This window comes from Neptunicoccus cionae, assembly GCF_002860325.1.
Lineage (GTDB): Bacteria > Pseudomonadota > Alphaproteobacteria > Rhodobacterales > Rhodobacteraceae > Amylibacter > Amylibacter lutimaris.
The window spans coordinates 963,852-1,020,727 of sequence record NZ_PKOJ01000001.1 but is presented as its reverse complement, the minus strand read 5'-3'; the positions used below and the strand labels follow the sequence as shown (position 1 = coordinate 1,020,727).

Below are 56,876 nucleotides of genomic sequence, written 5' to 3'. Positions count from 1 at the left end.
AAGGCAGTGAACTCTCCGATTGCAGCTATTGCGGCGCGTATCATGGCCGGTGAAAAGCTTGGCGGTTTCGAGTTGAAAGACCCGCAAACCAAGCACTTCGCCGTGAAAGAGGCGGTACTGCCCTTTGCACGCTTCCCGGGTGTAGACACCCTGCTTGGCCCGGAGATGCGCTCTACCGGCGAGGTGATGGGGCTGGACAAGTCTTTTGACCGTGCCTTCCTCAAGGCGCAGATGGGCGCTGGTCACACCCTGCCGTCTGACGGAACCGTGTTCATTTCGATCAAGGATGAAGACAAAACCCCGCAGATGATCGAAGCGGCGCAAATTCTGAAAGAAGCCGGTTTCAACATTGTGGCAACACGTGGCACGGCGGCGTTTTTGAAAGAAGCCGGAATCGAATCCGAAGTGGTAAACAAGGTTTACGAGGGCCGTCCCAACGTGGTCGACCGCCTGCGCAATGGCGATATCAATCTTGTGTTCAATACAACCGAAGGTGCTGATTCCATTCAGGACAGCCGCGCGATTCGATCCGAGGCGCTTTATGGCAAGATTGTGTACAACACGACTGCCGCAGCAAGTTACGCAGCGGCCCGTGCGATACGCAACATCCGCGAAGGTGATTTGGAAGTCTCTCCGCTTCAAAACTACTAAACACCTGTAAAATAAAACTATTCACGCCTCGCGAAATTATCGCGGGGCGTGTTTTTTTATGGAAAAACCCAACCCTAAATAGAGTCACTTGCAATATTTCTGCCACATTTCGAACAAAATGCGCGCACATTTCAAAATTTGCAGGTAGTTTTGCATATATAGAACCGCTCAACGTAGGAGAGTATCATGCAAACCTCAGAAACCAGTGTTTCGATGATCAAAGATCTGTCGGAAATGCAAATCGCCCACGATATCCGCAGACAAGTCTTTGTGATCGAAGGAGAAGAATCGGAAGACGTGGAATTCGACGGCAACGATTTCTGCGCCGCCCATCTTTTGGCCTATTGGAAAGGCGAACCCGTCGGCACCATGCGTTTGAGAATTGTTTCGGGCAGTGAAGGCGGCACGATCATCTGGGAACGGATGGCTATTCTCAAGGATGCCCGCGAGCGCAACCCCTGGATCTTTAGAGCCTTGATGAACAGCGCCCGCCACTATACTGATATTATGGGGCTGAAAAACGTAATCGGAATCGTCGAGAACCCGAAGTTGATGCGGTTCTGGCAGATTTACGGTGGCAAAGAGACCGGAGAAGAGCCTTTGGAATTCCGCGGGCATACCTATCGTCCTATTCGTCTGACGATCCAGCGGGACGAGCCGCAGGAAGAACTGACACTGCGTCAGGCAATTATGGCGGTGCCCGAGGTCTTTGATGAAACAAGGAAGAATACGTGACAGTAAGCTTCGCCCTACTGATGGAGCGGCTGTGGCTGTCGGATAGTCCCGAGACCACTCGGGACATTATCCTCAGCCTCGGTTTTAACGGCCTGGTTTTCCAGCGCTGGTCGCCCGACTATATCGAGAACTGGGAGGGGCGGATTGCCGAGGGTTTTCTGGAGCACTACTACGGTGCCCAGCTCGATCAACACTGCCCCATCGCCAAAGCGATACACACGTGGTCCCGCAGTTACACCTTCCAACAGGCGCGGAACCAGCCAGGCGCGGACACCGAGAATGCACTCCGGGTAGAGAAGCTGTTCCAACAATTCGGGATGAAAGACGGGGTGGTCCTGCTGACAGGGCCGAACAACCTGCGGTCCTCTGTCATTCTGACAAGCTCCGGTCCGGTGCAAAAAGAATTCGAAATGTTTGGCGGGATGCTCTATTTTGCGGCTGACAAGCTCACACGGCAGTTGGGACCAGGCCACCCCCTGCTGACCCATGTCCCCCGCGAAAACCCGACTTTGTCCGATATGCAGACAAAGATCCTGCAAATGCAGATTGACCATCCGGAGCTGAGCAAGAACGAAATGGCGCTGGCGTTGGGGCTTTCCCCGAAAACGCTCCACGCGCACCACAAAAAGATCGCCAAGAAGAATGGCGTCACCACTTTTGCAGGTGCTGTAATTAAAAAATTGAAAGAGTCCTGATCCTTCCCGACCTACGCGGGATCTCAGGACGCAAAAACCCCGGCTGACTTTGCGGGCAGCCGGGGTTTCTTACTCATATACTCGATACAAACCGGATCACGTCCAGCGACAAACGCGACGGGGCGGCATTATCTGCCGCCCGAAACAGGATCAGGTGCAGGCTTTGATCAGGCCGACAATCTGGTTTTTGACAGCTTCGTTGGGGATCTGGTTGATCTGTGTTGCCAGTTCGATTGTACGTGTGGAAATCTCTTCAATCTCATGGCCTTCACCACCGTCAGCGCCATCAAAGAAATAGGAAACCTGAACACCCAGAGCTTGGGATACTTCCCAGAGGCGGCTGGCGCTGATGCGGTTGATGCCGCGTTCATATTTCTGAAGCTGCTGAAAGCTGATGCCCAGCATTTCGCTAAGCTTTTGCTGGCTGATACCGCGGGAAGCCCGTGTAAGGCGGATTTTTGTACCAACGTGAACGTCTACTGGATGAGGCATATTCGGCTCCTAAAACTGGGATCGCCCCTGTGGGGGTCACTCATAATGTTAAAGATTAGCCGAGGGTCGCTGCCGACGGAGCGCCGTTGTGATTGAGTTCACTTGGCGGTGTGTAACGACAGGTTTAAACTGAACGCCTCAAAAAATCAATAATTAATATGAAAATTTTGCAACCCAAGATAGTTATCCAAAAAGTTGTCGAACCACACTAAGGAGTCTCCTTGTGGTTGATTGAACTTAACCCCACGACACCCCCTATGCAAAACCGGCAATTGCAGCCCTCTCCAACGCTGCATCCGAAGCGCGCCATGCTCTGTGTCAATACTCTCAAAAGTATAGGATAGAGATTAGTCAAAAATCCTTTAAATACATGGGCTAAATGTAAAAACCCCTTATATTCAACAGGTTGAATAAAGGGGGTCGCGTACAACCCAAACTTCACCACCTTACGCAATGGTAAGGTTTCGACTTTCTCCACCTAGGATGAAGGACGGCGGCTGCACAATAAAATCGGCCCTGCGAATCCCCTTGTTTCGTGGCAAGATTGTGGCGCTGCCGTGGCGAAGCGATACTACCTAAAGGAGTTATTGATCACAATCCGGACACAGTTCGGTTTTCACTTTGGAAACAATCGCGCGGCTCCCCAAAAAAATAAAAATCTTTTGCGCCAAACCACCCCAGAGCCGGAAAAAAAGCGGGCCAAAACGAATCTCTTGAACCGCCCTGATCTGCGGGTAAAAGTCCGCCCATGGCAAAGCTCTACTTCCACTACTCGACCATGAACGCTGGCAAATCCACAGCGCTATTGCAGGCATCGCATAATTACCGCGAACGGGGAATGGAGACCTACCTCCTCACCGCACGCTTTGACGATCGTAGCGGGGTCGGAGAAATCGGTTCGCGGATCGGTATTTCCGCCAAAGCAGACGGGTTTGACGGTGAAAGCGATCTGTTCGAGATGATCGAAAAACGGATGAAGAGCAGTACACTTACCTGTGTTTTCATCGACGAGTCGCAATTCCTCTCTTACGAACAGGTCTGGCAACTGGCACGTGCTGTCGACGATCTGAATATTCCGGTGATGTGTTACGGCCTTCGGGTGGATTTTCTCGGCAAACTCTTTCCCGGATCGGCTGCTCTGCTGGCGATGGCCGATGAAATGCGTGAAGTGCGCACCATCTGCTTTTGCGGCAAGAAAGCGACGATGGTCGTGCGACAGGACGGCGATGGCAATGTCATCACCGAAGGTGCGCAGGTACAGATCGGCGGGAACGAAACCTATGTTTCCCTGTGCCGGCGCCACTGGAGGGAAGCCACCGGAGAGCGTTCGACTTACTAACCGGTCTGCGCTGCCAGTTTCACCACCCGATTCCTCTTGTCCCCAAAGCTCAGCGACTTCGTTCGCGAATTGCGCTGCGTCGATATACATCAGCCAAACGCAAAAAAACGACCCCGAACCATCGGAGCCGTTTGAAATTTTCAATCGCGAGGGCAGATGCCCTTAAGCGGCAGCAGTTGCCTTGGCGATTTCTTTCTTCACTTTCAGAGCGGCGTCCGAAAGTTCAGCGTCTTTGGCTTTGGCCATGAACGCATCCAGACCACCACGGTGATCAACAGTGCGCAGAGCAGCCGCAGAGATGCGGAATTTGAAAGACCGGCCCAATGTATCGCTGGTCAGCGTCACATCGTTCAGGTTTGGCAAAAACCGGCGACGGGTTCTGTTTTTGGCGTGGCTGACATTGTTGCCAGACATTGGGCCTTTGCTTGTAAACTCACAACGACGAGACATCGCGTATATCCTTACTCTCTTGTCGCGCGCCCGAAGTGGCCTGCGCTGACATTTGAAATTCGAGCCGCTTCTTTAGGCGTGATTGTCCGCCCCGTCAAGGGCAGCACGCGATCTAACAGCAGTTGGGTTCGTTTGGGGCTTTTACGCCCGAAATACAACCTTTATCCGCCCTGATTTACAGATTTTAATGCCAAAAGTACTTTTGCAGCGGCTGCATCAGGGCTCAGATCACCATTCGTGACCTTTTCACGCAGTTCGGACTGAAGATTCTGCAAGGCTTCGTCCTGATCCAGTTGCGCCAGAATGCCTCTGCGAATCTCGTCCTGAAACCAGATGTCCGCCTGACGGGCGCGATTCGCATCGAACGCGCCGTCGGACTTGCGCCACTCGGTCAGGGTTTGGATTTCGCTCCAGACCTGTTCCAGCCCTTCTTCCTCCAGCGCGGAAACCGTCATCGCTTTGGGAAAGCCTTGGGGGTCTTGAGGCCGCTTGCGCAGCAGGCGCAAAGCACCAGCGTAATCCGCGCAGGTGCGCACGGCTGTCGTTTTCAGATCCCCGTCCGCCTTGTTCACCAGAATAAGGTCGGCGATCTCCATGATCCCCCGCTTGACGCCTTGCAGTTCGTCGCCCCCCGCGGGGGCCAGCAGCAGCAGGAACAGGTCGGTCATGTCAGCAACCATAACTTCTGATTGCCCCACGCCCACGGTTTCGACCAGCACCACGTCAAAGCCGGCAGCTTCACAAAGTGTTATCGCCTCGCGGGTGCGCCGTGCGACACCGCCCAGCGCCGCGCTTGACGGGGAAGGCCTAATGAAAGCATTGGGATGGCGGGACAGATTGTCCATGCGGGTTTTATCCCCGAGGATGGACCCGCCAGAGCGTTTGGAGGACGGATCAACCGCAAGGACCGCGACCTTCAGCCCCTGCTCTACCAACATCATACCAAAGCTTTCGGTGAAGGTGGACTTCCCGACACCCGGTGTGCCGGACAAACCGATCCGCAGTGCCGAACGTCCCTTTTGTGTCAATCGGTCAATCAGCGTTACTGCTTTTGCGCGGTGATCCGCCCGAGTACTCTCTACAAGGGTGATCGCGCGGGCCAAAATCCGCCGATCCCCATTGAGGATTGCCTCAACCATTCCAGCATCAACTTCCATCATGTTGAAAACACTCCTGAATTATCGGTATGGGCGGGTTTTGGCGGATTTCCACCTAGAACACTGCCCCCGGTTTCCCCAAGTCTTAGTCAATCTTAAACCTGTGGGAAAGCCAGCCGCGGAAAAAACCAGCCGTCAAACACGAACCACTTCCAAACGAGCCTTTTGCAATGCGCCTGATCTTCTCGACCCTCGCCCTGCTTGGCACCGGCCTTGCGGCCTCTGCCGATGAAATAGACCAGACCTACGGGTTCTATGTGGCGGGGCTGAAGGCGGGAACCATACACATTACCGGTACAGTGCCTGCGATCGGAAGCGAAGGCAGTTATCTACTGAAAGGCACCCTTAGCCCGACCAGTATCATGCGACGCTTTCATGACGTAAGGTTTGACGGTCAGGTTGACGGGATCGTCACCCCGGACGGACGGTTGCACCCTGCCCGCTATGAAGGGTTCAGCCGCTCGGACACAAAGGAATCCGATGTGCAGCTTGTCTATGACGCTGGCAGGCCGCAGGTGGTACGCTACGCGCCGGAAAGATCACCGCAGCCTTTTGACATCATACCTGCGAAACAGAACGGGGCGATCGACCCGTTAAGTGCCGCATATCTGTTGTTTCAGGACCAGCCACTAGACACGCTTTGCGACAGAAGTTTTTCCCTGTTTGACGGGCGCAGGCTTTCACGTCTTGAAGTTGGCGCACCTGATGTGAATGCGGCAGAAGCTCTCTGTGAAGGTCGCTATACCCGTGTTGCGGGATTTTCGCCCGAAGATATAGAAGAACAGGTGACCTTTCCGTTCACCCTTGTATACACCAGAGGCGATGCTGACCTTTACTCACTCTCCTTCTTCAAGACCGACACAACCTTCGGCCCCGCCGAGGCGGCGCGAAAGTAAGCGGACATGACCCGCCTGCCGATTGAAGAGGCCCTGCCGGAACTGGCAAAGGCATTGCAGTCGCGCGGGCTGGCGGTTCTACAGGCCCCGCCCGGGGCCGGGAAAACCACACGGGTGCCCCTGTTCCTGCTGGAACGCGGACTGGTGGAGGGGCACATCCTGATGCTGGAACCCCGTCGCCTTGCTGCGCGGGCTGCGGCCGAACGTATGGCGCAAACACTGGGCGAGGACGTGGGGCAAACGGTCGGCTACCGCATGCGGGGTGACAGCAAGGTCGGTCCGCAGACGCGGATAGAGGTGATCACCGAGGGCATCCTGATGCGGGTGATCCAGAATGATCCCGAACTGGCCGGTGTCGGCTGCATCATCTTTGACGAATTTCACGAACGCAGCCTGCAAGCGGATACCGGACTGGCCTTTGCGCTGGAAATCCGCGAGGCCCTGCGCCCCGATCTGTTGCTGATCGCCATGTCCGCAACGCTTGACGCGGCACCTGTTGCGGCCCTTATGGGGGACGCACCGATGGTTACCTCTGCCGGACGCAGTTATCCGGTGGAAGCCCGTTACCTTTCGCAGCCCTGGAACCGTCCCAACCGGCGCGGGCCAAGATTTGAAGAAGCCGCCGCAGAATTGATCCTTCAGGCTGCCAGTGAAACAACAGGTGGTATTCTGGCGTTCCTGCCCGGTGAAGGGGAAATCCGGCGCGTGCAAAGCCTGCTTCAGGGCAAGCTGCCGCAAGCAAGCAACCTGCGCCCGCTTTATGGCGCCCTGCCCTTTGCCGAACAACGCCGCGCGGTGCTGCCCGATCAGGAGGGGCGCAAGATTGTGCTGGCGACCTCTATCGCGGAAACCTCTCTGACCATTCAGGATGTCTCGGTCGTAGTGGACGGCGGGCGGGCCCGCCGTGCGCGGTTTGACGCGGGCTCTGGCATGTCGCGTCTGGTGACTGAGCGTGTGACAAAGGCCGAAGCAACCCAGCGGCAGGGGCGAGCCGGTCGCGTAGAAGCAGGCATCTGTTACAAGCTTTGGACTAAAGGCGAAGAAGGCGGGTTTGCGCCTTATCCGCTGCCTGAAATTCTGTCTGCCGACATTACCAATCTGGTTCTGGAACTGGCCGCTTGGGGCACGAGCACCCCTGCGGATCTGCCATTTCTGGACCAGCCCCGCAGCAGCGATGTCGAACGTTCGCAAGAATTGTTGCGCGGGCTTGGTGCGCTTGATCCGGCAAACCGGATCACGGATCACGGCCGTGCCCTGTTGCGCCATCCGCTGCACGTGCGTCTAGCCCATATGCTGGAGCAGGGCGGGCCGGATGCGGCGCCGCTGGCCGCGCTTCTGGAAAACCGCGATCCCCTGCCCCGCACTGCGCCCAGCGATTTGTCCTTGCGCCTTGAAGCCATCCGCGATCCGCGCCGTTTCGCAGACGCCCATCCGTTTCAGGCCAATTCAGCCGCGGTAAAAGCCATCAAAGCCGAAGCCAAGCGCCTGAGAACCGGAACTGCAGCGTTTTCTGCGACCGAAACGCTCGCACTGGCTTATCCGGACCGGATCGGCTTGCGCCGCAAGGGAGATGCGCCGCGTTTTGTGCTGTCAGGCGGCAAGGGTGCGGTGTTTGATGAAGAAGATCCAACGGGTACAAACCGCCTGGCGGTTATCCCGTCTCTGGACGGGGACGGCCGAGAGGCCCGCGTCCGCATGGCACTGCCTTTGACACAGAGCGAACTGGCCGCCGTCTATGGCGACCAGTTCGAAACCCGCCACCTCTGTGAATGGTCCAAACGGGAGCGTCGCGTGCTTGCCCGCAAGCACCTGTGTTTCGGGGCCTTGGTGCTTGAGGACCAGAACTGGAAAGACTGCCCTGCAGATGCGTCGAACGCGGCGATGTGTGAGGGGGTTGCGGAACTCGGGCTCGGGTGTCTGCCGTGGAGCCAGCCCGCCACCCTGTTCCGCGCCCGTGCCGAATGGCTGCGCAATCAGGGGCATGAGATGCCGGACCTGTCGGACGAAGGTTTGCTGGCGCGATTGAACGACTGGCTCGAACCGCATCTGGGCGGGATTCGCACCCCCGACGGGCTACGCGGTCTGGACCTCCATTCGATCCTGCGCAACCAGCTGGATTGGGAGGCATTGCAGGTACTCGACCAGCTTGCGCCAGCCAGCATCACTGCACCGACGGGTACTAAGCTGCCGATTGATTACGGGGCGGCGCAACCAAAGGTCACTGTCCGCCTGCAAGAGCTGTTTGGCATGACGACCCACCCCACAGCCGGCCCCAAAAACATCCCATTGCTGATCGAACTGCTGTCACCGGCGCGGCGTGCTGTCCAGACAACAGCCGATCTGCCCGGATTCTGGAGAAGCTCTTATGCGGATGTGCGCAAGGATATGCGCGGGCGATATCCGCGGCATCCCTGGCCCGAAGACCCGACACAGGCGGAACCGACACGACGGGTGAAACCGCGGAGGTGAATTGTGGTCTCCAACGTCAGACTAAAAACCGCACACCATTGTTATTAAACCGATTAATCTGTTAACATACTGCATATATGAAGCTTCTTAAATGAAGCTTCATATATGACGCGTCTTGTAAGACGCTTCATATTTGCAGGGTCATCCCGCCACAATTGCAACGCTTCGCCCTGAACTGCCATTGCCTGCCAAAGCAGGCTGCTGCCGCTGCAAGACACCTTTTCGCGGCACCCCGCACTGGGGCGAAGTTGCAACAGGCCTGTGCTTTTGGCGCATCCCGCTGTGCCGAATCGCTTCCACTTCCGAAGGCTGTGGTATGAATTTGTCAAAAAAAGCCGGAGCAGTACCGTGACTCATATTGACCGCAAATTCTTGCGTCTGCGCAGAACTCCTGCGCCGCCTGCGCATTTTACACTGGTAGCCACCGCCAAGAACGAAGGCCCGTATCTGCTGGAATGGGTCGCTTACCACCGCTCTATCGGCTTTAACGACATCATCATTTTCCAGAACGATTCAGAAGACTACACAGGCAAGATTCTCGCCTGCCTCGATGAAATCGGTGCTGTGCGCTACCGCTACAATCAGGCCAAACGGGGCGGCCATCAGATCGCTGCTTACAACCGCAGCGTCCGCCATTCCGAATACCAATCCGCCGATTGGGCGATGGCGCTGGATCTGGACGAGTTTCTTGTGATTAAAACCGGCGATGGTACCCTGCCCGCTCTTCTGTCCGCCGCACCTAAATTCCACAGGATGCTGATCAACTGGAAACTGTTCGGCAGTTCCGGTGTCGAAACAATCCAGAGCGGGCTTGTTACAGATCGCTACTCGCTGGCCGAAAAGGACAGTTTTATCAGTAAATTCGTCCAGCCTTACAAGACCCTGTTCAAACGGGAGGCATTTCTGCGCCCGGGCGTTCACAAGCCGAGCAAGTTCCTGCTAGATGAAGAAATGATTACAGTGAACGGCTCCGGTCTAAGCGATAAAGCCTTTGAAATCCGCAACTTCCAGTCCACCGATCCGGGACTGCGCTGCCTTGCACAGGTGAACCATTATATCGTGAAGGACCCGCAGAGCTTTGTACTGAAATCTGCGAAGGGTAGTGCCCATCAGGCCAACCGCGACATCGGTGAAACCTATTGGGAGAAGCGGAACAAAAATCACGAACCAGACCACAGCATTCGCGCAAACCGCCCCCGTCTGATCCGTGAAATGAAGCGCCTGAACAACCTCTCCGGCGGGCGACTTCGCGCCCTGACCGATCAGGCGGTGGCGTATCACCGCGAGAAATTCGATGCGATGCGCAATGACCCTGATCTGGCCAAGCTCTATGACTTCTGTGCGACCCGCAGCGGGGTAACGCCCCCTGAACCGCGCCGGATTTCGAACTTCCCGATAAAAGGCGTGCGCCTGACCACCGGTGTGAAGAAAACAGATTATGGCGGGTTCAGGATACTTGATATCAACCGGTCCCGCGCCTCCTGATCCGGTCTCAAGCTGCGTCAGGCACCCTTTTCCGCAGGGGACGGTTCGCCCGCTGACCGGCCCATACCGCCCCAAGCACGACAACCGCGCCTGCAAATTGAACAGGCGTGAGCGATTGACCGAGCCAGCCCCACCCGAGCACTACAGCGGTTACCGGACTCATCATACCCAGCATCGAAACAGCGCCCGGCTCCAACCGTGCCACACCGCGAAACCACAAGGCATATGTCGCCGCAGCCCCCACGAGCCCGAGCCACGCCAGACCAGCAAGGTTTGTTGCCGTCAAAGGCGGCAGGGGTGGCTCGACCAACAGGGCCACAGGCAGCAGGATCAAGCCGCCTGCCGTCAATTGCCATGCAGTAAAGCTGAGCGCTGAAACCGGTGGCTGCCATTTACGGCTGAGCACTGTTCCTGCCGCCATTGACGCAGCACCGCCCAGCCCGGCGGCCACACCTATCGGATCAAGGCTGGCATCAGGACCGATCAGCAGCAGCCCAACGCCAGCAACACCCGCCGCCGCAGCCGCTACAGCGCCGCTTTGAACCGGTGTTCCCAGCCATCCCCGCGCCATCAGGATCACCATCATGGCCTGTAACGCCCCGAGTGTGGCTGCCACCCCACCCGGCAAGCGATAGGCCGCAACAAACAGAAGCACCCAGAAGAGTGAAAAATTCAGGCTCCCGAGCAGAAAGCTCCGCCCGAGCCAGTCGCGCGATGGCAGACAACGGGTCAAGACCAGCAGCAGCAGCCCTGCGGGCAGGGCGCGCAGCACCGCCAGTGTGACGGGATACCCTGCAGGCATGGCCTCGGTCGTGACAAGATAGGTGCTGCCCCAGATCGCAGGGGCAAGGGCGGTCAGTAAAATATCTGCAGTTCGTGACATGGGAAACTTCCTCTTTAAAAAAGGGAACCGGCCAGTGACAAAAGCCGGATCGGGCGTCTGCCATCTGGCCGGTGGAAAGGCAGGGGCGCCCGTTCGGAACCGTCAGGCTGCGGCCTGATCAACCGCGCCCGCTGCCAGTCTTGCGGCAATTTCAGCCACATGGGCGCCTTGAAAACGGGCTCCGGCAAGATCGGTCTCTGTCGGGCTGCGCGACCCGTCTGCCCCTGCAATCGTGCCTGCGCCGTAAGGGGCACCGCCAACGATTTCTGTGGCTGTCGTCTGGCCTTCAAAACTGTAGGGCATACCCGCAATCAGCATACCGAAGTGCTGGAGCGGAATTTGCGAGGACAGGAGTGTGGCCTCATGCCCGCCGTGCTGTGAACCGGTGGAGGTAAAGACACCGGCCACCTTCCCAACAAGCGCATTGCGCGCCCACAGCCCCCCCGCCTGATCCAGAAAGGATTTCATTTGTCCGGCCATCATTCCGAATAACGTCGGTGTACCAAACAGGATGGCGTCATAGTTTTCCAGATCTGCGGGGCTGGCCAGCGGGGTGTCGTCTGCCACAAAACCGGCCTTCTTGCGCACGGCTTCGGGGACGGTTTCAGGCACGCGGCGCAGGTCAACGCGAGTGCCCGCGACGCTGCGGGCACCTTCGGCCTCTGCCTCGGCCAATGCGCGGACGTGGCCATAGCTGGAATAGTAAAGAACAAGAACTCGGGTCATGGTATCCTCATGGGGCAAAAGTTTCATTGCCTTGAAAATGGCCAAAGGACCGTGCGGGATTAACCGCCTCCCTGTCACTTCATAGTTTACGCCCGTTGAAGAATGTCACGGTGTAAGGGCCTTACGCAGGATATCCAGAAAGGCTGTGACCCGCGCATCCATACCCAACCGCGACGTGGTGATCGCGAAAATTTCCGGTGCGGGCAGTTCCCAATCCGGCAGCACCCGAACAAGCGCGCCGCTGCTTTCTGCATCGCGGGACACAAAATCGGGCAAGGTGCCGATCCCGTACCCCGAGGCCAGTAAATCCCGCAACACAAGGCTGTTTCCCACCCGCACCGCCGGAGACACCTCGATCCGCTGGTTAGCACTGCCATTCCGTAAGTCCCAGTTTGTCAGATGATCCGCTAAAAGGAACCCGACCACCCTGTGAGCGGCAATATCAGCAGGGCTTTGCGGAACGCCGGCTTTTTCCAGATAGGACGGCGCCGCAAAAATCCGTTGCCGCGTGGTCCCGATCTTGCGGGCGACAAGTGCCGAATCCGGCATGGCAGAGCGGATCCGGATCGACACATCAAAACCGCCTTCCACCATATCCACCACCCTGTCATCGAGAGACAGGGTCAGTTCCAGATCGGGGTAAGCCGCCAGAAACTCCGGCAGGAAAGGCGCGATTACCGTCTGCCCGAACGAACTGGAAGCATTCACTCGCAGATGCCCCTGCACCGCACCTGCTCCTTCGCGAATACGGTTTTCTACACCGCTGACAGCGTTCAGGATGCCTGAGGCTTCGTCGTAATACAGCCGCCCCGCGTCCGTCAGCGCCATGGACCTCGTGGTGCGTGTTAACAAAGTGCAGCCAAGGCTTTCTTCCAGAAGTTTGACTTCACGGCTTAACAGCGCAGGGGACACCCCAAGATCCTCTGCCGCACGGGCAAAACTGCCCCGCTCCACAATGCGGCGGAAGGCTTGCATGACCGATAGTTTGTCCAACGTTCAGTACCCTGTCTTGTTCGCGGCCAGTCTATACCAGAATCCGCAGGCAGGTAATGGTCGATCAGGGGGTGACAGGGCGGCGGTGTTCACGGGCGGCCAGACCGCAGACCACGATAATCGCGGCCCCGATCAATTCGCGTAAGGTGGGCATTTCTGCAAAGAGGAAATATCCGATGGCCAGCGCAAAAAACAGCCGGATGTAGGGAAAGGTTGCAAGGGCCGAAACCTCGCCATAGCGATAGGCTTCAACCGTGAACAACATCCCGAGCGTGCCAAGCAGACCTGCCGTTACAAGGATCGCAAGATCGGGAAGGGTAACACCGGTCCAGCCTGTCACGGCACCGGGCAAGGTTCCTGCCGTAGCAACAAGGCCGATCCAGAACATGATTGTTGCGGTGTGCTCGGTGCGGGCCAGAACCCTGTTTTGAAAGATCAGTACCGCCGCCGCCAGCGCAGAGCCAAGCCCCAGAAGCACGCCGGTTTCCAGCACCAACCCGCTTACCCCGCTGGCAAGGATTACGCCGAAGAAACCGAACCCCGTGGTCAGTTTGCGCAACATGTTTATCTTTTCGCCCAACAGCAGCGGCGCCAGACCAACGACAAATAAAGAGGTCGTAAACGTTAGGGTCGAAGCCAGCGCAAGGTCAAGCTTTTGGAAGCTCGCATAGTAGAGCCACCAGCAAACAAGGCTTGTCAGCCCCCGCAGGACCAGCTTGCCCCAGCGCGACGAACCATAAAGCGCGGGGCTTTTCCAGCCGATCCAGAGCGCCACAATCACAAGCTGGCACAGCGAGCGGAAAAAGATGATCTGCGCGAAAGGAACCTCTGGCGAAAGGAACCGAAGAACAGTGACATCAGCCGTGTACAATCCGGCCGCCGCCACAAGCAGGGTCGCGCCGTATCTGTTGTTTACCTCTGCCGGACCGGTCACTTGCGTCGGTACGCGGCAAAGTCCGCAGGGGACAGTTTTGCAATCTCTCGCAGGATTTGCACCCAGGACGCCAGCCCGTCAGGGATCGACGAAAGGCGGAAGAATTCATTCGGCGCGTGAAAGTTTTCATCCGACAATGCAAAAGAGAACATCACCGTATCAAGCCCCAGAATACGCGAGACAATCTCGGTCAGCGGCAGGGATGCCCCAATGCGTACCTTCAGCGGCGTCTCGCCCGAGGTATGTTTCAACGCGGCAACGGCTGCTGCCAGCAAGGGATGGTCCGCGGGCACCGCATAAGCCCCGCCCTGCCCGCGTTCTCCGATGATTTCCAGTGTCGCTTCGGGCGGCAGGCGGTGGCGCAAATGGTTGATCACCGCCTCTTTTGCCTTCTGGGGATCCTGTCCGGGCACCAGCCGCATGGTCAGCTTGGCAAAAGCTTCGTTCGGGATCACCGTTTTGGACCCCGCCCCGATGTAACCGCCCCACATGCCGTTCACATCCAGTGTCGGCCGCATCCACAACCGTTCCAGACTGTTATAGCCCGCCTCACCGCTGGGCCGCGCACCGATCGCTCCGAATGTCGCCTTTTCATCAAAAGGAATCGCAGCGATTTCCGCGCGCTCTGCCTCTGTCGGCTCTGCCACCCCGTCATAGAACCCCTCCGCCGCGATATGCCCGTTTTCGTCATGCAGGCTTGCGATCAACGACGACAGTACATGTAGCGGGTTGGCAACAATCCCGCCATAACGGCCCGAATGCAGGTCTTGCGCGGCGGTTTGCACCCGCACCTCGAACCCTGTGTTCCCGCGCGACCCGACATTCAGCGCCACCAGATCAGGCCGCCACCGGGCCCCGTCCGCTGAGAGCACCGCATCCGCGGCCAGCAATTCACAGTGGGTTTCCAGAATGCCGGGCAGTGAAGGCGAACCTGTTTCCTCTTCCCCTTCGATCAGCAATTTGACGTTCACCGGCAGCTTGCCTTCGACTTTGATGAAGGCCGCAAGGGATTCGAGCGCGATCAGCATCGGCGCCTTGTCATCGGAAATCCCGCGCCCGAACAGGCGGCCGTCCCGCTCTACCGCTTCAAAAGGCGGCGTGTCCCATTTTTCCAGCGGATCCGCAGGCTGCACATCATAATGGGCATAGACCAGTATCACCGGCTTTCCGGGCGCGTCCATACGTTCGCCGTAAAGCGCCGGCTCTCCGCTGCCGTCCGGCGGCGTCAGCCTTTGCATGTTCTCGAAACCCATATCCGACAGCTGGGATTCGATCAGCTTGCGGGCGTCTTCCATACCCTGTGCCATCGCCGGATCAGCCCCGACCGAAGGACAGGCAACAAGCGTTTTCAGGGTTTCGATCAAGCGTGGCTCTTGCTCCAGAGCACGGGAAACAACTGGGTCTGTCATAGGTCTTCTCTTCAGGTTACGCCGCCATCAACGCTCAGGATCTGGCCTGTGATCCATCCCGCCTCTGATCCGGTCAGAAAGGCGGCGGCGGCGGCAATATCTTCGGGAGTGCCAAGTTTGCGGGTGTGAATCCGGTTAACCAGTTGTGCCTGTCCCTCTGGCCCGAAAGCTTCCCACTGGCGTTGTGTGGCAGGATTGGACAGGATGAAACCGGGTGCGATGGAATTCACCGTGATCCCGTGCTGGCCGAGTTCAAGGCTAAGCTGTTTAGTCAGCCCGACCAGAGCATGTTTGGCGGCAGTATAGGCGTGAATGCCTGTCAGGCTCGGGCGCAATCCGGCACCTGAACTGATCGTGACGATCCGTCCCCAGCCCGCGGTTTTCATGGCCGGAACAAGGGCTTGTGAAAGGTAAAGCGTGGCATCAACGTTGACTGCGAAAATCCGGTGCCAGTTTTCAGGCTGCACCTCTTCCAGCGGCGTGCCCACCTGATTGCACACGCCCCCTGCCGCATTCACCAGAATGTCCGGCGCGCCATGTTCGGCGGTGATCTGCTGCACCATCTGCTGCACGGATGCGGTGTCGGTCAGATCGGCAGCAACAGCAGGCAGACCCAGTTGCTCTGCCGCTCGGGTTAACCCCTCACCGGCCAGATCGGTCACAACAACCTTGGCACCTTCAGCGGCCAGACGGGCGGCAATCGCCGCGCCGATACCACCGACGACCCCGGTAACAAGTGCAATACGTCCGCTCATGCCAGCACCTTGGTCAGTTCGTGGAAGGTTTCTTGCGACATCTCGCGCCGTCCGTCTTCAATATCGTGGATCAGTTCCACCAGACGCCGCAGTAAAGGTGTGTCAATTCCGTGCTTCGCGGCGATTTCAGCCACCGCGCCCACTTGCGGGTCCACTTCTGTCTTGCGTTTGCGCACCGCCAGATCACGGTAAATCCCCGTATGGGTCTTGGCGGTTTTGGAGTTGAAATCCGCAAGATCCGACAGGCTTTTGAGCGCGGCAGCATCACCGGCACCCGGCATGAAAGCTGCCGGTTCGAACCCGTTAAAGGGTTTGGGATCGACCCCTTCAGCCACGGCTGTTTGCATGACTTCCCGTGCCAGCCCCATCAGTGCCGGTCCCCGCGCGGGATCTGCGAAATTTTCGGTCATACTGTCAGGCGTCAGAGCGGTTGCAAACAACATGGCCCCGTAGCCGAGCTTGCCCCAGAGATAGGCCCAGATGTCATCGCTCAGCACGGCATCCGGTTCGAAAATCTGCAAGAGCTCGAACATCTCTTGCGTGCGCGGACGGATGCTGTTGTCGATCTCCCCGACCACCACTGCCCCGCGGTTGCCAAACAGGATGCGCCCTGCCCCGATCCAGTCCGCACCGTAGTTTACAAAAGCACCCATCGTGCGCTCCGGCCCGACGTGCCGCGCGATTGTGTGTTCGTTCAACCCGTTCTGCGCAGACAGGACGTAACCGTCCGCCGTCAGATGCGGTTTCAACTGCTCCAGCGCAGCTTCGCTTGCCTGTGCTTTAACAGCCAGAACAATGCGGCTGTAGGTGCCTTGCAATTGCTCCGGCGTTACACATGGCACAACTTGCGTAAAGGTCTCGACCGGCCCTTCGATTGACAGACCCGTAGTGGCGCAGGCCGTCACATGTTCAGGCACGATATCGACCATAAGCACCGGCACACCCGCCCGCGCCCAATAGGCCCCCAGAATGCCACCGATTGCCCCGGCGCCCCAGATCAGAACCGGTTCAGTCATTTTTGCCAAGCTCCGGCCATGGCCCTTCCAGCGCAGCGCGCGTTTCAGCAACGCCAACATCCCAGATCGCCTGCATCTCATCATCAGGGCGCTGCCAGCGTCCCCCAAAGGAACCATCGCCCAGCATCTCGCGGACTTGCGCAGGTGGTGCAGCTTTCATCAGCGCCATATCCACACCCTGCTTTTCCCCTTCCGGTGCCGCCGCATGGGCGAGTCGGGTCCACGGGAAGTTTTCCATCCAGTTGGCATGAGAGCCTGACGGATCGGTTTCCTGTATTTTCGCCCATGTCTGGGGCGCATTCCACCAGTTGTGGAACTTGATCGAAATATCGCCGTATTCCGAAAGCAATTCCTGCGCCAGCGCACCGACCGGATTGTTACCACCGTGCCCGTTCACAATCAGGATCTGGCGAAAACCGGAGCGGCGCAAAGAAGCCACAATATCGCGCACAACCGCCATCAGGGTTTCCACCCGAAGGCAGATCGTTCCCGGATAGGCATTAAAGTAAGGAGCCAAGCCGTAGGGCATCACCGGAAACACCGGAATTTCCAGAGGCGCCGCCGCGTCTGTGGCGACCTTCTCTGCGAGAATCATATCCACGCAAAGGGAAAGCTGTGCGTGTTGCTCCGTCGATCCGATCGGCAGGATACAGCGCGGATCTCTGGCGGCGGCCGCCTCGACATCGCGCCAGTTCATATCGGCAACATTCATTGCGTCTCTCCTTTGGTATTTCTGGTGGAGCCCTTTGCTCCGGCTTGGGGCAGATCATCCGCCCAGTCCTCTGCCCCGACAACGACTTTGGACATCAATTCGAACAGGATCTGGCGCTCCCCTTTGGACAGGGGAGTCAGCATTCTTTCTTCATAGGATTCGAACACGGGCACGGTTTCGTTGAACAGCTTCCAGCCTTTTTCAGACAGGCGCAGTGCCTGCCTGCGACCGCCACCCGGTGCCTTGCTGCGTTCCTCCAGCAGCCCCATAAGCTCCAGCCGCTTGACCGCGCGGCTCAGGGTATTTTTGGGAAAACCGGACGTGCGCGATATATCCCGCGCGCTACCACCATTGGCCAAGGCCAGTGAATAGATCACGACGTACTCATGCCGCTTCAACCCGTATGTGTCCTGAATCCATGAATAAAGCGGCGTGTTATACAGCAGCGCGAGATAGTTGATCCGGAAGGTAAACGGGCACGGGTTCTCCCACAACTTTGCCTCAAGCATGTCCGGCAGATCATCCAAATCCTGTGCGGATTCAGAAGTGCCAATCTTTTGTTCAGAAGCGCCGCTTGCAGCTGACATAATACAATCAATCCCTCAATGCACATAACTAAGTTCCAAATTGAACTTGACTACGATGATAACTCACCACATTGTGGGATTACAAGTTCCAAATGGAACACCGTTTCAAATAATTCTTCGGATGGGGCACGACGCAGCCATCCTCCAACGGGAAGGGAAAATGATGAAGTATACAAAGTTCCTTGCACCACTTGCCGTCACGATTGGGCTGACTGCGGCTGCCGCCGCATCAGCGCAAACACTGACAATGGGTGTGCGCGGCGGACCGGAATCAATGGATCCGCATTTCTCCGCACTTGGATCGCACGCGGAAGCGGCCAAGCATATTTTTGACACGCTAGTCTGGTCGGGCACCGACCTGCAAATCGAACCGGGTCTGGCTACAAGCTGGAAACCCGTGGACGAGGACACATGGGAGTTCAAACTGCGCGAAGGCGTGAAGTTCCATGACGGTTCGGACTTTGATGCAGAAGACGTTAAATTCTCGATCGAACGTATTCCTGTTGTCACCGGCCCGACAACGACCGCCATCTATGTGCGCCGTGTTGCCGGTGTCGACATCATCGACCCTCACACAATCCACATTCACACAGACGGTCAGGCAGCGACCCTGCCAAACGATTTCATCCGCCTGTTCATTGTCTCTTCCGAGGCTGCGGCGGATTATTCCACCCCCGAAACCGCAGCAGAAGGCTTCAATTCCGGTGCGGCAACGATCGGAACCGGCCCTTACAAATACGTAAGCTGGGAGCCAAAGGGCGATCTTGTACTAGAACGCAACGACGACTACTGGCGTGGCAAAGGCGCATGGGAAAAAGTGATCCGCAAGGAAATCCCTAACGACAGTTCCCGTCTGGCTGCACTGAAAGCCGGTCAGGTTGATGTGATCAACTATGTATCTTCCGTGGATTATCTCGCGCTTGAGCGTGATTCGAGCGTCGATGCGATCAAGGGTGACAGTGTTTATGTGATGAACCTGCAACTGGACCAGCGTGAGAAGACGCCTCTGGTACGGGCCAAAGACGGTTCGGAACTGGCAGAAAACCCGCTGCGCGATCTGAAAGTCCGTCAGGCCATCGACTATGCAATTGACCGTGAGACCATGGTTGAAATCGTGCTGGAAGGTCTTGGGAAACCGGCCAACCAAATGATGCCTCCAGGGTTCTTCGGCTCCAGCGAAGACATCCCGATGCCGGAATACAATCCTGCCAAAGCAAAAGAACTGCTGGCTGAAGCAGGCTATGCGGACGGGTTCGAGGTTGATCTCTACTGCACAAGCGACCGCCTTCCAGGCGACGGCGCAATCTGTCAGGGCCTTGGCCAGATGCTGACCCAAGTGGGCATCGACACCAACGTCAACGCAGTTTCCAAGACCGTGTATTTCCCTGCCCAGTCCCGTCTGGAATACTCCATGTTCATGAACGGTTGGGGCACACTGACAGGCGAGGCATCCTACACATTGGGCGGTCTGGCACACTCCAACAATCCTGAGGTAAAGCTGGGAGCGTTCAACCGCATCGCCTACAAGAATGACGATGTGGATCGTCTTCTGCAAACCGGCGCAACCATGATGGACGAGGACGAACGCCGCGCAACCTACGAAGAAGCAATGGAAAAGGTTATGGCCGACAAAGCCTATATCTCTCTGGTGCAACTTCAGACCGTCTGGGGCGCCAAAGCGGGTTCGGTGGAATTCACCCCACGCTTTGACGAAGACACACTGGCGTTCTTTATCAAACCTGCGAATTAATCGTCTCGTTTAACACAGGGCCGGGCAGCAGAGATGCCGCCCGGCCTTTGCTTGGCCCAAAGGGAGCACCCATGCTCGGCTTCATCATCCAACGTTTTTTGCAGGCCGTCGTTGTCATGGCTGTTATGTCGGTCATCGTATTCTGCGGTGTGTATGCCATCGGCAACCCTATCGACATTGTCATTCCGCCAGAGGCCACACAGGAAATCCGCGAAGCTGCGATCCGGCGGCTTGGCCTCGACCTTCCTTTGTACAAACAATACTTCATCTTCATGGGCAATCTGCTGCAAGGCGATCTGGGCCGGTCGTTTGTCTATAACGTACCCGTTCTTGAACTGATCGGCGGCCGCCTGCCCGCAACGCTGGAACTGGTCCTGATCTCTGTCATTTCGGCCACGGTTCTGGGCGTCAGCCTTGGCGTTTATGCAGGCTATCGTCCCGAAAGCTGGATTTCCAAAACCATCATGGGGGTTTCGGTGCTCGGGTTTTCGGTGCCCTCTTTCTGGGTTGGCCTGATCCTGATCCTGTTCTTTGCCGTTCACCTTGGATGGCTGCCCGCTGGTGGACGCGGTGAAACCGTAGAAATCTGGGGCGTGGCGTGGTCTTTCCCGACGCTTGACGGGTTGTCCCATATCGTGCTGCCAGCGGTAAATCTGGCGCTGTTCAAGCTGGCCATGATGATCCGACTGGCCCGTGCCGGAACCCGCGAGATCATGCTGACCGACACCATCAAATTCGCCCGCGCTGCGGGTATTTCCGAAGGCACAATCCTGCGCCGCCACCTGTTGAAACTGATCTCGATCCCGATCCTGACGGTCTTTGGTCTCGAACTCGGCTCGACACTGGCCTTTGCGGTTGTGACGGAAACGATCTTTTCATGGCCCGGTGTGGGCAAGCTGATCATCGACAGTATCGGCGTTCTGGACCGCCCTGTCATGGTGGCCTACCTGATCCTTGTGGCGTTCCTCTTTGTTACCATCAACTTTGTGATTGATCTGGTCTTTGCCCTGATTGATCCGCGCGTGCGTCAAGGGGCGACATCATGAAGAACAATAGCACCCCCTTAAGCCGCTTCTGGGCAGAGTTCCGCGAGAATAAAGTCGCAGTCGTCGCACTGGTTGTTGTGATCCTGATGATGCTGCTGGCACTGTTTGCCGCCTTTGTGTCGCCGCAGAACCCCTATGACATGGCCAACCTGTCCCTGATGGACAGCCGCCGCCCCCCCGGTTTTGTCGGCTCTGGCGGTTATACCCACCTGCTGGGCACTGATCCGCAAGGACGTGACCTGTTGTCGGCAATTTTCTATGGCCTGCGTATTTCGATCCAGATCGGCCTTGCTGCTGGTATTGTATCGCTCAGTCTCGGGACGACGCTTGGCATCCTTGCTGCTTATATCGGCGGGCGGGTTGAAACGCTGATCATGCGGGCTGTCGATCTGCAACTGTCGTTTCCGGCTATCCTGCTGGCACTGGTGATCGTTGCGCTGCTCGGTCAGGGCAAGGCACAGCTGATCGGGGCGCTGGTCGCTGCGCAATACGCTTACTTCGCCCGCACCGCCTATGGCGCGGCCAAGGCGGAGCGCGGCAAGGACTACATCGAAGCAGCCCTTGCAACACCGATGAGCGGCCGTCTGGTGGTGTTGCGCCACCTGCTGCCCAACTGCACCCCGCCGCTGATCGTTGTGGCCACCGTGCAGATTGCCAATTCCATCTCGCTGGAGGCAACACTCAGCTTTCTGGGGCTGGGGCTGCCCGTTACGGAACCCTCGCTCGGGATGCTGATCTCCAACGGCTTCCCCTACATGATGAGCGGCCGTTACTGGATTTCCTTCTACCCCGGCGTTGCCCTGATCATCCTGATTGTCGCGATCAACCTTGTTGGCGACCAGATCCGCGACCAATTCAACCCGAGGCTTCGCAAATGAGTGATCCCGTACTTAGCGTTAAAGACCTGAAAACCCATTTCTTCACCCGTGCCGGTGTGGTGAAAGCAGTGGACGGGATTTCCTTCGATCTGGCCGAAGGCGAGATCATGGGACTGGTCGGAGAAAGCGGATCGGGCAAGACCGTTACCGGATTTTCCCTGCTGGGGCTGGTAGATGCACCGGGGCGGATCGTGAGCGGTTCGGTCAAACTGAAAGGCACCGAACTGACGACCCTCTCCGCTGCCGAATTGCGCAGCCTGCGCGGGCATGACATCTCAATGATCTTTCAGGATCCGATAGCCACGCTGAACCCGATGTTAACCATTGGACAGCAGATGCGCATGGCGATTGATGCCCACGAACGGCTTGGTGCACGGGCAGCCGAGGCGCGTGCAGCAGAGTTGCTGACACAGGTGGGCATCCCGTCGGCAAAGGAACGGCTTCGGGCCTATCCCCATGAGTTTTCCGGCGGGATGCGCCAGCGTGTTGCCATTGCCATTGCGCTATTGCACCGCCCTGCCGTGATTGTTGCGGACGAGCCGACAACCGCGCTTGATGTCTCGATACAGGCACAAATCCTGTTCCAGATGCGCGATCTGGCCCGTGAAACAGGAACGGCGATGGTGTGGATCAGCCACGATCTGGCAGTGGTCTCCAGTCTCGCCAGCAAACTGGCAGTAATGTACGCGGGCCGTATCGTGGAACAGGGGCCGACGGCGACCCTGCTGCGCGATCCCCGCCACCCCTATACGGCAGGGCTGATCGCCTCCCTGCCGGCAATGGCAGCCCCGGGCACTCCGTTGACGCAGATACCCGGCACGACACCGTCTCTGCTCTCCCTGCCCGAGGGCTGCCCCTTTGCACCCCGTTGTGACCGCGCTACGGACACGTGCAAGACAGATCCGGACATGACCCACCAAGACAATCGCGGCTGGCGCTGTTTCCACCCAGTTACCCGTACAGCAGAGGTTCCCGCATGAGCAGTTTTCTCAGCATCGACAATGTCTCCCGCTTGTTCGGTCCGAACCTGACAACCGGCGAAAAGATCGCCGCGAAGCTTGGCAGCAAGGTGGAAACCCGCTCTGTGCGGGCGGTCTCAGATGTGTCCCTGTCTATCCGCAAAGGCGAGACTTTGGGGCTGGTTGGTGAATCCGGCTGCGGGAAATCCACGCTTGGCCGTTTGATTGCAGGTATCCTCCCCCCGACGACCGGCAGCGTCACAATTGACGGCAAGCCGGTGATGGAAAACGGCACCAAGGTAACAACCCGCGTGCAAACCGTCTTTCAAGATCCGTTTGCCAGCCTTGATCCCCGTATGAAGGTGGGCGACACCGTGGCCGAAGGCCCGATCGCCCACGGGCTGACCACCAAGGGCGCGGCCCGCGAGTATGTCGCCGGATGGTTTGAACGGGTCGGGCTTGATCCGGTCTGGGCAGACCGTTATCCGCACCAGTTTTCCGGTGGCCAGCGACAGCGCATTGCCATCGCCCGCGCACTGGCCATGCAACCCGATGTACTGATCTGTGATGAACCCGTCGCATCGCTGGATGTGTCAATTCAGGCGCAGATAATAAACCTGTTTCTGGAACTGACCCACGATCTGGAACTGACTTGTGTCTTCATCAGCCACGATCTGTCCGTAGTACAACACGTCAGCGACCGCGTGGCGGTCATGTATCTGGGGCGGATCGTAGAATTGGGGCCTGTCGCCGAGGTCTTCGGAACCCCGGCCCACCCCTATACGTCCGCGCTGTTCGGAAGTGTGCCGAAACTGGTACTTGATGCGGACGAACTGGTACATTTCGAGACGATCGAGGGCGAAGTCCCTTCCCCCCTGTCGCCACCGTCGGGCTGTTATTATCATCCGCGCTGCCCGCTGGCGAGCGAGCAGTGCAGCGCGCAGCAACCCGCCACGCAACCCGTAGCAGAGCTGCGCGCCGTTGCCTGCCATCACTTTGAAAAGCAGCTTGCGAAAGCCACTGCCTGAACAGAAAGCCCCCGCGATGCCACAAGCCTTTTCGACTGCCGATCTGTTTGATGCACACCCCGATCTTCTGCAAACCTGCGACGTTCAGTTTCGGTCGTTCGGAAAGCACATGTGTTTTTCCGGTGACTGCGTCACCGTCGCGGTGTTCGAAGACCATCGCCCCGTATTGGAAATCCTTGAAACCAAGGGCGAGGGCCGCGTTCTGGTTGTTGACGGTAAAGGCTCTCTGCGGGTCGGTGTGTTGGGCGACAGGCTTGCGGATATAGCTGCAAACAACGGCTGGGCCGGCATCGTGATCAACGGCGCAGTAAGAGACAGCAGTGGCATAGATGCGCTGGAAATCGGGGTGAAAGCCCTTGGCACCACGGCGCGGCGCGGACCCGCGCCAAATCCCTCCAGCAGCGGTATCCCTGTCGTGATCGGGGGCGCTACTGTCATATCCGGGAACTGGATTTACGCAGACCGCGACTGTGTTATCGTCGCGCCCCACGCATTGAACATTGCCTAAAGCGCAAGATCCGCCATCAGAGCATCCTTGCTGTAATCAGCCTTACCAGCGCTGCGTTTAACGCGCCCCTGTTCCATCACGACAAAAGTATCGGCAATGCGATAGGCAAAATCCGCGTTTTGTTCCACCAGAACAATCGCCATTTCCCCCTGCCCCCGCAGGGTTTCCAGCGCGTCCCCGATTTGCTGGATCACATTGGGCTGGATGCCTTCTGTCGGCTCGTCCAGCAGCAGCACCTTTGGCTTGGTGATCAGCGCGCGGGCAATAGCAAGCTGCTGTTGCTGTCCACCTGACAGATCCCCCCCACGGCGCTTTTGCATGTCCTTGAGTACGGGAAACAGATCAAAGATGAAGTCGGGAATACTATGATCCGCCTTAGGCAGGCAGGCAAATCCGGTCTCAAGGTTTTCCAGCACTGTCATCATGGGAAACACTTCGCGGCCTTGGGGTACATAGGCGATACCCGCATGGGCTGCCTGAAATGCGGAACTGAGCGTTACCGCTTCTCCGGCGACGGCCACAGATCCGCCGCCCAGCGGATGGCGGCCTGAAACAGCTTTCAACAGGCTGGTTTTCCCGACCCCGTTGTTGCCCATCACCGCCGTAATCTGCCCGACTTCGGCCCGCAGACAGACATCAAAGAGGATCTGGCTCTGACCGTATTTCAGCGTAACATCTTGCACATCAAGCATGGGACCGTCCCAAATAAACATCAATTACCGTCTGGTCGGAAGTCACATGATCCAAGCTTCCCTCGGCCAGTACAGAGCCTTCGTGAAGTACCGTCACCTTACAGTTCAAACGGCGCACAAATTCCATATCGTGTTCCACCACCACAACAGCGCGGGTCTTGGCAGCCTCTCGCAGAATATCGGTGGTTTTTTCCCGTTCCTCCGGCGTCATGCCCGCAGCGGGTTCATCCACCAGCATCAAGCGGGGCTCCTGCGCCAGCAGCATCCCGATTTCCAGCCATTGTTTTTGCCCGTGGCTCAGCTCTCCGGCGCTGCGGGTCAGACTATCGGCCAGTCCGATTTGCTCTGCCACCGCCTCGATCCTTGCCCCGTTTGCCTTGGTCTTCTTGTGCATCAACACCGAAAACGGCCCGCGGGGTGTCTTCAGCGCCATCGCAAGATTCTGCCGCACGGTCTGGGCCTCGAACACGGTGGGTTTCTGAAACTTGCGCCCGATCCCCTCCCGCGCGATCTGGCTTTCGGACATGCCAAGCAGCGAAATGTTCCGCTCTCCCCAGATCACCGTGCCTTCATCCGGTTTGGTCTTGCCGGTAACAATATCCATAAAGGTGGTCTTGCCCGCCCCGTTCGGCCCGATGATCGCGCGTAATTCCGTCGGGGCGAAGTTGATCGACAGGTTATTAATGGCACGAAACCCGTCAAAGGTAACGCTGACGCCATTCACTTCCAGCAGCATGCTCATGAGGGTTTCCTCACCAGATAGTCAAACAGCCCGCCAATACCCTTGGGGAAGTACAAGGTCACGGCGACGAACGACATGCCCAGCAGCACCAGCCACCAGTCGGTCCATTGTATCGTGTAGAAACCCAGATTGACGTTCGGCGCGCCACCCCCTGTGAACCAGCTGGATAGAAGAGAGACGAACACCGCGCCGATCACCGCACCATACAGCCGCCCCCGCCCGCCAATCGCGACCCAGACTGCCAGATAGATCGACGCGATTGGTGCGACTTCTCCCGGGTTGATAATACCGGCCTGCGGGTAATAAAGCGCGCCGGCAATGCCAGCGGCGACAGCAGTGGTGGTGAAGATGAACAGTTTGTAGCTTTCCACGTGATAGCCCAGAAACCGGACGCGGGCCTCGTTGTCGCGGATGCCCTGCACGATGCTGCCCATCTTTCCCGACACAATCCACGCAAAGCCGATATAGGCCGCGCCCAGCGCAAAGGCAGATGCGATAAAGAAAGCAATCGACACCTTGGCCTGCGAAGTTTCCTCGAACCCCGGAATGTTTTGCAGACCGGACAGGCCGTTGTTACCGCGCAGACCGCTGTCGTTCTGAAACAGGTACAATGCCAGCGCGAGGGTCATCGCCTGCGTCAGGATCGACAGGTAAACCCCCGTCACGCGGCTGCGGAAAGCCAGCCAGCCGAACACCAGCGCCAGCAATCCCGGCACAAGAACTACCATCAGCAGCTGCACAAAAAGGTTGTCCGCGAAGGCCCAGATCAGCGGAAATTCGGAACTGCCAACCACGCCGAATATCTGGTTGCCAATCGCATCGGAAATCTCGGCAGGTGTGGGCGGAAGTGGCTGGCTCGCAAGGCTTGTCATCACAATGCCTTCAGTGCGCGCATACATAAGCCACATGCCGATGGCATAGCCGCCGATGCCGAAAAAGGCGAAATGCCCGAGCGAGAGAATTCCGCAGTAGCCCCAGACCACATCCATGGCGATGGCAACCAGCGAAAGACACAGGGTCTTGCCCAACGTTTTTACGAAAGACGTAGAGATCAGCCCCACGCCGGTCACTTCGGACAAAAGTGTAACCACGATGGTAAAGACCGCAAGCAGAGCGATGAAGATCAGAACTGATGGATTTTGGGACAAAAAGGTTTTGCGCATGGTTTAATCCGCCGCAGCACGACCCTTGAGGGCAACAATGCCCTTGGGACGGAATTGAATGAAAAGGATGATGAACAGGATCATATAGGTTTGCGCGGCCAGCGTGTTTGACGGGTTCAGCCACTCGATCCCTTTTTGTAGGAACCCGATCAGCGATGCCCCCGCCAGCGTACCCCAGACATTGCCAACGCCGCCTACAACCACTGTCATAAAGCTTTGGACGATGTAATCCGCGCCCATCTCCGAGGTAACTTTGGCATACAGCCCGATCGCTACCCCTGCGATGCCTGCAATGCCGGAACCCAACCCGAAGGTCATCATATTGATCCGGTCGGGATTGATCCCCATGGATGCCGCCATTCCGGGGTTCTGGGTCACAGCCCGCACTTCCAGCCCCAGCCGTGTGCGTTTCAGCACGAACAGGATCACCATCAGGAACAGAAGCGCCAACACAAAGATCGCGATACGGATATAGCTGATTGCAATCACGTCATTAAACACCAGCGCCCCGTCAAGCCACTCGGGCGAGGTCAGCGGCCGTGCCTGTGTGCCAAAGATGTTCTTAGCCAGTTGCTGTAAAGCAATGGAAATCCCGAAAGTCGCCAGAAGGGTCTCTAGCGGGCGGTGGTACAGATGCCGGATCACCAGCCGCTCCATCGCTACCCCTGCGGCAAAGGTTATGGCGAAAGCCAGCGGCAGCGCGATGATGATCGACACAGTATAATCGGGCACGAACTGCTGCACGACATAGCCCGTATAAGCCCCCATCATAATGAACTCGCCATGGGCCATATTGATAACCCCCATCACACCGAAAGTAATGGCAAGGCCAATCGCTGCGAGAAAGTAGATCGAGGCGAGCGAGAGCGCATCAAGACCGAGATCCACTGTCTGACTGAGCGCCACACTGGTTTCGATCCCGTTCAGGGCCGCGCGCGCAGCGTCTGTTACAGAAGGATCGGATTCAACATATTCCAGATAGAACTTATGGGCGGCGACGGCCTCCGTCCGGGCGGCCTCACTGACACGGGGCGGAACCAGCCCGTCTTCTGCAAGCCGGTCATAGGCTCTTGCCCGCGTAACATCACTGCCAAGCTCGGATACCGGAACGCCACCAACGCTCCCGCCGTCCATATGGGCCAGCAGAGCATCGCGGATTGCAACCTTGCTGACAGGCGCAGGCGCAAGGTTCTCTGCCACCAGACGGCTATAGGCGTCTTCCGGCGAAATATCCTCTCCGATGGTCAGAACCTTTGCTAGGTTCCCCTCTTCCGGCAAGGTTTCGGACACGGCGGAATTTGTGGCCAGAATGGTGTTGAGCACCGCACGGGTATCTACTGAAAGATCTCCTGACAGTTCCTCGATCGCAGCGATCCGGTCCTGCGGTGTTTCGCCGAATGTTGCCACCAGCATACCGGCGAGACGTTGTTTCACCCTTTTAAGGTTTGCGTCCGTTTCGCCTGCGACAGAGGCTTGCAGCGGGCCAAGCTGGCTTGCATCCATGCTGCGGGCGATCGCATCAACGGCGGCCTGCCGTTTGATAATATCGGGATCGGAAAGCTGGAACTGTACCAGAGCATCCCCGATGGCGCGACGCACCCCGCCATTGGGACGAACCTTTTGCAGGTCTTGGTCTCCTGCAGCGATCATCTCGCCACTGTCGAGATCCAGTAATTGCACTTCACCGGCGGTTTCCGTGCTGCGAAAGAACAGCCCGTCGCTCTCCCGCTGAACAATCTCACGGTCGCGCCAAGCCTCCAGAAAGGGCAGCGCCTGAGGCAATCCGCTTGCAACCAGATCATCCAGAACCACGCTGACACTGCTGCGGGACGGTTTTGCCACCTCGGCTGCATGGGTTTGCAAAATATCCTGCAGCGATTGGGCAAAGAGGGATGAGGACAGCAGCAGCCAGAAGGACACAGCCAGTGAGAACAGACGGAACATGGAAAGGGAGCCGATCTTTTGGGTCACAAGTCATCAGGGGCGCAGGACAGTCCTGCGCCCCCGGACACGATGCTTAGTAGTTGGATGTCAGCTGAACACAGGTCTTGGTTTCTGTGTTGTACATGCCGCAGCCAAGCTCTTTCCAGTCAGAGGTCAGAACCGCAGATTCTGGCAGGAAGTCGGTCCAGGCATCGCCCGGCACTTCTTCGGTCTGGCTTACAATGTCAAACTGACCCTCGGCAGTGATCTCGCCAATCAGAACAGGTTTGGCCAGATGGTGGTTTGGCAACATTACAGCCGTGCCGCCTGTCAGGTTCGGGAATTCCTGTCCGTACATCGCTTCGCGCACGGCATCTACATCCGTCGTGCCGGCCTGTTTGACAGCGTTCACCCACATGTTGAAGCCGATATAGTGGGCCTCCATCGGATCATTGGTCACACGGTCTTCGCCCATCTTGGCCTTCCACGCAGCAACCCATTTTTCATTCGCTTCTGATTCCGCAGACTGGAAGTAGTTCCAAGCTGCCAGATGCCCCACCAGATCAGACGTATCCAGACCGGAGAGTTCTTCTTCCCCGACCGAGAAAGCAACAACCGGCAGATCGTCCGCAGACACGCCCGCTGCGGCCAGTTCCTTGTAGAAACCGATGTTTGCGTCGCCGTTAATGGTTGAGATCACGCCAACCTGTTTGCCGTCTGCACCCAGTGCAACCACATCAGCCACAATCGTGGCCCAGTCGGAATGACCGAAAGGCGTGTAGTTCACAAAGATGTCTTCTTCTGCGATGCCTTTGGACTTCAGGTAGGATTCAAGGATGTTGTTCGTTGTGCGCGGGTAAACATAATCTGTCCCAAGCAGCGCAAATTTTTCAACGCCGAGTTCTTCGAGGAAATAATCGGTAGCCGGAATTGCCTGCTGGTTCGGCGCTGCACCAGTGTAGAAGACGTTTTTGGAACTTTCTTCACCTTCGTATTGAACCGGATAGAACATCAGACCGTTCAGCTCTTCCAGAACCGGAAGTGCGGATTTGCGGCTGACCGAAGTCCAGCTGCCGAAAATCACATCGACTTCATTTACGGTCAGCAACTCGCGCGCTTTTTCCGCAAACAGCGGCCAGTCGGAAGCAGGATCGACCACGACAGTTTCAATCTGGCAATCCAGCAAACCGCCCGCTGCATTCTGGGTTTCAACCAGCAATTCCATTGTGTCTTTGAGAGTCGTTTCGGAAATCGCCATTGTACCGGACAAGGAGTGCAGGACACCGACTTTGATCGGATCAGCACATTCAGCAGCGGCCAGTGTCGTAGAACCGAGCAAGGCAGCAAGAACCACCCCGGAAGTTTTGTAAGTCATCAAAATAAATTCCCCGTTTTCGCCGCGGGTCGCTGCAAAGGTGCTCGCGCCCCTTTCCAACGGTGGACCAACTTAATAGGCTGGACCCGCAACAGTTGTGTTGTGGTCGTGTGGCGGGAAAAATCTGCCAGGATAGCCCGTCACGCGACGCCCGAGACATTCGGGCAACAACAGCACATGCTGCGGCGCAGAAAATGGCTAGAAATTAATCCAACCCGAAACCCGAGCAGACCCTTTTGCCCAATTATTTCGCAAGAGACCGGTCCGCTGCTTAATAACCCGACAGTTTAAGAGTCATTTCTGCATCCAAAGCCAGCGCAACCAGACCGTCCTACGCCGCGTGAAGCCGGAAAACTTGGCCTCTATTTTTGTGGAATCATCCATTTTCATGGACTGAAAGCCCCATCAAGCGCAGGTAAAACACCACTATGATCCACATTTTGACGGCATTCGGCACATCAACAGAAACTGGTAGCGCAACCTGATCGAGAGCGACCATGCCTCGATGAGCCCCTACGGGGATACTGCATGATGTGACCCGGTTGCAGCACCCAGCGCGGACGCGGTTCCAGTGGCAGTTGCGCCGAATCCGTAGAAGACCAAGCAGTCCTCCCCTTCCACGGCCTCGGGTGACTCCAATAATTTACTTGATGTATAGCAAGCATGTTCCTACCTATTCCGGCACATGCTTAATGAGGACGGTCCAGAATGGTTTACCAAGCGAAGTCTCGGCTCGAGGTCAAAAACCTGTTGAATTTCCCATATGGCGACCATGTTCCGCCCATCGGGGACGGTTCCACCGTCGAGGTGTCGGAGAACCTGCTTTGGGCGCGGATGCCGGTTGGTGGTGGATTGGGGTCGGTCAACATCTGGCTTTTCCGCCATGAAGGGACTTGGAGCATTATTGATACGGGCATCGATTCCCCTGAAACCGTCGCCGCTTGGGATGAGATTTTCGCCACCACCATTAAACCGCAAAATGTGGGCCGTTTGGTTCTGACACACGGGCACCCTGATCACGGTGGTTTGGCCGGGTGGATTAGCGGGCGGTGTGGTGCGCCTGTTTTGATCACTTTGGAGGAAGAGAGAGAACTTGTCGAACTGGCCAAGGGCATGTCGCCGGAGCGCGATGCGCGACAGGTGGCCTTCTTTCGCGCGGCTGGCGGCAGTGATGTTTTAGTCGAGGCAAATATGCAGCTACAACGTTCCTATAGCGGGCTTGTCCGCACGCCACCAGCGGAGTTTGAGCGTATTGCGGCAGGTGACATACTGACGTTGGGGGGGGACGCATGGCAGGTCGTCATAGGCTCCGGCCATTCGCCGGAACACGCCTGCCTCTATAATGAAAAACGAAAACTGTTCATTGCCGGCGATCAGGTCCTACCGAAGATCACACCTAACGTTTCGGTCCGCGCGCGCAATCCCGAAGCTGACCCGATGACGCATTGGCTGAGCAGTCTGGCACGGATTAAATCAGAGATACCGGATGACGTGTTGGTGCTGCCATCCCATGGCGATCCCTATCGCGGCTTGCACGCGCGCATTGACACGCTGATCAAAGGTCACGAGCAAGACCTGAAGAATGCGCTCGCGGAGATTCAGGAGCCCAAACGGGTCATTGACCTTTTTCAAGTTCTGTTCAACTGCAAGGTAACGGAAAGCATTTATGGCCTTGCCGCCGGCGAGGCTTTGGCCAACCTGCATTGTCTACGCACGCGCGGTGAGGCCGTGCGCGAGATTGATGCCGATGGCGTCGCGTGGTGGCGGGCGACTTGAAATCGCCCGATCACCTTACGTGTTCCAATAGGGTCTATTTCGTCAGGACATGCGCATAGCAGACCGCGCCGACCCCCACCATATGGGCCAGTCCGGTCTTGGCGTTCCTATGCTGTCGCTCGCCTGCCTCGCCGCGAAGCTGACGGGTGATCTCGCCCACCTGCCCGATCCCGGTCGGGCCGACAGGATGGCCCATCGCAAGAAGTCCCCCTGACGGGCTGACGGCACAGCGACCGCCAATATCCCAAGCACCTTCTTTCAGCATCGGCACATAGTGGCCCGGCTTGCATATTCCGATAGCCTCGGCGTAAAGCAATTCTTCAACCGAAAAGGCATCATGTACTTCCAGAATATCCAGATCCTTCGCGTTGATCTGGGCCTGGGCTATGGCAAGGCGCATGATATCGGCTGTAAGGGCTGTGTCGGGGTTCAGGTTGTTACCCGCCCGTTCGCTGCCAGCGGCGGAGGATGCGATCCGCACAGCGCGGCCCATATCCAGCCCCAAACGCTTGATACCTTCTTCCGAAGCAAGAATAACCGCTGCACCGCCCTCACCGATAGGTGTGCATTGCAATGCAGTGATGGAGCCCGAGATCGGTCGGCTCATCACCTCTTCGATGGTGCGGACTTTCTGACGTTGGGCATTGATATTCTTTGCACCGTTCGCGTGATTTTTCACCGCAACAAGCGCCATATCCTCGGGGGTTACGCCGTGTTTGTGCGCGTATTCATCCGTTAGCAGGGCGAAGTGGGTAAATGGAAGGATACTGTCTTCCGCCAGATTCGGCACTCCGGTGCTCGCGCGGTAGACCTCCGGTTGTTCCCGTTTGTCGACGCCAACTGCCAGCACAACATCGCTGATGCCCGAAGCGATTTCCATACACGCATGGCGAACGGCAGCCGACCCCGAGGCGGAAGCGTTTTCGATATGAACGATCGGGCGTCCGCTATCACCGAGATGGCGCAGCATCGGGCGGCCAACTGCCATGCCCAAAAGGGCATGCGCCACATAGGAAGACTCGACGTCCTCCCACGTCACGCCTGCATCCGACAATGCTTCGCGAACCGCGGTCAGACCGAGCTGGACGTAACTGGTTTCACTGCTGCGCTGATACGGATGAAAGCCGATACCGACGACGTAAACAGGGCGGAGATCTCCGATAAGTTTGGCCATGTTCGTATCCTCAATCCAGCGCCGGGGTGAAGCGCAAGTCGTACTCACCACGGTTCGGGCGCGTTTCGAGGGTAAGCTTCGCCACCATCGTCATACCCGGCGTCAATGCAGCATCTGCCGGTGCATCCAGAAGGCTTCGCAGTATGGCGCCATCTTCGGTTTGGATAGAGCCCACAACGAAGGGTTCTTTATATTCCGTGCCAACCGGCATATGCACCAGCGCCGATGCGATCAGCGTCCCGCGACCGGTAAGCGTCTTTGGCGCAAGTTCGGTCGATCCACATTCCTCACAGCCATAGTTCTGCATTGGAAAAAATATGGCGCCACAGCTTTTACACGTGCCGCCGATCAAAGCAGGACTTGAAGGTAGTGCTTCTGTCCCTTCCTGCTGAAACAATGCCGTTGTAGAATTGGTCATCTCGAATTCGCCTCCCTAACGATGGCCACAAGTGTTAAATACTTGCTTGCTAAATGACAAGTATTTAAAAGGCCGACGTTAGCGCCCGATAGCCCCTGTCAGATGTGCCACGCACACATCAAGCGACAATCACTGGATCATTCAGCGCTTAATGATTTTTTCAGATTTTGGATGAACGCTTCACCCAATTTGACGTTTTCATAATCGGGGTCAAGAACAGCAAAACCGAGCTGCCCCCGCAGGAAGGCATAAATGATCCCGGCCTGAAGGTCGGAATCGACATCTTTGCGAATTGTTCCGTTTTCAATGCCCAGTTCGATTTCCTGCTTCAGAACGGAAAGTGCCTGATTGTGCAGTTTGGTCATGGTCTGCTTCAAACTGTCTTCAAGCTGGGCATGGGTGAATAGGAATGTAAGCGCTTTGACCCGTTCAAGCTTGGAAGACACAAGGTAATGGCGGATCAAGCTGGCGATTCGTTTAAGACCGTGTTCGCGCACTTCCAGCTTTGCTGCATCAACGTAGAATTCGTTGACAACATATTCTGCGACCCTGTTCTGTAGCTCTATCTTGGACCCGAAATAATGCCCCGGCAGACCACGGCTATACCCCGCCCGATCGCCGACTTCTGCAAGTGAAAATCCGTCAAATCCTTTCATCGCGACCAATTCCGTTGCAGCCACTATCAATTTTTCTTCCGCCTCTTCGCGGCGTTCCGCTTGAGTCCTGCGTTTCTTAGTTTTTACGGCTGTCGCCATCGGTCAATCCAGTTCTTGTCTGTGTAAGTGCAGATCCAAGATACTGCCTGTATTCATGCAGGCCATGTATCCTTTCAAGGCAGCACATTTTTTATAGTATGCAATTGTTTATTGGCCGTCCAGCCAATGACCGGCACGACAGGTTGTCACCATAGGCATCGCCACAGCAGCGCAATTTATCCCCCCACCTGATGATACCCCTTGACGGATTGCAACCCGCCACAATAATACTTGCTTGACGAACAGCAAGTAAGTGAGCCTGACTCGGGGAGGATCGAGTCAGTTGAACAGCGCAAGGGAGGATTTGCGATGAGCACACCTGTAAGCTCGACCTGTACAATGGGGGAATTATTTGATCGCGCGATACGGCGCTTTGGCGACAGACCCGCGATCGTCGACGGTAAAAGCAAACTGACGTACCGCCAGCTGGGCGCCAGAATTTCACAGTATAAATCTGCTTTTGCGGCGCTCGGCCTCAAGAACGGCGATGCCGTGGGGATGCTCGTAACGAACACCATCGAAGCCTATTGCGTGATGGCTGCCTCAATCTGCATGGGAGTGCGATATACTGCGTTGCACCCGATGGGCAGCCTTGATGACCACTTGTTCATCATCGGCGACTCTGAAATCGACCTGCTCGTTGTTGAGTCGACAGCTTATGCCGCACGGATCGAACCGCTTTCAAAAGCGTGCAAGATCGCGACTCTGGGGCCGTTGGAAGGTCACACTGACATCAGTGCCCTTGCCGACGAACAAACGCCCGGCGACCTGTCCCCGACACTTGATCCATCGCAGATTGTCTGTGTTGTTTATACAGGCGGAACGACCGGAATGCCCAAGGGCACCATTCACCGTCATCCATCCTTTGTGAATAGTGTTCAAACTGTCTTGGGCGAATACGAATGGCCGGCAGAGACCCGGATGCTGATCGTTGCTCCCATTTCTCATGCGGCAGGTTTGCTGGTGCTTCCTGTGTTGCTTAAGGGCGGGATGGTCGTCATGGCCAACGGCTTCACCCCGACAGGCTTCCAGTCAACGATTCTTGAACACAAGATCACAGCGACCTTTGTTGTGCCGACGATGATCTACGCTCTTTTGGATCATCCTGATGTCGTCGCTGAAAAGATGTCCTCGTTGGAACTGGTCATCTACGGTGCCTCGCCCATTTCGCCGTCCCGTCTTGAGCAGGCGCTCAAATTTTTCGGTTCGGTATTTATGCAAGGATACGCGCAAACCGAAGTGCCGTTGCAGATCACCATCCTGCGCCGCGAAGACCACGATCCTGCGCGGCCAGAATTGCTGGCGTCCTGTGGACACCCGACTGCGTCCGTTCAAACCGCGATTCTTGATGAAAATGATCAACCTGTCGCTCGCGGGGAAATCGGAGAACTGTGCATTCGCAGCCAGTTGGTGATGGAAGGGTATTGGAAGCGTCCTGAAGAGACTGCCGAAGCCTTCCGCTCGGGCTGGCTGCACACCGGCGATATGGCGCGCGAGGATGACGAAGGGTACCTCTATCTGGTTGATCGCAAGAAAGACATAATAATTTCCGGCGGCTTCAACGTCTATCCGCGTGAGGTTGAGGATACCCTGTCAAGCCACCCTGATATTGCCAACGTTGCCGTCGTGGGATTGCCACATGACAAGTGGGGCGAGGCGGTCACTGCTGTTGTTGTGCAGCGCGAGGGTTGCACAATTGACCACGCTGCACTGGCAGATTTCGTCAAAGAAAAGAAGGGTCCAATCTATGCGCCCAAGGCCATCCATGTTGTAGACGCGATCCCGCTTACAGCGATTGGAAAACCTGATCGCAAAGCCGTTCGCGCCCTGCTGAGCCAATGACGTTTATCTGTTCGAAGTCGGAAGCAGCAGCTTGCGAGTTGGCAATACTGGAGGTGCAACAATGACTTATATCAAGACTTCAACGGTCGATCATACGCTGATCATCACGCTTGACCGGCCCGATGCACGCAATGCTTTCAACCTCGCCATGTCCGAGGAGATGGAGGCAATCATCGACCGCTATGAGGACGATATCAATCTGCGCTGCGCCATCATTCAGGCGAATGGTCCTACATTCTCGGCCGGTCAAGACCTCATCGCGGCAGCAAAGGGTGAACGCTCGGTCACGAAGGGACGCGGTGGTTTCGGAATCATGAGCCGCCCGCCCAAGAAACCCCTTGTCGCGGCGGTCGAAGGTCAGGCGCTTGCAGGCGGGATGGAATTGACGCTGTGCTGTGACATGGTCGTGGCGTCAACCAGCGCGGTGTTCGGGTTGGCCGAGGCAAAGCGCGGACTGGTCGCAATCGGCGGGGGCTGCTTCCGCCTGCCCCACCGCATCCCCCATAACATCGCGATGGAAATGATCATTACGGCCGAGCCGCGCTCCGCCCAAGACATGCACAGCTTTGGCTATGTAAACAAACTGGTGGAACCGGGCAAAGCCCTTGAGGGTGCGATGGAGTACGCGACCCTGGTCACGCGCAATGGTCCGCTCGCCACCGTGGCATCCAAAGAAATTGCCTACCGCTCTGCCACCGAACAGTGGCGTGACGAGGACGGCTGGCGGATTCAGGAAGACATCATCAAGCCGGTGCTGGCTTCTGACGATCTGATGGAAGGCCTCGCCGCCTTTGCCGAAAAACGCGACCCCGTCTGGAAAGGAAAATAACCATGAATACACTTAAAGGAAAAGTAGCGGTTGTGACCGGTGGTGCGCAAGGCATCGGATACGCCATCACAAAGAAGCTGGTGAGTGAAGGTGCCAAAGTCGTGTTTGCCGACGTCGATGCCGAAGCGTCCGCGAAGGTCGAACAGGAACTGGGTTCCAACGCCAAGGCGCATGTCGGTGATCTGCTCGACCCCGAGGCGCCCAAGGCACTGATTGGCACTGCTGTCGATGCGTTCGGCGGCGTGGATATCGTGGTCAACAATGCCGGATACCACTGGGACGCGATGTTCCACAAAATGAGTGAAAAGCAATGGCAGGCCATGCTCGACATTCATATGACAGTGCCCTTCCGCGTGCTTCAGGCGGCTGCACCCGTCATGTTCGCTGCCGCCGCCGAAGACGCCAAAGCAGGCCGCGAAGTCATGCGAAAGGTCGTCAATGTATCCTCGCTTGCCGCGTCTTTTGGCAACATCGGCGCGTCCAATTACTCTGCGGCCAAGGCCGGCATGATCGGGCTCACCAAATCGCTTGCCAAGGAATGGGGTCCGCGCAAGATCTGTGTGAACTCTGCAGCATTCGGTGTGATCCAGACCCGCCTTGGCCTGCCCCAAAGCGAACAGAACCAGATTAAAGTCGGTGGCGAAGAGGTCAGCTTGGGCGTCCCGGTCAGAACCTTGCAGGCGATGGGCATCGACCATGAGACAAAAACTGAAGACGTATACAAGCCGCGTGAGATCAAGCAGATCCCACTAGGGCGGGCGGGCCACATCGACGAGGCAGCGGGTCTCGTCTACTTCCTGTGTTCCCCTCTATCCGATTATGTCACCGGTCAGGTAATGTCTGCAAGTGGTGGTTCCGGTGGCGGGATGTCCTGATACTTTAACCCGTTGAGCGAGGGGGGTGATCTCCCACCAAGTCGGAGAAATATCCGTGCTCCGTCACCCGAGGGTTTAGTCGGGATACATCCGAGCAAAATCCGCCTTCGAACAAACTTCACATTCAGTCGCAAGTTAATGCGTTGCACTTGTCCAAGTTAATCTAAGGAACCCAACATGAAACTCATGCAGGAAAAAGACCTTCAATCCGAGTTGGAAATCGACGCTAGAATGCAGGGCCTTAATAGCCGCTATGACTTCGCGCCTTCATGTACAAATCTGGAGAATCCGGAAGGAAAACCGGAAACCGCGCATACTAGGAAAATGCTGAAAAAGATGGCGGGTGTGGAGCCGGTTTACGATCCGGCTTACGCAAAGTAACTGGCCATGATGAATTGGACTGGTGACCCGTTGTCCGACAAGGCTGTGTTGTCGATCCGGCGGGGCGGGCGTAATCCCCATGAAATCACTGCAAAGTTCCTCGAAGGCGGAATTGATGCTGTGGAAAATCCGCCCGAAGAACTGGTTCAGATTTGGAAAGAGGTTTCTGAAGATCCGGAATGGCTGGATTGGGAGAAACTGGAGCGCGGCGCCAAGGTGTTCCGCCGGTTTGGTGTATTCGCTTACCAGTTCGCAGGGACAATTTCGATTGACGGGTACCGGTCGAACAACATCAGTCGGACTTTGATGTCGACAGGTCAATACAGCGATAAGACCGCATTCAAGCGGTTCCTGCTCACTTGCAACTTCTGGATGCAGGTCTCTGAAGAGGGTGGCATGCGCCTGCACGGTGAGGGCTGGAAAGTGGCTCTGCGCATCAGGTTGCTACATACTCTGATCCGCCGGGCTGTATACGGCAGCGATCGCTGGGATGAAAAAGAACTGGGCATGCCAATCAATCAGCTGGGCCTTTTGGCAGCACCTGTCCTTGGATCGGCAGCAATGGGCATTTTCACGCGGGCTTTGGGCTATCGTACGACTGATGCCGAAATCGAGGACATGAACCATCTTTGGCGCTATATCTGCCATATCATGGGGTATCAGGGAGAAGCCAAATTTCCTGAAACAGTTGAAGAATCTGTAAAAGCCCTTTTCCATCTCAGCTGTATCAGCGTGAAGACCGACGATGACGACGGTATCCGCTTGGGACAATCCTACATCGACAGCTTCACACCACCCGACGATCTTCGGGGCTGGACCAAAGTCAAACGGTGGGCCGAGCATAAAGTGAACATTGCCCATCTGATGATGTTCGTGCCACCGGAATCCCGCGCGTTGCTGAATGTTCCAAATTCCCGTTTCTGGACGCTCGCCTATTTCATGACACATGCGCCGAAAATGTTCATTCAGGATACACGCCGTAAAAAGAGTAAATCCTACGCCGAAAAGTTGGACCGGCGTATGACAGAACAACGCAGAACGTGGGTGAAACGCCAGCTGAGCGAAGCGGGTTTGGTCTATCGGCCTCAATCCAAATTCTAGGCACGCACGATTCAATCCGTCGGCGCGGAGTTGTATTTCAAGCAGGGCTGCAGGGGATAAACCCGCATTTTCTTCATGCGCGCCACTGGTAAGGCGGCGTCCACAAGTCCGATATTCGTAAAATTTTACGATATTGCAGCAACTTAAGACCTGACACTTTCCTGTTCACAAACCGGGAGCCGGACCAATAATATACTTGCTTTCCAACAAGCAACATTTAAACTCTGTTGAGGAGAAGTCGCGCGGATCACCGGGAGGTTGGTGGGCCCAAGCGACACTGAGGAGGAAATCGGGAAAATTCTACTATCGCTCGCCAGCCGTATCTGCGGCGACGGGCCGGCCACCCGCGCTGTGTCTTCATCACAGCGATGGCCAATCAAAACGAAGGAGGATCGTTATGTACCTGAAGAAAACTATTGCCATTACAGTCGCGTCTTTTGCGCTCAGCGCGAGCATCGCGTCGGCGCGTGAAGTCACTTATGCACATTTCCTGCCTGCTACGGGTACCATCAGGGATGCAACTGTTGATTACTTTACACGCGTGTCCGAAGCGACCGGTGGCGAGCTTACATTCAAGACATTCTGGGCGGGCGCCATGGGCGGACCTGTGGAAATGATGGACAGCATCGGCAGTCAGGTGATTGATGCAGGCGGTATTGTTGATGCCTATATCCGGGCCAACATTCCCACTGCCGCGATGTTTGCCGATTTCGGTCAGCCAGTATCGTCCTACGCCGATATGCTGGCCTACTCGGCTGCCGTAACCGAACAGCAGCTGCTTGGCTGTCCGGAATGCACAGCAGAATATGAAAACAATAACGTCAAACTGCTCGCAACGACAGCTACGGCACCCTACTACATCATGTGCAAACCCGAAGTGACGTCGACAGCCGACATGGAAGGCAAAAAAGTGCGTGCCGTTGGCACCGCCGGACCTTTGATGAAGCAGATGGGTGCAGTTCCCGTATCCGTCACCACTGCGGAAATGTACGAGGCCATGCAGCGTGGTCAGGCCGATTGCACCGCCGGCTCCGCCGCTTGGCTGGATGACTACAAACTTGGCGAATTCGTAAAATCCATGATCGACGAACCGATCAACGATTACATCAGCTCGGGCAATATCCTGTTCAACCTTGATGTGTGGAACGGCTTTACCGATGCGCAACGCGCCAGCCTTATCGCCGAGCTTCCTTCCTTCATAGCAGAGATCAATTTTGAAGGGCTTGCTGACGCGGACAAAGCGATTGAAGCCGCAAAAGCCAACGGCATGCAACTTGTCGAACCCGATGCTGAATTCCAGACGATCATAACCGATTTCCGGAACGGTACATGGGATCACGCCATTAAGACAGCAGAAGGCTCAGGGGTGACCGTTGCCGGTCGTGTAGCAGAAGACTTTCAGGCGCTGGTTGAAAAATGGAGCGGGATCGTTGCGGAAATCGGCATGGATCAGGACGCCTATACAGAAGCATTGAGTCGGGAAATCTACTCTAAGCTGCCAAACTGACACCTGACAAAAATGCGGGCGATCAGAACGGTTGCCCGCACCTTTCGAATTTCAGCGGGGCATTTCACGACCCTGCTCGACCATTTCGACGCCACGTTTCAGAATTGGAGCAACAATGAACAGGTTGGTTCACTATGCGAATTGGGTAGCGAGAATCCCAGCGATGTTTGCCGCGCTTCTCATCGGTGCGATGATGCTTTTGGTGGCTTCAGACGTCGTTCTCAAATACCTCTTCAATGCGCCCGTTCCCATGACTTTAGAACTTGTCGCTGCGTACTTCATGCCCGCGATTTGTTTTCTGACTCTTGGCAATGTGACCCGCACGGAATCCCACCTGGAGGTGGAGCTGTTCACCCAGACCATGACGGGGCGGCCTCTGGCAGCAATCAAGCTTTTCGGCTGCCTTTTCGGGATTATCTACGGGCTGTACATGATCGAACTGGCAATTGCCCAAGCCATGAAAATGACGGCCAGAGGTGAATACTGGGAGGCAGCGACCATCCGTATGCCCGTCTGGCCTGCCCGGTGGTTTTTCCCAGCAGGAATTGCGCTGATGATCTTGTGGCTGTTCCTGCTCGCTGTTTCACATATTGCCGTTGTGCTGACTGGCCGGTCCCCCATCGTGGGTGAGATTCCGGAATTGAACGAGACCAAACATTCTGCGGGACCCAATCATGACTGATCTTGCCATTGGCGGCGGCGCCCTTGTTGCCATCCTCATCCTGCTCTCCTTGCGTGTTCCCATCGCGTTCGTTCTGGGCGGGGTCTCATTCGTTGGCATCATCCTTGTTCGGGGATGGAATGCAGCGCTCAATATGCTCGGCACTCTGCCGCACAGTTTTGCCTCGTCGTGGGAGCTTTCTGCCGTGCCGATGTTCCTGCTCATGGGCGCGGCGGCGTTCCAGACCGGCCTGACACAAAGCCTCTATTCAGCCGCGAGACTCTGGCTGAACAAGCTGCCCAGCGGACTGGCGGTTGCGACCAATTTCACCGCCGCAGGATTTGCCGCAGCCTCTGGATCTTCGGTGGCAACATCGGCTGCTGTCGGACGGTTGGCGATTCCGGAGATGCTGAAGTACGGCTATGACAAGGGTCTCGCCACCGGCACCGTCGCGGCGTCCGGAACGCTGGGCGCGGTCTATACGCTGATGATCATTTTGCGCTGTATGAAGTCACCCGAACTTGCGCCGAAAATGACGGAACAGGTTACCCTGAAAGAGAAGATGCAGGCGCTGGCTGCCGTCTGGCCAATGCCGGTTCTGGTTCTGGCCGTCATTGGCTCCATCTACTCCGGCATCGCCACACCGACCGAAGCAGGCGCGGTTGGGGCCGTAATGGCTTTCGTCATCGGGGCCGCCAAGGGAAAGCTGACCTGGGCAGTCCTGTGGCGCAGCATGGACGACACGATGAACACAACCGCTTCGCTGTTCTTCCTCGCCATCGGTGCCGTGATCCTGACGCGCTTTCTGGCCATTGCCGGCGTCCCTACATTCATCGCGGAAGTGGTGTCTGACTTGGGCCTCGGACCCATTCAACTGGTCATTGCCATGGCCATCGTGTTCCTACTGCTGGGCATGTTCCTTGACCCCATCGGGGTCATGCTCGTGACGCTTCCGATCTTCCTGCCCGCGTTTGAAGCCGCCGATCTCAACCTGATCTGGATCGGTGTCATCGTTGTCAAGATGATCGAGATCGGCCTGCTGACACCGCCGGTCGGAATAAACGTCTATGTGGTAAAACAGGTCGCAGGGGAAAGCGTGCCGCTATCGACTGTGTTCAGAGGCGTAAGCTGGTTCCTCGCCTGCGAAGTGTTCATCATGGTGCTGCTCGTTGCTGTTCCGGCATTGTCGCTGTGGTTGCCAGCCTACATGGGTCATTAAGACCCGACAATCCGCATAAATCTTTTGCAGCAGGTCTGGTTTCAGACCTGCTGAAGTGGTCCGGCAAATCTGTATAGAAAAACTGGAGCACTTCAGTGGATTATTCATCAATGCATAGCAAGCAACGCAGGCTAATGTACTATTTTAGAAACAAGTCGCCCTCCTGAAGGGTTGGGTTCCTATTTTAAAAGGCTATTAAAATAAATATTATAATGCGTGATGATGTCGCTATTGGCATCGAAGGCCAAAGTGACATGCACCCCTTGTTTTTTACTAGTAGTCGGGTCGAATTCGGCTATCCCAAATTCAGAAAGGAGGCTAAATGGCGAAAGTTTCCGATTTTTTTCGATATTCCAATAAGATGAAACAAACCCACGCGATCCACCACTAGGATTATAGTGCGTAATAAAACCTTCTTGCTCAAGTTTTCTTGAGACTTTTTCCGTGTCTTTGAAGTGTGCAGCCGTTTGAAATAAGCACACATAGGCCTGCTCCTGCGTTCTCATTCTCTTCCAGTCTACGCGCTCACTGTTATTTAGAAGGCATGACCGGTAATCTGGAAACTTTCGAAAGGCGCGCGCATACCTAAAGCGCTGCATAAGCTTATTATTTCTATCGGAAGTGGGACGTTCGTTCTGAATAAATTTATAATCGACTTCTTGCTCGACCTTACTAACAAACTTGGCAAGCGTATGGGTAGTCAACGCGCTCCAGTTTCTCACGACGGAGATTGAAGCCAGAACCAGTGCAAGCAGCAGCAATACCTGGATTGTTCTTCTTAAAACTTCCTTTAAGAAGCCGAAAATATTCATATAAACGAACCTACAAACTCAACCTATGACTGCATATTGAAGATGAGCCTTTTCCGTGTCGAGGCTTTTTCACGAGCATCCACGAAGCTGCGCTGCAAAAACCTGCACGGCGCTTGAGGTTAAAAGCGGTCAATCTAACCGCCCCACTCTGCCGCTTATATCTACGCCCAGTAAGTTTCAAAATCACGATCAGGGGCGTAAGGTGTCCAGTTTCAAGCGCCCGCATCTTGACCCGCGAAGCCTACATATTTTTCGGAATAAGGAGATGGAACGGATGGTGCCGCTGAAGGGACTTGAACCCCCGACCCATCGCTTACGAAGCGATTGCTCTACCAGCTGAGCTACAGCGGCTTTCCGATTTATTCATCTGCCTTGAAAATTCGGGTTTTGCAAGCCTTTTGGCAGTGTAATTGTGGTCAAACCGGACCGCGTCCAGCCCCGCATGCAACACGCTGCAACGAAAAAACCGGACGACCTGCTGGCCATCCGGTTTGAAAAATTTATGTTGGACGGGCACCCCTGCCCACGACGCTTTTCGCGTGGGGCGGAAGGTTCCCGTAAGCACGTTTAGTTGTCCGAGGTGGCAACAGCTTTGACGCCTTTTACGGCCAGTTTACCAGCGCCCACGGCACCTTTGACGGCTGTTTTGGTTACGAAACCGGCGGTTGCGCCTGTGGCATCGGCCACCTGATTGGTCGAACATGCGGACACGGCAACAGCGGAACCCAGTACAGCGGCAATCATCAATTTTTTCATCTTTTCATCCTTCCAGATCTCATGTCGCGTGGTTGTCAAAACCGGTTCACACGAACCTTCGCCAGGGGAGCGACCTTTCCCCAATCTAAGCCAGGCAAATTAGTGTGCCGCCCGTTTTGACTTGTTGATGAAGATATACACCCTAGCCTTACCAGCGCATAACGAATAAGAATTATAGTTCAGACGCGTATTGCTTATGGATGGACCGATGGACATCACCCTTATCAAGACATTTCTGGAAGTTGCGAATTCCGGTTCCTTTGTAGCGGCTTGCGACAGGCTATTCGTGACCCAATCGGCCGTAAGCCTGCGCATCCAGCGGCTGGAGGACAGCCTGGGACATCCGCTGTTCCACAGATCCAAAGCCGGTGCGATCCTGACACCGGCTGGTGAACAGTTTGAACGCTATGCCCTCAGCCTGTTGAAGCTGTGGGAGGAAGCCCGACAGCAGATCGCCATTCCCGAAGGATACAGCCGTGCGATCAGCATCGGGGCGCAGTATTCCCTGTGGCCCAGACTCGGGTTCCGATGGCTCGACGTCATGCAGACCGCAATGCCCGAACTCAGCGTTCATGCGGAACTGGGCATGGCCGATCGTATCACCCGCTTTCTGGTGGAAGGCATGGTGCAGGCCGCACTCCTATATACGCCCCAACTACGCCCCGGGCTGATTGTCGAGCCTGCCCTTGAGGACGAATTGATCCTCGTCGCCTCTTATCCGGATGCGACTGTGGACAAGCAGCAAGATTATGTCGCCGTGGATTGGGGACCGGAATTCACCCATGCGCTCGCGATCAACCTTCCCCATCTGACGGATTCGGGGCGTTCCATGGCGCTGGGGGCGTTGGCCATGGAGTATGTGGTCAACCGGCACGCCACAGCCTATTTGCCCGCCCGCTCCGTCAGACGGCATGTGAACGCGGGAAAGTTGCATATTGTGGCGGACGCGCCACGGTTTCACTACCCCTCATGGGTGGTGTACCGCGACGATCTGGATGCGGATATTGCGGAGCTTGCCCGCTCGACGCTGGCAGAAGTGGTGCAAGCCGTTGATAAAGAACAGGAAGATCTGATCACCCAGATTGAAACGATGGAAGATTACCACACAGAGCAAACGCCGGAAATATCAAACGAGTAATACTCGTTTTATACATCATTATTACGAATTTAACTTATACGATTGGGTTCCTTATATCTCAATCCAGCAGAGATGCTCCCGATCAATGGCAATGATGCCTGATGACGGATCACCTTATTGGGAAGGAATGACCCATGAACAAATTCGTAAGCCTGGCCACTGTTTCCGCGCTGGCCCTGATGGTCGCGGTTCCTGCCGTTGCACAACAAAAAATCACCGGTATCGAAGCGCTGAACGACCAGATCGATGACATCACAGATGACGCAAAAGACGATCTGGACAATCAAAATGACTCCGAGCGCTTTGGCCCGAACGGCGTTGCACAAGGCTGGCGCGGCTCTTTCGCCCTGTCTGCCTCCGGTACATCCGGCAACACTGACACTGGCGAAGTTTCCGGCGCAGGCCGTCTGACCTTTGGTGCAGGCGACTGGAACCACCTGATCGGCTTTGCAGTTGAATACGGTGAAGCCAATGGTACCAAAAGCGAAGAGAAAATCTTCGGTACCTATGAAGGCAGCCGCTACTTTACGCCTAAATGGTACGGTTTCGGGCTCGCACGGGTTCAATACGACGGGTATCTGACAAACGCAGCCGGTGTACCTTTTGCCGGTGACGAAACAGACGCGTTTCTGGGCTTTGGTGCCGGCTACCGTATCCTGAACAGCGACAACCACACATGGCGTGTGCAGGCTGGACCGGGTGTACGCTACTTTGAATCCGTGAACGGCAACTCTGACACAGAAGTCGGCTTCATTGCCTCGTCGCGCTACTACTATGCGTTCAACGACACAGTGTCGTTCACCATGGACACCGATATTCTGGGGTCTGACGTGAACACGATCCTGTCCAACGACGCAGGCATCAACTTCAAGATGTCCGACAACATGTCGACCCGTGTGAGCTATCGCACCGACCACAACACAGATCCGACAGCGGGCCTGAAATCTACCGATAACACTCTGGGCTTGTCTCTGGTGATCGGCTTGTAACGAAGACTACTACAGTCGCAGGGCGGTCAGTCCCTCGTGCGTCCTGCGACGCCTCAACAAAAAAGAGGATGAGGTAACCATCCTTTTTTTTTGCCCTACGTGCCCGCGAACGGGCGAAACCGGAGGGTACAGGAAATCCGCTTCCCCTTCCCTGCGCCTTGGCCTAAACCGTAGCTATGAATCTTATAGCTTTGCGTTCCCCCGAATTCCGTCTTTATTTCATAGGTGCCGTGGCAAATGTGAATGCCATGTGGATTGCAAGGATTATTCTGGGATGGCTGGCTTGGGATTTAACCCACAGCGCACAATTTGTCGGGATTGTTGCAGCGTGTTCGCTGGTCCCCACACTTGTCGGCGGGCCGTTTTTTGGCGTGATGGTAGATCGCGCGGACGTACGTAAGGCGGCCTATTGCACGAATATCTCGATGATATTGTGTATAGGTGCCCTGTTATCACTTCAGGCCAGCGGGATGATCTCTCATATCAGTCTGGTTCTGGTTTCTCTGGCTATTGGTACAGTGACCGCAGCCCATCATCCGGTGCGGCTGTCGCTTGGCCCGCGTCTGGTAGAAAAGGAACATGTGTCTTCTGTGGTGGCCCTGTCAGCGCTCAACTTCAACCTTGCACGGCTGATCAGTCCCGCTGTCGGGGGTATACTGATTGACGCTGTCGGGATAACAATTGCCCTGATTATTACTGTCGTTATGTTCTTTCCCAACCTTGCAGTCTTATTTCGCCTGCACCCGCGTGCCCTTGAAAAACACGGCGCGGAAAGGTTTACTACAGCGATGGCCACAGGGTTGCGCTACATCCGGCAGCGTCGGGTGATCGTAGTGATCCTTCTGTCCACAACTGTCTTTTCCATTGCCTTGCGCGGTGTGCTGGAAGTGCTGCCCATTGTGGCTGACGGTGCCTTCGGTCGGGGGGCTGTCGGGCTCGGGCAGCTCGGGTCTGCTGTGGGGGGCGGTGCGCTTTGTTCGGCCGTCTATAAAACGCTGCACCGCAGCAGCCGTCCCGCCAATACAGACGCGCTCTCGCCATTTAACCTCGGCGTTGCGATTGCCGGACTGGTCGCGATCGGCCTTATTGGAAACACGCAGAGCTGGGCATTGGCCTTGGTCTGTGCAGCTGTACTCGGGGCGAGCGGCACCTATTTCGGTGTAACAATGCAATCCCTGATCCAGACGGATCTGCCGGACGATATGCGCGGGCGGGTCATGTCAATCTGGGTGGTTGTCGGGCTCGGCGCTACCGCGCTCGGGGCATTTCTGCTCGGAGCGCTCGCCGATATTATCGGACTGCCCCTGTCCAGTGCCGGTATGGCCGTGTTCGGGTTTATCACCCTGATGTCCCTGTCGCGCTATATCCACCGGGATGCAACGTAACAAGGCGAGCGGCAGACCGGCGCAACACACCAGCCTGCCAGGCAAAAATTGCGATCAGACAGGCACCAGCGTCACTTCACCTGCTGTAAGGCCCGCGCCACCGCTGACAACCGCAACAGCCGCACCATTCACAAGAACAGTTGCGCCGGACCCGTCTTCAAGGTCCTCGACCTCGACCAGAGGCACACCTGCGTCTGCATCGTAGTCGATGAAGATCGAATCCTCACCCGCTACAAAGTCCTTGATGACAGCGGCAGTCTCAATGTCTTCACGCACATCGATTGCAAAACCGTCATTCCCGTCACCGCCAGTCGCGCTATCGCCGTTCTGAAGGATCATAAGGTCATCACCGTCACCGCCATACAGATCATCAGCAGCGCCGTCGTTCAGCACCAGATCGAAACCCGTCACACCGGATTCTGCAGCGGCGAGATCAAAGCCAGCGCCGGTGATCAGGTCGTTTCCGGCGCCGCCATAGATTTCATCCTTACCGCCCTCTCCGTACAGAACATCGGAACCATCCGCACCGAGCATGAAGTCTGCTCCGGCACCGCCCAAAAGGTCATCGTCACCGATGCCGCCGCGCAGTTCATCTTCGCCAAAGCCGCCGTATAGGGTATCATTGCCAGCGTTGCCATTCACGACATCATCGCCCGCACCGCCAGACAGTTCGTCCCAGCCATTATCGCCGGAAATAGCGTCATTGCCATCGCCACCGCTGATCAGATCGGCATGTTCACCGCCAAAGAGCGTGTCATTTTCTGTACCACCGGAAATGTCGTCCTTGCCGTCGCCACCATAGACCAGATCATTGCCCTGCCCGCCGGTGATCAGATCATCGCCAGCTCCGCCATAGCCGATGTCGCGGTATTCGCCCATGCGCAGTGTATCGGCGCCATCGTTGCCATAGAGCACATCACGTCCCCAACCGCCGTCGATTGAGTCATCTCCAGCCCCGCCAGTGACAAGATCGTCACCTGTTCCGGCCAGAACCTCATCGTTGCCGCCCAGCATGTCTGCCGTGTCGTCACCGCCGTTCAGGATTGCCAGTTCGTCCGCATCCGTGCCTTCGAATTCGTTATCCTCGTCATCGCCGATGTATTTCGTCGGCCCTTCGACTGTCGGCTTTTCCGTGCTGTTATTGTTGTCGTCATCGTCATCGCGGACTTCATCAATACCCCAGATAACGGCGCCGAGCCCCACCAAAGACAATAAAACAATCTCGATCATAGCTAATTATTCTCCCAATCGCCAAAACCGGCGGTGTACACACTCTGTTGACCTGTGACCGCAAGCAGATGCAATCACTCAAAAGGTTAACAAGTTTTAACCTAAAGGAACACAAATTCGACACATTTCTGCCGCTTTGCTACCAAAAATCAATTGAAGAGGCGTCTACTGTTTCCCGGATCCAGACAATGCCCCGCCAGTTAGCACATTGTTTTCAATACAAGTCTGAGGCTCCGAATCAATCGCACCCGCACAAAAAAGAAGGGGAGCTACTGCTCCCCTCGAGTCGTTTATTCAGGCTATTGATTTTCCGCTCGATCGGTTGCCTGCGCCTGAAGCCTTAGGGGGACAGCGCACCGTCCCCCGGTTCGAATATCCTAGCTACATCCCGAGGTTGCACCGCAGGTGTTGCACTTCATACAGGTGCCGTTGCGCACCAGAGTGTAGTTGCCGCAATCCCCGCAGGCATCCCCCTCATAGCCCTGCATCTTGGCCTTGGCCCGGTCATCCATCTGAAGCGGAGCCGCCGCAACCGCTGCCGGTGCAACCGGTGCCGCAGCCGTTTGTTCAGCAAAGCCACCAGCAAGGGGTACTTCCGTACGCACAGAACCGAACAGACCGGTCTGACTTCCCTGAAGCACCATCAGTTCCTGCGGCATCCGGTGCCGGTGATAGCCCGGAGACACAACCTGTTTCAGCATGGCAACCGCATCATCCGAAGCCGGACGCACGTTGCTTGCACCCTCTTCCACGCCACGGCCCAGATCGTCGAATGTGGTGCCTTGCGGTTTCACATGGGCCAGATCGGTGCGGTCCAGATAGGACACGGCCAGTTCGCGGAAGATATAATCCAGAATGGAGGTCGCATTCTTGATGCTATCATTGCCTTGCACCATGCCAGCCGGTTCAAAGCGGGTGAAGGTGAAGGCATCGACAAATTCATCCAGCGGCACGCCATACTGCAGACCAACCGACACCGCGATGGCAAAGTTGTTCATCATGGCGCGGAAGCCCGCCCCTTCCTTGTGCATGTCGATGAAAATCTCGCCCAGATTGCCGTCTTCATATTCACCCGTGCGCAGATAAACCTTATGCCCGCCAACGGTGGCTTTCTGGGTGTAGCCCTTGCGCCGTTCAGGCAGTTTTGCCCGTGCCTGTGCCACTTCCTTGATGATCACTTTTTCAACGATTTTCTCGGCCAGAACCTGTGCGCGTTCCCCTGCGGGGGCTTCGGCCAGTGTTTCTTCCAGATCCTCGTCATCTTCGATCAATGCTGCGGACAGCGGCTGGCTCAGCTTGGAACCGTCACGATAAAGCGCATTCGCCTTCACACCCAGCGACCAGCTCAGCTCGTAGGCTTTCTGGCAATCCTCGATTGTCGCATCGTTCGGCATGTTGATTGTCTTGGAGATCGCGCCGGAGATAAACGACTGCGCGGCGGCCATCATGGTGATGTGGCTGTTCACTGACAGATAGCGCTTGCCGATCTTGCCACAGGGGTTGGCGCAGTCAAAGACGGACAGATGTTCGTCTTTCAGGAATGGCGCGCCTTCCAGCGTCATCGTCCCGCAAACGTGGTTGTTGGCCGCTTCGATCTGTTTCTTGCTAAAGCCGAGGTGGGTCAGCAGATCAAAGGACGGATCATTCAACTGTGCCTCCGGGATGCCAAGCGTGCCCGAGCAGAACTCGGTGCCCAGCGTCCACTGGTTAAACACGAAACGGATGTCAAAGGCTGTCGGCAGCGCCGCCTCTACCTTTTTGAGTTCTTCGGGGCCAAAGCCGTGACCTGTCAGAGAGGTGTGATTGATGTCCGGTGCATTGCCCATCGTGCCATGCCCCACAGCGTAAGAGACAATCTCTTCCACTTGCGATGTGGTATAGCCCAGTTTGACAAGCGCCGCAGGCACTGATTGGTTGATGATCTTGAAGTAACCGCCACCGGCCAGCTTCTTGAATTTAACCAGCGCAAAGTCCGGCTCGATCCCTGTCGTATCACAATCCATCACCAGACCGATTGTACCGGTGGGCGCGATCACAGAAACCTGCGCGTTGCGGTAGCCGTGTTTTTCGCCAAGCGTGACAGCTTCTTCCCAAACGGTTTTCGAAAGTGCCGACAGTTCTTCATCAGGGCAGTTGGCGTGATCCAAGGGAACCGGTTTTACATCCAGCCCTTCATAGCCGTCTGTTAACCCTTGGGCCGCACGGGCGTGGTTGCGCATGACGCGCAGCATGTGATCGGCGTTTTTGGCGTGGCCGGGGAAAGCCCCGAGCTCTTTGGCCATTTCCGCAGATGTGGCATAGGCAACACCGGTCATGATCGCGGTCAGCGCACCACACATGGCGCGGCCTTCGTCGGAGTCATAGGAATAGCCCATGTTCATCAGCAGACCGCCGATATTGGCATATCCCAGACCCAGCGTGCGGAACTTGTAGGACAGTTCGGCAATTTCCTTGGACGGGAACTGTGCCATCAGAACACTGATTTCCAGTGTCATCGTCCACAGGCGGGAGGCGTGCATGTAAGACGCGGCATCAAATTTGCCATCCGTATAGAACTTCAACAGGTTCATAGAGGCAAGGTTACAGGCGGTGTCGTCGAGGAACATATACTCCGAACAGGGGTTCGAGCCGCGGATCGGACCGTCTGACGGGCATGTGTGCCACTGGTTGATTGTATCGTGATACTGAACGCCCGGATCGGCACAGGCCCAAGCTGCATGCCCGATGTCTTCCCAGAGTTCCCGTGCGCTGACGGTTTCAGCCACTTCGCCGTCCGTGCGACGCAGCAGTTCCCAAGGCTGGTCGTTTTCAACAGCTTTCAGGAAGGCGTTGGTAACGCGGACCGAGTTGTTAGAGTTCTGGCCGGCAACGGTGCCGTAGGCTTCGCTGTCCCAGTCAGTGTCATATGTGGGGAATTCAATGCTCTCGAAACCCTGCCGTGCGTATTGCAGCACGCGGTTGATATAGGTTTCGGGAATGCGGGCTTTCTTGGCGGATTTGATCGCGCCTTTCAGACCGGCGTTGGCTTTGGGGTCAAACGCGCCCTCTTCAGAGCCGTCCCAGGCACGGATCGCGCCGAAAATCTCGTTCAGCTTGTCTTCGTGCATTTTGGAACCGGCCACCAGAGAGGCCACTTTCTGTTCCTCGCGCACTTTCCAGTTAATGAAATCTTTAATGTCTGGGTGATCCATATCGCAGATCACCATTTTGGCCGCACGGCGTGTCGTGCCGCCCGATTTGATTGCGCCGGCGGCTCTATCCCCGATCTTCAGAAAGGACATAAGTCCCGAGGATTTGCCGCCGCCGCCCAGTGGCTCATTCGCACTTCGCAGGGAGGAGAAGTTGGTACCCGTGCCAGAGCCGTATTTGAACAGCCGCGCTTCACGGACCCAAAGATCCATGATCCCGCCCTCGTTCACCAGATCGTCTGATACAGACTGGATAAAACAAGCGTGGGGTTGCGGATGTTCATAGGCTGACTTCGACTTGGTCAGCTTGCCGGTCTTGTAATCTACGTAATGGTGCCCCTGGCTTGGACCATCAATGCCATAGGCCCAGTGCAGACCGGTGTTAAACCATTGTGGAGAGTTTGGTGCGGCCATCTGATTGGCCAGCATGAAGCGCATTTCGTCATAATAGGCACGCGCATCCGATTCCGTGTCGAACATGCCGCCCTTCCAGCCCCAATAGGCCCAAGCGCCCGCAAGCCGGTCAAAGACCTGCTTTGCTGATGTTTCCCCGTCATAACCGCCAGCGCTTTTCGCAGGCGCATCGCCCGTCGGAACAGAGCGCCACAGAAACTCGGGAACGCCTTTTTCCTTCACCTTTTCCAGCTTGGCTGCAACACCCGCCTTGCGGAAATACTTCTGTGCGATCACATCCGCCGCCACCTGGCTCCAGTTCTGGGGAACTTCCACTGCGTCCAGTGCAAAGACAACGGTCCCGTCAGGGTTCCGGATTTCCGAAGTTGTCGTATGGAACGCGATGTCCGCGTAAGCATCCTGGTTTTCTTTGGTGAATCGACGGTCGATCTTCATTTCTGCCCCTAAGCGTATCTTGTCGTTAAAACGTAATCGGAAAGGCAAAGGCCCTCCCCAAATGTCTCTGCTACCGATTACTGCACAAATTAAGTCCCTATGACGCGCCACAAAATGTAGTGGTGTCCTCGGAACCTCCACACAAACTGTACGATGCTCGGGAGTCCGTCAACCAAACTTTTTCGAAATTTGCGGGATATTTATGTTGACTGTGCAGTTGGTGATTCACCGCTGTTACGCTCCTGAATCAATGCTTCGCACGCGCCCTTGGATAACCGCGCCGGAACAAAGGAAAAATCAGAATCCCGTTCGCAGGCACCGGCTGGTTCGACGCGGAATCAACTCTGAGGCGAAAATACCACAAGAGATGACACCCAAGACAAACGGATATGCGAATACTGTTTCAAGTCACACGGTAACGTAACGCCAGTTCCATTCCCGGTCAGCTACAACGCCATCGCGACAGATCGAATCCGACCGGGCGAAAAAGACAGCAGAATGCAAAATCCCGACCGCCAGAGATATCTCCGGCGGGTCACGACAATAGGTAATGTTAGGGATTTTACTGGTCGGGGCGGCGAGATTCGAACTCACGACCCCCTGTACCCAAAACAGGTGCGCTACCAGACTGCGCCACGCCCCGATCCAGTGAGATGCGATTTACACTGGCCTATCAGGATTGAAAACCCCAAAAATGAAGTGTTTTGGATTCAGTTTCAATTACAGGGCCAGATCGGGTCTGTTTCGGCAAAAGCAGGGTGACGCATCTCTGCCCCGACAGGCAGACCAAGCTTGGTTGACAAGCCACCGTTCACCTCAAGCACAGCAAGGATATCGTCGCCTCCGGGAATGCTTTCCAAGCTGCCGGGTACGGCATTTTCATGGATGTTCTGCACAACACCGTGACGGTCCAGAAAAATCATGTCGAGCGGAATAAGCGTGTTTTTCATCCAGAAGGAAACGCTTAGCGGTTTTTCATAGATAAAAAGCATCCCGCCATATCGGGGCAGGGATTCGCGAAACATCAAACCGCGCGCGCGATCTTCGAATGTTTCGGCAATTTCAACGTTGAACCGGACAGAGCCACCATCCCAGCGCAAATCCACAGCATCCCGTTCGCACGCGGCCTGTGCTGCGCCTGCTGCGCATAAAAATACAATGAGAGCAGCTTTAAGCGTCCTGTGTCGCTTCGTAATCCCACGCGCGCACTTCGATGGCCATGCGTCCGCGCGGCCCCTGAGCGGTGCGCACACAAATTGCTTCACCCTGCGCCAGTTCTGCCAATCCATAAGCCCTTAACACCTCCATATGGACAAACACATCCTCTGTGCTGCCAAAGAGGTTAACAAATCCAAAGCCTTTTACTTTGTCAAACCACTTTACCCGTGAAGGGGTCAAAGGTTCGTCAGATTGCAGGCTGGACAGATCAATCCCCAGTTCCGGCACGCCGCGCAAAACCACAGAGCTTTCGGCTTCAGGCAAATCCAGTTGCAGGATTTCTACCGCCTGCAAGCCCCGTGCGCTTTCTGCAACTTCAACATTGATCCGCGTGCCCTCTACTACAGAGCTGTGACCGTGATTACGCAAAACATTCGCATGCAACAGAATATCGCGCCCGCCTTCATCATCGGTAATGAAACCAAAGCCTTTGGTGCTATCGAACCATTTCACGCTGCCGGTTTTAATCAAGATTATTCACTCCACCTTCTGTTGAGCATTGTACGCCATGGTGGTTCAAACTCAAGAAAATAAGACCTTCCGGCCCCTCTTCCAAGTTCACCCTCTCAACAGAATTCCCCCTATTTTTGTATTTCGCCTTTAAAAGTTGACCCATCAAGGATTAAGTCGGCTTACGGCCCATTGTGTTTCTTTTTGTGACTTCCGCCACACGAAGCGGTCGTGCAACCGGTCGGCACCGTCGCACCAGAATTCTATCTCTACAGGTGTAATCCTGAAACCACCCCAAAACGGGGGGCGCTCAGGATTATCGCCCAGCTTTTCAGTCAGCTCTGCTGCCCTATTTACCAAAGTCTGGCGATTGTCCAGTGGCGAAGACTGGTCACTTGCCCAAGCCCCGATCCGGCTAAAGACTGAACGGCTCTGGAAATAGGTGTCTGATTCCGCTTCCGAAACTGTGGAAACAGTACCCCGCACACGGATCTGCCGACGCAGGCTTTTCCAGTGCATCACGAAAGCAGCTTTGCCCGAACTGTTCAACTCGGCCGCTTTGGCGCTGGTGTAGTTGGTAAAAAATACGAAACAGTCCGACTGGATTTCTTTCAAAAGCACCATGCGGACATTGGGCAATCCGGTTTCATCCACAGTTGCAAGCGCCACCGCATTCGGATCATTTGCTTCGGTCTCGCCAGCTTCTGACAACCAGTTGCGTGCGATCTCAAACGGGTCATCTCCTGCGAATAGCCCCTGCCGGTCCGACGATAAATCGTTGGGTTTCATGTAATCATAGCCTGTCTTTTCGTGCCGTTCCCGGTCGGCTTGCTCACCCCACAATATTTTTACTTGCAAAGCAAGTGCCTGAATCCCCAAAGATTCGCCCCCGCCTGTAAAAATGTGACAGCGCTTTTCAGGAAAAGACACCCACGCGCACCACAGTCTGACAAGTGTCTGAAACCCCAGACTTGCGGCTGGGCCAGCCATGGATTAAATGTGGTTGACCGCAATACCTGCAAGGAACAAGGCAATGACTTCTGGAATAATGCAAGGCAAACGGGGCCTGATCATGGGCGTCGCAAACGACAAATCAATTGCATGGGGCATTGCGAAAGCCTGCCACGAACAAGGCGCAGAACTGGCCTTCTCTTATCAGGGCGAAGCCCTTGGCAAACGGGTCAAACCGCTGGCGGAAAGTGTCGGCTCTGATATGGTGCTGGAATGTGATGTGACCAACGGGGCGTCTATGGATGCGCTGTTCACCACGCTTCAGGATAAATGGGGCCAACTGGATTTCGTCGTTCACGCGATCGGCTTTTCCGACAAAAACGAATTGCGGGGCCGCTATGTAGACACAAGCGCCGAGAATTTCCGCATGACGATGGATATTTCCGTCTATTCCTTCACCGCCGTTGCCCAGCGCGCCGAACAACTGATGCCCGATGGTGGTGCCCTGTTGACGCTGACGTATTACGGCGCGGAAATGGTTATGCCCCACTACAATGTTATGGGGATTGCCAAGGCTGGTCTGGAAGCATCGGTCAAATATCTGGCGATGGACCTTGGCCCGAAGAATATCCGCGTTAATGCGCTGTCGGCAGGTCCGATTAAAACGCTGGCGGCCTCTGGCATCGGTGATTTCCGCTACATCCTGAAATGGAACGAGTTGAACTCCCCGCTGCGCCGCAATGTGACAACCGACGATGTGGGCAAATCCGGCATGTATCTGTGTTCCGATCTGGCCTCGGGTGTAACGGGTGAAAACCACCACGTTGACGCGGGCTATCACGTCGTTGGCATGAAGGCCGAAGACGCACCGGATATTGATGTAGTCACCGGGCGCAAGTAACCCGCGCCCCCAACCCAAACAAC

At 56.2% G+C, this 56,876-nt stretch carries 53 protein-coding genes and 2 tRNA genes (1 of these 55 only partly in view); 26 read left to right on the top strand and 29 right to left on the bottom strand.

Annotation, left to right across the window (positions count from 1 at the left end):
* The 3 genes from carB to C0U40_RS04935 all read left to right on the top strand — a co-directional run.
* Positions 1-651: the 3' end of a carbamoyl-phosphate synthase large subunit gene (gene carB / locus C0U40_RS04945; protein WP_101654586.1), read on the top strand. It extends 2,685 nt beyond the left edge of the window; only the last 651 of its 3,336 coding nucleotides appear in the window; the start codon falls outside the window, past its left edge; the stop codon is at positions 649-651.
* Between the two features lie 186 nt (positions 652-837).
* Positions 838-1,386, top strand: coding sequence for a hypothetical protein (locus C0U40_RS04940; protein ID WP_101654585.1), 549 nt, complete (start codon positions 838-840; stop codon positions 1,384-1,386).
* The gene (locus C0U40_RS04935) at positions 1,383-2,081 is read left to right on the top strand and encodes a helix-turn-helix transcriptional regulator (protein WP_145991886.1); all 699 of its coding nucleotides are present in this window, start codon (positions 1,383-1,385) and stop codon (positions 2,079-2,081) included. The genes C0U40_RS04940 and C0U40_RS04935 overlap by 4 nt, the downstream gene beginning before the upstream one ends.
* Before the next feature lie 150 nt (positions 2,082-2,231).
* Here the strand turns inward: C0U40_RS04935 and C0U40_RS04930 are convergent, their stop codons facing one another.
* Positions 2,232-2,573, bottom strand: a complete 342-nt coding sequence (locus C0U40_RS04930) for a helix-turn-helix domain-containing protein (protein ID WP_101654583.1) — start codon at positions 2,571-2,573, stop codon at positions 2,232-2,234.
* Between the two features lie 748 nt (positions 2,574-3,321).
* Here C0U40_RS04930 and C0U40_RS04925 point away from each other — a divergent pair.
* Positions 3,322-3,912, top strand: a complete 591-nt coding sequence (locus C0U40_RS04925; protein WP_101654582.1) for a thymidine kinase — start codon at positions 3,322-3,324, stop codon at positions 3,910-3,912.
* Between the two features lie 162 nt (positions 3,913-4,074).
* On the opposite strand, the gene rpmB is transcribed toward C0U40_RS04925, so the two are convergent.
* Positions 4,075-4,362, bottom strand: coding sequence for a 50S ribosomal protein L28 (rpmB, locus tag C0U40_RS04920; protein WP_101654581.1), 288 nt, complete (start codon positions 4,360-4,362; stop codon positions 4,075-4,077).
* A 161-nt stretch (positions 4,363-4,523) separates the two neighbouring features.
* Entirely contained in the window at positions 4,524-5,519 is a 996-nt protein-coding gene (meaB, locus tag C0U40_RS04915; RefSeq protein WP_101654834.1) for a methylmalonyl Co-A mutase-associated GTPase MeaB, read from the bottom strand.
* Between the two features lie 170 nt (positions 5,520-5,689).
* On the opposite strand from meaB, the gene C0U40_RS04910 reads away from it, so the two are divergent.
* The 3 genes from C0U40_RS04910 (at position 5,690) to C0U40_RS04900 (ending at position 10,369) form a co-directional block, all read left to right on the top strand.
* A complete protein-coding gene (locus C0U40_RS04910) occupies positions 5,690-6,415 on the top strand; it encodes a DUF3108 domain-containing protein (protein WP_101654580.1) in 726 nt (241 codons plus the stop codon).
* 6 nt (positions 6,416-6,421) lie between these two features.
* The gene (gene hrpB / locus C0U40_RS04905; protein WP_101654579.1) at positions 6,422-8,884 is read left to right on the top strand and encodes an ATP-dependent helicase HrpB; all 2,463 of its coding nucleotides are present in this window, start codon (positions 6,422-6,424) and stop codon (positions 8,882-8,884) included.
* Positions 8,885-9,232: 348 nt separating this feature from the next.
* Positions 9,233-10,369, top strand: a complete 1,137-nt coding sequence (locus tag C0U40_RS04900) for a glycosyltransferase family 2 protein (protein ID WP_180957619.1) — start codon at positions 9,233-9,235, stop codon at positions 10,367-10,369.
* A gap of 7 nt (positions 10,370-10,376) precedes the next feature.
* Here C0U40_RS04900 and C0U40_RS04895 read toward each other — a convergent pair whose 3' ends face one another.
* From C0U40_RS04895 to C0U40_RS04855, 9 genes are all read right to left on the bottom strand, one after another.
* Positions 10,377-11,252 (bottom strand): EamA family transporter, encoded by an 876-nt coding sequence (locus tag C0U40_RS04895; RefSeq protein WP_101654577.1) that lies wholly within the window; start codon positions 11,250-11,252, stop codon positions 10,377-10,379.
* A gap of 102 nt (positions 11,253-11,354) precedes the next feature.
* Positions 11,355-11,978 carry an NAD(P)H:quinone oxidoreductase gene (wrbA, locus tag C0U40_RS04890; RefSeq protein ID WP_101654833.1) on the bottom strand — a complete coding sequence of 208 codons (624 nt, stop codon included), beginning with the start codon at positions 11,976-11,978 and terminating at the stop codon, positions 11,355-11,357.
* A gap of 105 nt (positions 11,979-12,083) precedes the next feature.
* Positions 12,084-12,971 (bottom strand): LysR family transcriptional regulator, encoded by an 888-nt coding sequence (locus C0U40_RS04885; protein WP_101654576.1) that lies wholly within the window; start codon positions 12,969-12,971, stop codon positions 12,084-12,086.
* 64 nt (positions 12,972-13,035) lie between these two features.
* Complete coding sequence (locus tag C0U40_RS04880) at positions 13,036-13,905, bottom strand: DMT family transporter (RefSeq protein ID WP_101654575.1); 870 nt, start codon at positions 13,903-13,905, stop codon at positions 13,036-13,038.
* Positions 13,902-15,314: a M20/M25/M40 family metallo-hydrolase gene (locus C0U40_RS04875; RefSeq protein ID WP_101654574.1), complete on the bottom strand. Its 1,413-nt coding sequence runs from the start codon at positions 15,312-15,314 to the stop codon at positions 13,902-13,904. Before C0U40_RS04875 ends, C0U40_RS04880 begins: the two co-directional genes overlap by 4 nt.
* A gap of 11 nt (positions 15,315-15,325) precedes the next feature.
* Positions 15,326-16,069 (bottom strand): SDR family NAD(P)-dependent oxidoreductase, encoded by a 744-nt coding sequence (locus tag C0U40_RS04870; RefSeq protein ID WP_101654573.1) that lies wholly within the window; start codon positions 16,067-16,069, stop codon positions 15,326-15,328.
* Entirely contained in the window at positions 16,066-17,085 is a 1,020-nt protein-coding gene (locus C0U40_RS04865) for a ketopantoate reductase family protein (RefSeq protein ID WP_101654572.1), read from the bottom strand. The genes C0U40_RS04870 and C0U40_RS04865 overlap by 4 nt, the downstream gene beginning before the upstream one ends.
* A complete protein-coding gene (locus C0U40_RS04860; RefSeq protein ID WP_101654571.1) occupies positions 17,078-17,797 on the bottom strand; it encodes a creatininase family protein in 720 nt (239 codons plus the stop codon). The genes C0U40_RS04865 and C0U40_RS04860 overlap by 8 nt, the downstream gene beginning before the upstream one ends.
* Complete coding sequence (locus tag C0U40_RS04855) at positions 17,794-18,384, bottom strand: MarR family winged helix-turn-helix transcriptional regulator (RefSeq protein ID WP_101654570.1); 591 nt, start codon at positions 18,382-18,384, stop codon at positions 17,794-17,796. The genes C0U40_RS04860 and C0U40_RS04855 overlap by 4 nt, the downstream gene beginning before the upstream one ends.
* A 160-nt stretch (positions 18,385-18,544) precedes the next feature.
* Between C0U40_RS04855 and C0U40_RS04850 the strand changes: the two genes are divergently transcribed.
* The 6 genes from C0U40_RS04850 to rraA all read left to right on the top strand — a co-directional run bounded on the left by C0U40_RS04850 (position 18,545) and on the right by rraA (position 24,553).
* The gene (locus tag C0U40_RS04850) at positions 18,545-20,134 is read left to right on the top strand and encodes an ABC transporter substrate-binding protein (RefSeq protein ID WP_286134782.1); all 1,590 of its coding nucleotides are present in this window, start codon (positions 18,545-18,547) and stop codon (positions 20,132-20,134) included.
* 71 nt (positions 20,135-20,205) lie between these two features.
* Entirely contained in the window at positions 20,206-21,180 is a 975-nt protein-coding gene (locus tag C0U40_RS04845) for an ABC transporter permease (protein WP_101654569.1), read from the top strand.
* The gene (locus C0U40_RS04840; RefSeq protein ID WP_101654568.1) at positions 21,177-22,058 is read left to right on the top strand and encodes an ABC transporter permease; all 882 of its coding nucleotides are present in this window, start codon (positions 21,177-21,179) and stop codon (positions 22,056-22,058) included. The genes C0U40_RS04845 and C0U40_RS04840 overlap by 4 nt, the downstream gene beginning before the upstream one ends.
* Positions 22,055-23,038, top strand: coding sequence for an ABC transporter ATP-binding protein (locus C0U40_RS04835; protein ID WP_101654567.1), 984 nt, complete (start codon positions 22,055-22,057; stop codon positions 23,036-23,038). Before C0U40_RS04840 ends, C0U40_RS04835 begins: the two co-directional genes overlap by 4 nt.
* The gene (locus C0U40_RS04830) at positions 23,035-24,045 is read left to right on the top strand and encodes an ABC transporter ATP-binding protein (RefSeq protein ID WP_101654566.1); all 1,011 of its coding nucleotides are present in this window, start codon (positions 23,035-23,037) and stop codon (positions 24,043-24,045) included. The genes C0U40_RS04835 and C0U40_RS04830 overlap by 4 nt, the downstream gene beginning before the upstream one ends.
* 16 nt (positions 24,046-24,061) lie before the next feature.
* Entirely contained in the window at positions 24,062-24,553 is a 492-nt protein-coding gene (gene rraA, locus C0U40_RS04825; protein WP_101654565.1) for a ribonuclease E activity regulator RraA, read from the top strand.
* Here rraA and urtE read toward each other — a convergent pair.
* The 5 genes from urtE to urtA form a co-directional block, all read right to left on the bottom strand.
* Positions 24,550-25,245 (bottom strand): urea ABC transporter ATP-binding subunit UrtE, encoded by a 696-nt coding sequence (gene urtE / locus C0U40_RS04820; RefSeq protein ID WP_101654831.1) that lies wholly within the window; start codon positions 25,243-25,245, stop codon positions 24,550-24,552. The genes rraA and urtE overlap by 4 nt on opposite strands.
* A complete protein-coding gene (gene urtD / locus C0U40_RS04815; protein ID WP_101654564.1) occupies positions 25,238-25,987 on the bottom strand; it encodes an urea ABC transporter ATP-binding protein UrtD in 750 nt (249 codons plus the stop codon). The genes urtE and urtD overlap by 8 nt, the downstream gene beginning before the upstream one ends.
* The gene (gene urtC, locus C0U40_RS04810; protein WP_101654563.1) at positions 25,984-27,150 is read right to left on the bottom strand and encodes an urea ABC transporter permease subunit UrtC; all 1,167 of its coding nucleotides are present in this window, start codon (positions 27,148-27,150) and stop codon (positions 25,984-25,986) included. The genes urtD and urtC overlap by 4 nt, the downstream gene beginning before the upstream one ends.
* A gap of 3 nt (positions 27,151-27,153) precedes the next feature.
* Positions 27,154-29,094 carry an urea ABC transporter permease subunit UrtB gene (gene urtB, locus C0U40_RS04805; RefSeq protein WP_101654830.1) on the bottom strand — a complete coding sequence of 647 codons (1,941 nt, stop codon included), beginning with the start codon at positions 29,092-29,094 and terminating at the stop codon, positions 27,154-27,156.
* Between the two features lie 73 nt (positions 29,095-29,167).
* Positions 29,168-30,448 carry an urea ABC transporter substrate-binding protein gene (gene urtA, locus C0U40_RS04800; protein ID WP_101654829.1) on the bottom strand — a complete coding sequence of 427 codons (1,281 nt, stop codon included), beginning with the start codon at positions 30,446-30,448 and terminating at the stop codon, positions 29,168-29,170.
* A gap of 708 nt (positions 30,449-31,156) precedes the next feature.
* On the opposite strand from urtA, the gene C0U40_RS04795 reads away from it, so the two are divergent.
* Positions 31,157-32,224, top strand: a complete 1,068-nt coding sequence (locus tag C0U40_RS04795) for an MBL fold metallo-hydrolase (RefSeq protein ID WP_101654562.1) — start codon at positions 31,157-31,159, stop codon at positions 32,222-32,224.
* Positions 32,225-32,258: 34 nt separating this feature from the next.
* On the opposite strand, the gene C0U40_RS04790 is transcribed toward C0U40_RS04795, so the two are convergent.
* From C0U40_RS04790 to C0U40_RS04780, 3 genes are all read right to left on the bottom strand, one after another.
* A complete protein-coding gene (locus C0U40_RS04790; protein WP_101654561.1) occupies positions 32,259-33,398 on the bottom strand; it encodes a thiolase family protein in 1,140 nt (379 codons plus the stop codon).
* A 10-nt stretch (positions 33,399-33,408) separates the two neighbouring features.
* Positions 33,409-33,816 (bottom strand): Zn-ribbon domain-containing OB-fold protein, encoded by a 408-nt coding sequence (locus C0U40_RS04785; protein ID WP_101654560.1) that lies wholly within the window; start codon positions 33,814-33,816, stop codon positions 33,409-33,411.
* A gap of 137 nt (positions 33,817-33,953) precedes the next feature.
* Positions 33,954-34,571 carry a TetR/AcrR family transcriptional regulator gene (locus tag C0U40_RS04780; protein WP_101654559.1) on the bottom strand — a complete coding sequence of 206 codons (618 nt, stop codon included), beginning with the start codon at positions 34,569-34,571 and terminating at the stop codon, positions 33,954-33,956.
* A gap of 309 nt (positions 34,572-34,880) precedes the next feature.
* On the opposite strand from C0U40_RS04780, the gene C0U40_RS04775 reads away from it, so the two are divergent.
* The 8 genes from C0U40_RS04775 to C0U40_RS04740 all read left to right on the top strand — a co-directional run bounded on the left by C0U40_RS04775 (position 34,881) and on the right by C0U40_RS04740 (position 42,986).
* Positions 34,881-36,413, top strand: a complete 1,533-nt coding sequence (locus C0U40_RS04775; RefSeq protein WP_101654558.1) for an AMP-binding protein — start codon at positions 34,881-34,883, stop codon at positions 36,411-36,413.
* A 61-nt stretch (positions 36,414-36,474) separates the two neighbouring features.
* Positions 36,475-37,242 (top strand): crotonase/enoyl-CoA hydratase family protein, encoded by a 768-nt coding sequence (locus C0U40_RS04770; protein ID WP_101654557.1) that lies wholly within the window; start codon positions 36,475-36,477, stop codon positions 37,240-37,242.
* Positions 37,243-37,244: 2 nt separating this feature from the next.
* Positions 37,245-38,117, top strand: a complete 873-nt coding sequence (locus C0U40_RS04765) for an SDR family NAD(P)-dependent oxidoreductase (protein ID WP_101654556.1) — start codon at positions 37,245-37,247, stop codon at positions 38,115-38,117.
* 177 nt (positions 38,118-38,294) lie between these two features.
* Positions 38,295-38,498 (top strand): hypothetical protein, encoded by a 204-nt coding sequence (locus C0U40_RS04760; protein ID WP_101654555.1) that lies wholly within the window; start codon positions 38,295-38,297, stop codon positions 38,496-38,498.
* Between the two features lie 6 nt (positions 38,499-38,504).
* Positions 38,505-39,599: an oxygenase MpaB family protein gene (locus C0U40_RS04755; protein WP_101654554.1), complete on the top strand. Its 1,095-nt coding sequence runs from the start codon at positions 38,505-38,507 to the stop codon at positions 39,597-39,599.
* A gap of 397 nt (positions 39,600-39,996) precedes the next feature.
* On the top strand, positions 39,997-41,106 hold the full coding sequence (locus tag C0U40_RS04750; protein WP_101654553.1) for a C4-dicarboxylate TRAP transporter substrate-binding protein: 1,110 nt from the start codon (positions 39,997-39,999) through the stop codon (positions 41,104-41,106).
* Between the two features lie 163 nt (positions 41,107-41,269).
* Complete coding sequence (locus tag C0U40_RS04745) at positions 41,270-41,788, top strand: TRAP transporter small permease subunit (protein WP_180957618.1); 519 nt, start codon at positions 41,270-41,272, stop codon at positions 41,786-41,788.
* Complete coding sequence (locus C0U40_RS04740; RefSeq protein WP_101654551.1) at positions 41,781-42,986, top strand: TRAP transporter large permease; 1,206 nt, start codon at positions 41,781-41,783, stop codon at positions 42,984-42,986. The genes C0U40_RS04745 and C0U40_RS04740 overlap by 8 nt, the downstream gene beginning before the upstream one ends.
* Positions 42,987-43,165: 179 nt before the next feature.
* On the opposite strand, the gene C0U40_RS04735 is transcribed toward C0U40_RS04740, so the two are convergent.
* The 3 genes from C0U40_RS04735 to C0U40_RS04725 form a co-directional block, all read right to left on the bottom strand.
* Complete coding sequence (locus C0U40_RS04735) at positions 43,166-43,798, bottom strand: hypothetical protein (RefSeq protein WP_101654550.1); 633 nt, start codon at positions 43,796-43,798, stop codon at positions 43,166-43,168.
* 275 nt (positions 43,799-44,073) lie between these two features.
* Positions 44,074-44,149, bottom strand: a tRNA-Thr gene (locus C0U40_RS04730).
* Positions 44,150-44,365: 216 nt separating this feature from the next.
* A complete protein-coding gene (locus C0U40_RS04725; protein WP_101654549.1) occupies positions 44,366-44,554 on the bottom strand; it encodes a hypothetical protein in 189 nt (62 codons plus the stop codon).
* A gap of 208 nt (positions 44,555-44,762) precedes the next feature.
* Here C0U40_RS04725 and C0U40_RS04720 point away from each other — a divergent pair, with 208 nt between their 5' ends.
* The 3 genes from C0U40_RS04720 (at position 44,763) to C0U40_RS04710 (ending at position 48,066) form a co-directional block, all read left to right on the top strand.
* Positions 44,763-45,692: a LysR family transcriptional regulator gene (locus C0U40_RS04720; protein ID WP_101654548.1), complete on the top strand. Its 930-nt coding sequence runs from the start codon at positions 44,763-44,765 to the stop codon at positions 45,690-45,692.
* Between the two features lie 134 nt (positions 45,693-45,826).
* Positions 45,827-46,681 carry a DUF481 domain-containing protein gene (locus tag C0U40_RS04715; RefSeq protein WP_101654547.1) on the top strand — a complete coding sequence of 285 codons (855 nt, stop codon included), beginning with the start codon at positions 45,827-45,829 and terminating at the stop codon, positions 46,679-46,681.
* 176 nt (positions 46,682-46,857) lie between these two features.
* Complete coding sequence (locus C0U40_RS04710) at positions 46,858-48,066, top strand: MFS transporter (protein WP_101654546.1); 1,209 nt, start codon at positions 46,858-46,860, stop codon at positions 48,064-48,066.
* 54 nt (positions 48,067-48,120) lie between these two features.
* On the opposite strand, the gene C0U40_RS04705 is transcribed toward C0U40_RS04710, so the two are convergent.
* From C0U40_RS04705 to pdxH, 6 genes are all read right to left on the bottom strand, one after another.
* Entirely contained in the window at positions 48,121-49,296 is a 1,176-nt protein-coding gene (locus C0U40_RS04705) for a calcium-binding protein (protein ID WP_101654545.1), read from the bottom strand.
* A gap of 377 nt (positions 49,297-49,673) precedes the next feature.
* Positions 49,674-53,333: a vitamin B12-dependent ribonucleotide reductase gene (locus C0U40_RS04700; protein WP_101654544.1), complete on the bottom strand. Its 3,660-nt coding sequence runs from the start codon at positions 53,331-53,333 to the stop codon at positions 49,674-49,676.
* A 566-nt stretch (positions 53,334-53,899) separates the two neighbouring features.
* Positions 53,900-53,976: transfer RNA gene (locus C0U40_RS04695), tRNA-Pro, on the bottom strand.
* 73 nt (positions 53,977-54,049) lie between these two features.
* Entirely contained in the window at positions 54,050-54,439 is a 390-nt protein-coding gene (locus C0U40_RS04690) for a DUF192 domain-containing protein (RefSeq protein WP_286134780.1), read from the bottom strand.
* Positions 54,440-54,503: 64 nt separating this feature from the next.
* Positions 54,504-55,022: a cold-shock protein gene (locus tag C0U40_RS04685; RefSeq protein ID WP_353616032.1), complete on the bottom strand. Its 519-nt coding sequence runs from the start codon at positions 55,020-55,022 to the stop codon at positions 54,504-54,506.
* A gap of 144 nt (positions 55,023-55,166) precedes the next feature.
* A complete protein-coding gene (pdxH, locus tag C0U40_RS04680) occupies positions 55,167-55,790 on the bottom strand; it encodes a pyridoxamine 5'-phosphate oxidase (protein WP_101654827.1) in 624 nt (207 codons plus the stop codon).
* Between the two features lie 244 nt (positions 55,791-56,034).
* Between pdxH and fabI the strand changes: the two genes are divergently transcribed.
* On the top strand, positions 56,035-56,853 hold the full coding sequence (gene fabI, locus C0U40_RS04675; protein ID WP_101654542.1) for an enoyl-ACP reductase FabI: 819 nt from the start codon (positions 56,035-56,037) through the stop codon (positions 56,851-56,853).
* Positions 56,854-56,876: the final 23 nt, after the last annotated feature.

What these genes read in the sequence shown, in the direction of transcription:
- C0U40_RS04940 (WP_101654585.1), top strand. Translation starts at nt 838, where the DNA reads ATGCAAACCTCAGAAACCAGTGTTTCGATGATCAAAGATCTGTCGGAA.
- C0U40_RS04930 (WP_101654583.1), bottom strand. Translation starts at nt 2,573, where the DNA reads ATGCCTCATCCAGTAGACGTTCACGTTGGTACAAAAATCCGCCTTACA.
- C0U40_RS04925 (WP_101654582.1), top strand. Translation starts at nt 3,322, where the DNA reads ATGGCAAAGCTCTACTTCCACTACTCGACCATGAACGCTGGCAAATCC.
- rpmB (WP_101654581.1), bottom strand. Translation starts at nt 4,362, where the DNA reads ATGTCTCGTCGTTGTGAGTTTACAAGCAAAGGCCCAATGTCTGGCAAC.
- meaB (WP_101654834.1), bottom strand. Translation starts at nt 5,519, where the DNA reads ATGGAAGTTGATGCTGGAATGGTTGAGGCAATCCTCAATGGGGATCGG.
- C0U40_RS04910 (WP_101654580.1), top strand. Translation starts at nt 5,690, where the DNA reads ATGCGCCTGATCTTCTCGACCCTCGCCCTGCTTGGCACCGGCCTTGCG.
- hrpB (WP_101654579.1), top strand. Translation starts at nt 6,422, where the DNA reads ATGACCCGCCTGCCGATTGAAGAGGCCCTGCCGGAACTGGCAAAGGCA.
- C0U40_RS04895 (WP_101654577.1), bottom strand. Translation starts at nt 11,252, where the DNA reads ATGTCACGAACTGCAGATATTTTACTGACCGCCCTTGCCCCTGCGATC.
- wrbA (WP_101654833.1), bottom strand. Translation starts at nt 11,978, where the DNA reads ATGACCCGAGTTCTTGTTCTTTACTATTCCAGCTATGGCCACGTCCGC.
- C0U40_RS04875 (WP_101654574.1), bottom strand. Translation starts at nt 15,314, where the DNA reads ATGACAGACCCAGTTGTTTCCCGTGCTCTGGAGCAAGAGCCACGCTTG.
- C0U40_RS04870 (WP_101654573.1), bottom strand. Translation starts at nt 16,069, where the DNA reads ATGAGCGGACGTATTGCACTTGTTACCGGGGTCGTCGGTGGTATCGGC.
- C0U40_RS04865 (WP_101654572.1), bottom strand. Translation starts at nt 17,085, where the DNA reads ATGACTGAACCGGTTCTGATCTGGGGCGCCGGGGCAATCGGTGGCATT.
- C0U40_RS04860 (WP_101654571.1), bottom strand. Translation starts at nt 17,797, where the DNA reads ATGAATGTTGCCGATATGAACTGGCGCGATGTCGAGGCGGCCGCCGCC.
- C0U40_RS04855 (WP_101654570.1), bottom strand. Translation starts at nt 18,384, where the DNA reads ATGTCAGCTGCAAGCGGCGCTTCTGAACAAAAGATTGGCACTTCTGAA.
- C0U40_RS04850 (WP_286134782.1), top strand. Translation starts at nt 18,545, where the DNA reads ATGATGAAGTATACAAAGTTCCTTGCACCACTTGCCGTCACGATTGGG.
- C0U40_RS04845 (WP_101654569.1), top strand. Translation starts at nt 20,206, where the DNA reads ATGCTCGGCTTCATCATCCAACGTTTTTTGCAGGCCGTCGTTGTCATG.
- C0U40_RS04840 (WP_101654568.1), top strand. Translation starts at nt 21,177, where the DNA reads ATGAAGAACAATAGCACCCCCTTAAGCCGCTTCTGGGCAGAGTTCCGC.
- C0U40_RS04835 (WP_101654567.1), top strand. Translation starts at nt 22,055, where the DNA reads ATGAGTGATCCCGTACTTAGCGTTAAAGACCTGAAAACCCATTTCTTC.
- C0U40_RS04830 (WP_101654566.1), top strand. Translation starts at nt 23,035, where the DNA reads ATGAGCAGTTTTCTCAGCATCGACAATGTCTCCCGCTTGTTCGGTCCG.
- rraA (WP_101654565.1), top strand. Translation starts at nt 24,062, where the DNA reads ATGCCACAAGCCTTTTCGACTGCCGATCTGTTTGATGCACACCCCGAT.
- urtE (WP_101654831.1), bottom strand. Translation starts at nt 25,245, where the DNA reads ATGCTTGATGTGCAAGATGTTACGCTGAAATACGGTCAGAGCCAGATC.
- urtD (WP_101654564.1), bottom strand. Translation starts at nt 25,987, where the DNA reads ATGAGCATGCTGCTGGAAGTGAATGGCGTCAGCGTTACCTTTGACGGG.
- urtC (WP_101654563.1), bottom strand. Translation starts at nt 27,150, where the DNA reads ATGCGCAAAACCTTTTTGTCCCAAAATCCATCAGTTCTGATCTTCATC.
- urtB (WP_101654830.1), bottom strand. Translation starts at nt 29,094, where the DNA reads ATGTTCCGTCTGTTCTCACTGGCTGTGTCCTTCTGGCTGCTGCTGTCC.
- urtA (WP_101654829.1), bottom strand. Translation starts at nt 30,448, where the DNA reads ATGACTTACAAAACTTCCGGGGTGGTTCTTGCTGCCTTGCTCGGTTCT.
- C0U40_RS04795 (WP_101654562.1), top strand. Translation starts at nt 31,157, where the DNA reads ATGGTTTACCAAGCGAAGTCTCGGCTCGAGGTCAAAAACCTGTTGAAT.
- C0U40_RS04790 (WP_101654561.1), bottom strand. Translation starts at nt 33,398, where the DNA reads ATGGCCAAACTTATCGGAGATCTCCGCCCTGTTTACGTCGTCGGTATC.
- C0U40_RS04785 (WP_101654560.1), bottom strand. Translation starts at nt 33,816, where the DNA reads ATGACCAATTCTACAACGGCATTGTTTCAGCAGGAAGGGACAGAAGCA.
- C0U40_RS04780 (WP_101654559.1), bottom strand. Translation starts at nt 34,571, where the DNA reads ATGGCGACAGCCGTAAAAACTAAGAAACGCAGGACTCAAGCGGAACGC.
- C0U40_RS04775 (WP_101654558.1), top strand. Translation starts at nt 34,881, where the DNA reads ATGAGCACACCTGTAAGCTCGACCTGTACAATGGGGGAATTATTTGAT.
- C0U40_RS04770 (WP_101654557.1), top strand. Translation starts at nt 36,475, where the DNA reads ATGACTTATATCAAGACTTCAACGGTCGATCATACGCTGATCATCACG.
- C0U40_RS04765 (WP_101654556.1), top strand. Translation starts at nt 37,245, where the DNA reads ATGAATACACTTAAAGGAAAAGTAGCGGTTGTGACCGGTGGTGCGCAA.
- C0U40_RS04760 (WP_101654555.1), top strand. Translation starts at nt 38,295, where the DNA reads ATGAAACTCATGCAGGAAAAAGACCTTCAATCCGAGTTGGAAATCGAC.
- C0U40_RS04755 (WP_101654554.1), top strand. Translation starts at nt 38,505, where the DNA reads ATGATGAATTGGACTGGTGACCCGTTGTCCGACAAGGCTGTGTTGTCG.
- C0U40_RS04750 (WP_101654553.1), top strand. Translation starts at nt 39,997, where the DNA reads ATGTACCTGAAGAAAACTATTGCCATTACAGTCGCGTCTTTTGCGCTC.
- C0U40_RS04745 (WP_180957618.1), top strand. Translation starts at nt 41,270, where the DNA reads ATGTTTGCCGCGCTTCTCATCGGTGCGATGATGCTTTTGGTGGCTTCA.
- C0U40_RS04740 (WP_101654551.1), top strand. Translation starts at nt 41,781, where the DNA reads ATGACTGATCTTGCCATTGGCGGCGGCGCCCTTGTTGCCATCCTCATC.
- C0U40_RS04735 (WP_101654550.1), bottom strand. Translation starts at nt 43,798, where the DNA reads ATGAATATTTTCGGCTTCTTAAAGGAAGTTTTAAGAAGAACAATCCAG.
- C0U40_RS04725 (WP_101654549.1), bottom strand. Translation starts at nt 44,554, where the DNA reads ATGAAAAAATTGATGATTGCCGCTGTACTGGGTTCCGCTGTTGCCGTG.
- C0U40_RS04720 (WP_101654548.1), top strand. Translation starts at nt 44,763, where the DNA reads ATGGACATCACCCTTATCAAGACATTTCTGGAAGTTGCGAATTCCGGT.
- C0U40_RS04715 (WP_101654547.1), top strand. Translation starts at nt 45,827, where the DNA reads ATGAACAAATTCGTAAGCCTGGCCACTGTTTCCGCGCTGGCCCTGATG.
- C0U40_RS04710 (WP_101654546.1), top strand. Translation starts at nt 46,858, where the DNA reads ATGAATCTTATAGCTTTGCGTTCCCCCGAATTCCGTCTTTATTTCATA.
- C0U40_RS04705 (WP_101654545.1), bottom strand. Translation starts at nt 49,296, where the DNA reads ATGATCGAGATTGTTTTATTGTCTTTGGTGGGGCTCGGCGCCGTTATC.
- C0U40_RS04700 (WP_101654544.1), bottom strand. Translation starts at nt 53,333, where the DNA reads ATGAAGATCGACCGTCGATTCACCAAAGAAAACCAGGATGCTTACGCG.
- pdxH (WP_101654827.1), bottom strand. Translation starts at nt 55,790, where the DNA reads ATGAAACCCAACGATTTATCGTCGGACCGGCAGGGGCTATTCGCAGGA.
- fabI (WP_101654542.1), top strand. Translation starts at nt 56,035, where the DNA reads ATGACTTCTGGAATAATGCAAGGCAAACGGGGCCTGATCATGGGCGTC.